Here is a 47,960-nt window from a genome sequence, read left to right as displayed (position 1 = left end):
TGCTCTTTAAATTGATGCTCCACAAATTAAACACTCCGGCAAATCAAATGAGATTCAGCCACCCATGGCCGGATAATTTAAATCAAAAACTCTACGATATTGCATCAACCCAAAACGATATTGCGTCAAAATATGAATCTTCAAAGTTTTGTAGACTGAGATTCCACCCGACACCTGGTTTAAATCAAACGATGATCCAGTTTTAAAAAGAACGTTCCCTGCTTCAGCCGAAAGAGGGTGGAAGCCAGTTTTAAAATAATCAAACAACTAATCACGGCATTATTTACAACGTTCCCGCGGTATGCTGTCGTGGCAGTTTCTTTCCGACGGGAAAGGAACTGTCAGGACAAAAGTGACAGCTGCGAACGTTGAAATGTTTTATTTAAAAGTACTGCCATGCAGTATGACCGCGTGTTGTATTTAGTACCTTCTTTTTTCTCTCACCGGAGTTCTTTAATTGAACGGTTTCGCAAATTAAACACTTCGGCAAATCAAATGAGATTCAGCCGCCCATAGCCGGATAATGTAAATCAAAAACTCTACGATATTGCGTCAGCCCCAAACGATATTGCGTCAAACTACGAATCTTCAAAGTTGTGTAGACTGAGATTCCACCCGACACCTGGTTAAAATCAAACGATGATCCAATTTTAAAAAGAACGTTCTCCGCTTCAGCCGAAAGAGGGTGGAAGCCAGTTTAAAATAATCAAACAACTAATCCCGGTATTAAATACAACTAGTATATATACTGATATTTATTCAGCTTATCCATCCAATACGGGCGATAAAGCTGAAGTTTTATCAGTTTTATTAAATAAAGATAATCAAATCTTAACATTATCCGGCGGATTCCCCGGCTCCCTGGGTTTTTGCTTGAAAAACAGTTCTAAATTTCTGCTTTTTCAATGCTTCGCCATCTCAGCCACATCGTACGGCGAGGTATAAAGTAACTTTCAGAATACGTTTTCGAATTCTGAATCTATTCAATAAAATTCATCCTTGTTAACCAGGCATTTTAAGTTTCAAATTTAAAAGTAATAATTTATTCCGAAAGTTGGTGCTCTGAAATCATAAATCAGACATAAACTGTTTACACCGAAAAAGTGATATGTAAAAGTATCAACGCCATACTTTAAATAAGCATTGGGCAAAATTGGGGGAGAATTATATTAGAATATTTGGAACTTGCAGAGTAGGCAAATGAATAAATAAAGCCTTGTAAACCGGAATGTAGAAATAGAAAATACAGGACAAAAACAAAAGTCCGATAAACAGCAGCTTATCGGACTTTGAAATGAGTTGTAATATATTTCAGCGGAGAGAGGGGGATTCGAACCCCCGGTACAGTATTACCCGTACGCCGGTTTAGCAAACCGGTGGTTTCAGCCACTCACCCATCTCTCCTGAAATTGGGTGGACAAATGTATAAAACAGAATCTAAATAAACCAAATATTTAGGTTCAATTTTAACACTCCAAGCATAAAATTAATTGAAAACTTTCTGACTACCTTATTAAAAAGGTCATTTAAGAGTCTTTATCAGGTTTTGTTTTTTCAGGAACTGTATCTATCGAGTGTCCCTGTTCGTCTTCATAAAGAATAAATCTTTTATAATACGATATCAATAATGTAGTGAAAGGTAATGCAATTATCATTCCTACAATGCCCAGTAATGCACCCCAAATGGATAGCGACAATAGGATGATGGCCGGATTCAGCCCCATACGTTTCCCCATAATTTTAGGAACCAGAAATCCATCCTGAAACGACTGGACGACAGCATAAACAATCAGAACCGCAAGTGCAACGATCCAAACAGGTTGCCCTGTTTCAAGCGATTTGAGTAACACCAGTAAGGTTGCAGGCACAATACTGATGATTTGCAGGTAAGGAATCAGGTTCAGCAGCCCTACAAAAATACCGAACACTATTGCCAGCGGCAGGTCAATAATTGAGAACCCGATGCTGAACAGCACACCTACGATGGTTGCTATCAGAAACTGGCCACGGAAATAACGGTTCATTCCATCCTCCAGATCATCAGATAACTTGTCAATAAAATGCCTGTATTTATCGGGAATCAGTTTGATCCAGCCGGTTGATATTTTATCGAAATCCAAAAGAATAAAAATGATGTAAAGCAGTATAACGAAAACTACAAAGATGGATAATACGGCATTTACAGAGCCCGAAAATATTTTCCATGCTGAAGGCATTATCCGCTCCAGTAACTTCCCGTAATCCTGATTGGTAATGTATTGCTGTATTTCGGGTAACTCAATTATTTTTTTGAAACTTTTTTCCCAGTTGTCAGGAAACAGTATGGAGTCGTGGTTACTGGCGGCATAATCTTTCAGCAATGCAATAGTGTGCTCCACCTCTCCCGAAATCGGCTGAATCAAAAGGTATATTAACCCTGTCAGGATACCAATAATAAGAAGTAAGGTGATCAGAACAGACAGTAATCTTGATTTGACATTTACCTTATTCTGTATAAAGTTAACAACAGGATTCATCAGGTAGGCAATAAGCCAGGCTACAAAAAATGGAATAAGCGCTCCTCTTATATGGTTGACCAAAAGATATAATGCGATAATAACTATCGCACCTATTACTATCCTGACCACCCGGTCGAAGGTAAAAGGTTTCTCGTAGTTCGGATGCATGGTTATATTATTCGTTAAATGTCAATGATTTTTGAGACTCACTGTCTTTCTGTGCTTTTCCAAAACATTTACGGCATAAGGGCTCGTAAAGTTCCTTTTCTCCCAACATTATTCTCTGTTTTGATAATGTTAAGCGATGGGAAAACTGGGCCAGTGATCCGCATTTTACGCAAATAGCATGAAGCTTTGTCACGTGATCAGCCACAGCCAGTAAACCCGGAATCGAACCGAAAGGTTCGCCTTTAAAGTCCATATCCAGACCTGCAACAATTACTCTTTTGCCCCTGTTAGCCAGTTTCTGACAAATTTCAATTAATTCTGAATCGAAAAACTGGGCTTCATCGATACAAACCACATCCACTGTTGCACCTTCTTCCAGTATGTGTTCCGCTTTGGTAAGCGAGATACACGGAACTGCTTTCATGTCGTGCGACACCACTTTGGTTTCGGAATACCGTTTGTCGATGGACGGTTTAAATATAATCACACTTTGCTTTGCAAATTCAGCCCGTTTGATCCTACGCATCAGTTCTTCGGTTTTACCTGAGAACATTGATCCGCAGATCACCTCAATATTACCTGTTTTATCGTTTATTTCTGATTCCGAGAATAGATTCATTATACATCGCTTAAAGCAACCAAAATTATAATTTTAAAGCCAGAAACACTATGCTTGGAAAAATAATTTTAATTTTAGGTCGTATTTATAAGAGACTGAAAAAATATTCAAATGGATAGAAGTGCCTTATTAAAACTCATTCACAAAGACATAAATGAGCTGCAGCTTTTGCTGGAGGGAATGGAAGGATATGGAGACATTCCTGAGCCGATTATAAAACTTGCCAAAAGTAAAGCTGAGCAGTTAAAAGATAATATTGATATTCTTCCGGGCGAGGTGCGTGTCGCTATTCATGAACCTGCTGAACCGGATATTGAAATTGTGATCGAAGAAAAACCAAAGCTGGAAGTTAAGGAAGTTGAAGAAGAGCCTGAGCCGAAACCCGTGGTAGAAGAGGAGCCGGAGGAAAAAGAACCGGAAATAAAAACAGAACCTGTAGCTGTGGAAGAAACGGTGACTGAAATTCAGGATCAATCCGGAATAATTAATGAAAGCGAAGAAGAACCGGTGGCAACTGAACCGGAAACGATAATTGAAGTGGAGGAAGAAGTTTCAAAAGTTGAAACGGAAGAAGAAGGGGAAAGTAAAGTAGTGACCACAAAGAAAAAGACTGTAACAGTTCTGGGAGAAACAATCGAAGCCGGAGAAAAAGTCATTGACAGAATTAAAAAGGATATTTCAGGATCCATAAGTGCCAGGCTGGAAGGTTCGCCCATAGCAGATTTAAAACGAGTCATAAATATAAATGACCGGTTTATGTTTCAGAAGGAATTGTTTAACAACGACAGGGATCTTTTCTTTAAAAGTCTGGACGACTTGAATACGCTGGATTCATTTGATAGTGCCCTGGAGTATATGGTTCAGCATTTTGATTGGGATTTTGAAGATGAAACAACCGGACGTTTTGTGTCTCTGGTAAACCGTCGTTACAAATAAACTATGTCTTCCGGAAAATTATATGTTGTTCCAACACCCATCGGAAACCTTGAAGATATGTCGTTCAGGGCAGTTCGTGTGCTGAAAGAGTCGGATCTGATTCTTGCTGAAGATACCCGTGTGTCAGGAAAGTTGTTGAAACATTATGACATTCAGACACCGATGCAGTCGCATCATAAATTTAATGAACATCAAATAGTAGAAAGAATAGCAGGAAACATAAAGGCCGGATCGTGTGTTGCTTTAATAACAGATGCCGGGATGCCGGCCATCAGCGATCCCGGTTATTTGTTGGTAAGGGAATGTGTAACGCAGGATGTGGATATTGAGTGTTTGCCTGGTTCCACCGCCTTTATTCCGGCATTGGTGGTATCAGGATTGCCAAACGACAGGTTTACCTTCGAAGGCTTTTTGCCACAAAAAAAAGGACGGCAGAAAATGCTGACCAATCTTTCTGAAGAAGACCGGACAATGATCTTTTATGAATCGCCGCACAGGCTTGTAAAAGCATTATCGCAAATGGCAGATGTGTTCGGTTCTGACCGAAAATGTTCGGTGTCCCGCGAGATCAGCAAAATTCACGAAGAGGTAAAAAGGGGTACGCTGGATGAGGTCAGGGAATATTATGAGAACAATCCGCCCAAAGGTGAAATTGTAATTTGCGTTGAAGGTGCAGGAAAAGCAAAAAAACATGAAGTTGACTAAAAAATACAAACATCTTTTTTTTGATCTGGATAATACATTATTCGATTTTGATGCCTGCGCATTAATGTCGCTAAAAGAGTGTTTTGACAAGCATCAACTCAATAAATGGTTCAGTAACTTCGATGAATTTTTTGCAGCATACTCTGAGATTAATATCAGGCTCTGGAACGAATATAAAGTCAATAAACTGAAGAAGGATGATGTTAAATACGGGCGCTTCAGGGAAACACTGGCTGTAAAGAATGTTCGTGATGAGGATCTGACAACTTCACTGGCAGAAGATTTTTTACAGTTCTGTTCCGATAAAAATATTCTGGTGGACAATGCACTGAACGTGGTAAAAAAACTTCATGAAAGCTACAATTTGTACATTATTTCAAATGGTTTTGTTGAAGTCCAAAACCGGAAAATGGATTTAACGGGGTTGGCGCCATACTTTAAAAAGGTAGTTCTATCGGAAGAAGTGAAGGCGCAGAAACCATCCCGTGTGATATTTGAATATGCGGTGAAGTCGGTGAATGCCAGAAAGTCAGAAAGTGTGATGATTGGGGATAATATTGAGGCTGACATTGAAGGTGCCAAATCTTTTGGCATGGATCAGGTGTATTTTGATTACAATAAACTACCCGAAAATCATGGTTTGGCCACCTGGACCATAAAAAATCTGGAGGAACTTCTCGAAATTTTTTAACGCGAGAGCGTTACGCTAACCTGTTGTGTCTGACCACCAAGTGGTGGATTTACCTTGGATACTTTGACCGAAGCTTTGACTAAATCAGGATATTTTGCATAAATCGCATCCAGAATTCGTTTTGCCACATGTTCCAGCAAGTGTGAAGTTACAGACATTTGTTCTTTCACCAGGTTAAAAATGATCTGGTAATTTACGGCATCTGCAATATTGTCACTCTCAGCAGGAACACTGAAATCACCTTCCATCCTTACATTCACCATAAAGGAGTTTCCAACCACCTGCTCTTCCCTGAAACAGCCGTGAAAAGCGAAAAACTCCATGTTTTCAAGTTCAATTATTCCCATCTTTTCTTAAAAAATCAGGTTGCAAAATTAAGCTAATTTGATACGACTACCAATCTAAATAGGTTTTAAAGAATTTTAATACCACTATTTTTTGTCATAAAAACTATCTTTGCATGGAATTTGTTAATAAAGGAGTTAAATTCTAAATTTTATATGGCAGAGGCTGATTTGCTTGTTCAAAAAGTAGTAGAAGGGATACAGGAAAAAAAAGGAAAACGAATTGCGGTGGTGGATATGACTAAACTGGAAAATTCTGTTTGTTCATATTTCGTTATTTGTGAAGGTGATTCTACAACTCATGTGAACGCAGTTGCAGATTCTGTTATAGATTATGTCCGTAAGCAAATTGATGATAAGCCCATCAATAAGGACGGATTTAAAAATTCAGAATGGATAGCGGTAGATTACGGTAACTTAATAGTGCATGTGTTTCAAAGAGAGCCGCGCCAATTTTATAAAATTGAATCTCTTTGGGCAGATGCAGATATAACATGGATAGAGGATATTTATTAATTATGGAAGAAAATAATAATTCACAACGAAGACCTTCAGCTGGCGGGTCGAGGCCAAAACCCGGAGATAAGATGCCTCCGATGAAACCTAAATTTAATCTTTACTGGATCTATGGTCTCATCGCCATTTTTCTTGTTGTATTAAGTGTATATGGGAATGGCTCCGATTCAAATTCAATGGCTTATGGTACATTTAAAAATACCATTCTTAAAGATAATGCCATTAAAAGAATAGATGTTATCACGAATCAGGATAAAGCAGAGATTTATCTGAAGCCTGAAAAGATCAGCGAATATATCAAAGATGGCAATGATAAAACGCCCGGACCACATTATACAGTAAAGATTCCGAGTGTAGAGATTCTTACCAACGATGTGGATGCTGCCAACGAACAGAATAAAGATGATAAATTAACAGATATACGTTACGAAGAGCAGCCTGAATACTGGGGAAGTTTTCTGAGTTTCCTGCCTTTCATTGTCTTAATAGTTCTGTGGTTTTACATTATGCGGCGTATGTCGTCACAGGCTGGTGGCGGACCAGGGGGAATTTTTAGTGTAGGGAAATCAAAAGCTAAATTGTTTGACCGGGAATCAAACATCAAGATTAACTTTAATGATGTCGCGGGGCTTGCTGAAGCCAAACAGGAAGTGGAAGAGATTGTTTCGTTCCTGAAAAGTCCGCAAAAATATACGGAACTAGGTGGTAAGATCCCTAAAGGAGCCCTGCTGGTAGGCCCTCCCGGAACCGGTAAAACATTACTCGCACGTGCGGTGGCAGGTGAAGCCAACGTACCTTTCTTTTCTCTTTCCGGATCCGATTTTGTGGAAATGTTTGTGGGTGTTGGTGCATCACGGGTGCGTGATTTATTCAAACAGGCCAAAGAGAAGGCACCTTGTATCGTATTTATCGATGAGATTGATGCCATCGGTCGTGCAAGGGGAAAAACACCAAATATGAGTTCGAATGATGAACGCGAAAATACACTGAACCAGTTATTGACTGAGATGGATGGTTTTGATACCAATAGTGGTGTTATCATTCTGGCAGCAACCAACAGGGCAGATATTCTGGATAAGGCACTGATGCGGGCGGGGCGTTTCGATCGCCAGATTCATGTGGAATTACCGGATCTGAACGAACGTAAAGAAATATTTCAGGTTCATTTACGTCCGTTAAAAATTGATGAATCAGTCGATTCAGAATTAATGGCTAAACAGACACCTGGCTTTTCTGGTGCCGACATTGCCAATGTGTGTAACGAGGCCGCGTTGATTGCAGCCCGTAAGGAGAAAAAAGTAATCCAAAGGCAGGACTTTCTCGATGCCGTTGACCGAATCATAGGTGGTCTTGAAAAGCGTAACAAAATCATCACAATGGATGAAAAGAAAGCCATTGCATATCATGAAGCAGGTCATGCTACAGTTAGCTGGTTGCTTGAATATGCACATCCATTGGTTAAGGTAACGATTGTACCACGTGGGAAAGCTTTAGGCGCTGCCTGGTATCTGCCGGAGGAACGTCAGTTAACCACCAAAGAGCAGTTGCTTGACGAAATGTGTTCTACTTTGGGAGGACGCGCTGCAGAGGATATTGTATTTGGCCGGATTTCGTCAGGAGCGCTTAACGACCTTGAACGTGTTACCAAATCGGCTTACGGCATGGTTTCTTATCTTGGAATGAGTGATATTATAGGTAACATCAGTTACTATGATTCTATGGGTGGTGAATACAGCTTTACAAAACCATATAGTGAGAAAACGGCTGAATCAATAGATGTTGAAGTTAAGAAGCTGGTTGACGAGCAATATCAGAGGGCAAAAGATATTTTGACCAAAAATAAAGAAGGACACAAGAAACTGGCAGAAAAGTTGCTTGAGAAAGAAGTAATCTTTACTGAAGATATGGTGGAGATATTTGGAGAGCGTCCATGGAAAAAAGAAATGGTAAAGTATTCCTCACCCAAAAAGGAAATTGATGGTGTAAGTAAAAGCACTTCTAAGACAAAAAAATTGAAGACGGCTTCTGCTGCAAAAAAGACTCCAAAAGAAACAGACAGTAAAGTTAAAGAAACACCGGGACTTGAAGAAAGTAAGGAGGAAGGCAAGGAGAAAACTGCTGAATCCTGATGAGTTCCAAAGACAGCATATTAAATCGTATCCGTCAGGTTTCATCCGGTAAAAAGCTTTTTGATGTTGAGGAACCGGACTGGAATAAGAATGAGCTTGTATCAGTTGATGAAGATTTAAGTGCAGAGTTTAAAAAACAGATTGAGAAAGTCAGTGGGTTTTTTTATAAGTTATCGTCCTATAAAGAACTGGTTGAAAAAGTTAAATCTCATTTAAGTGAGGATGAAATAGCTGACGTTACATGTAGTTCAGAAACTTTAGCCAGTCAAACCGGATTATCATATAAATCAACGGCAGATAATGATGATGCATTTATAGTGCCTTGTGAAGCATTGATTGCATCCACCGGATCGGTATTGGTTTCTTCAAAAAGTGGTGGAAACAGAAGAAACCACGTTTTCCCTCCGGTGCTTTTTGTTGTTGCTTACTCCAGTCAGTTAGTTCCTTTTATTAAAGATGGTTTGGATGCAATAAAGATGAAATATGAAGCCCTGCCATCCATGATTTCACTTATAACAGGCCCCAGCAGAACCGCAGATATTGAAAAAACTTTAGTGCTTGGAGCGCACGGACCAAAAAAACTAATTGTATTTTTGTTGCCTGATAATGAAATGATTTCAAACCATTCAAAACAGGCTTAGCAAATGAAAAATTTATTGGTCCGGACACTTTCCGGTATCGTATATGTTGCGATTATCTATTTGGCCACCCGGTACTATCAGGTAGGTTATATTGTTTTTCCTTTGCTTATGATCCTTGGGATATGGGAGTTTCAGAAAATGTCTGATGAAACTTTTTCTCGGGGAATGTTTATATCAACTTCATTGTTGGCACTTGTGCTTTTTGTGGCCATGCATTTAATGCGTCATGATCCGGATATTGTAAGTTTTTTAGCTGGCGGAGCTGGTACCATTGTAATCATGCTGTCCCTTTTCTTATTTACACGTCCTCATATGAAACCGAATAAGTCTCTGCTTACATTTTCAATCATTTATGTAGGTATTCCCTTTGCGCTTATTCCGGTATGGTTTGGAAACCAGTGGGGATTTACATCAAACAACCTGCTTTTGTTGTTTATTATCATTTGGGTAAATGATTCTTTTGCATATCTTTTCGGGGTATCTTTTGGTAAGCATAAGCTAATGCCTTCCGTTTCGCCTAAAAAATCATGGGAAGGGCTGATTGGTGGTGCTGTAATGTCAGTTATTACAGGGATTCTGGTTCACAGGTTCAATTGGGTAAACGGATTTGAATTGGTTGAGTTTGAGATATTTATTTTAATTGCTATAATTGCAGCAAATTTAGGAGACCTTGTTGAGTCAAGGTTCAAAAGAGAAGCAGGTATAAAAGACTCTGGTAACATTATACCGGGGCACGGGGGAATACTTGACAGGCTGGATAGTTTTATTTTTGCATTACCGGCTGTTTCAATGTTATTGGTAATAATTCAGTGAAGGAATGATTAAGATTCACAAAGAAGGAAGGACTATTTTACTGGTGTTTTTGTTGATCCTATTAATGGTCAATCTGGCCATTGCCATTTATTCATCCAATGAGGTGGCTAAATCATTGACCACAACGGCATCAATACTATTCTTCATATTTGTATCTCTTTTTTTTCGAAATCCAAACCGGGATTTTGTGCACCACGAACAAAAGCTTATTTCGCCTGCTGACGGAAGAGTTGTTGTAATCGAAGAGGTTTTTGAACCTGAATATTTCAAGGATAAACGGTTACAGGTATCTATATTTATGTCCATTTCAAGTGTGCATGTTAACAGGTGGCCTATAAACGGACTCGTGCGTTATTACAGGCATCATTCAGGCCGATTTTATGCGGCATTTTTACCTAAGGCCAGCACCGAGAATGAACGTGCCACCATTGTACTGGAATTTGAACCGGGCAGGGAGGTTATGATTCGTCAGATTGCAGGTGCTATGGCAAGACGCATTGTTACCTATGCCAAAGAAGGTGAAATAGCGGTGCAGAATAAGGACATGGGCTTTATTAAGTTCGGGTCAAGGGTGGATTTGATACTACCGGTAGGTACACCGCTGGATGTTGCTGTTGGTGATCGTGTTAAAGGAGGCATAAGCCAAATCACAAAATTCTGAAAATGTTACGTAAAAGTATTCCAAGCATACTAACCATGTTTTCATTGCTGTCAGGTATTACAGCATTGTTTTTTGTGTTCAATACCGATTTTAAAAGTGCAATGATTGCAATATTGGTGGCTGCATTTTTTGATTTTACCGATGGCTTTGCAGCCAGATTACTGCATGCAACTTCTGAGTTTGGCGTTCAGCTCGACAGCCTGTCGGATATGGTAAGTTTTGGGGTTGTGCCTGCCGCTGCAGCAACAGTTTTTACTGCCAGTGTAATTGGTTTGCACGACATTGACCAGGTATCACTTATGAGGTTTATAGATTTGGCAGTCATATGTTTGCCGTTGTTAATCGCGGTGGGTTCTGCTTTACGACTGGCAAAATTCAATATAGACAAGAACCAGAAATCCCATTTTATAGGATTACCAACACCGGCGAATACATTATTTGTTATTGCATTTATTTTATTTATTAAATCACAGGGAGCCGTTTTTGCAGATAATGGCATGTTTTTGAAGGGCTTGCTGGCTGTGGTTTTTTTGTTTTCTGCCATCATGCTGGTTTTACCAATTAATTTATTTGCTTTAAAATTTAAATCATTTCGCTTCAGTGAAAACTGGTATCGGTTTCTTTTGCTAATCGCCGGTCTTTTTGCACTTATGTTTTGGGGACTGAAGAGTTTTACGGTAATTATTCCGTTTTATATAATATTATCTGTGATTTTAAATATTTTTAGCAAAGAAAGTAGGCTAAATGGCTGATTTTTTTGTTTTTGTAAAAAAATAAGGATTTACTTTTTGTGCTGTAGGATAAAAGATATATATTTGCATGCTCAAAAATAACAGGAATCTGTAAGTATAACTAAATAAAATTATTAAAGATGACTAAAGCTGATATTGTCAACGAGATTTCAAAAAATACAGGGATTGAGAAGATGACAGTTTTGAAAACTGTAGAGGCTTTTATGGAAACTGTAAAAGGTTCCCTGGCTGACGGAAATAACGTATATTTAAGGGGATTCGGTAGCTTTATCGTTAAGAAAAGAGCTGAGAAAACTGCCCGTAATATTTCAAAAGGTGTTACGATTAAGATTCCTGCTCATTATGTACCTTCTTTCAAACCTGCAAAGACTTTCATTACACAGGTTAAAGATACAGTAAAGTAATTATTTCAAGTTAAAAGTATAAGCTATGCCTAGCGGGAAAAAGAGGAAAAGACATAAGATGTCTACGCATAAGCGTAAAAAAAGACTTAGAAAAAACAGACATAAGAAGAAGAAATAACTCCTGTTATTTCTCTTATGTGAGATAAAGATCTTAAGAACAAACTTTATGCATAGAGTTTGTTCTTTTTTTAAGTAGTCGAACCATTTGTTAAAACGGCTGAAAAATTAAAACGTGAACAGTGAGCTCATAATTGACGTATCGTCAAAAGACATATCAATAGCATTATTAGAAGATAAAAGGCTGGTTGAACTCAGCACCGAACAGAGGGACGTAAAATTCTCGGTGGGAGATATACACCTTGGTAAGGTTAAAAAGATCATGCCCGGTTTGAATGCTGCTTTTGTCGATGTGGGTTATGAAAAAGATGCGTTTTTGCATTATCTCGATCTTGGACCTCAGTTCAGCTCACTTAAAAAATTTATTTCACTGCAGTCGGGCTCTAGAAAAGGGCCGTCACTTCAGAAATTCAGAAATGAATCTGATATTGACAAGAACGGTTCCATTGGTTCCGTGATGAAGAATGGAATGGAGATTGTGGTTCAGATTGCCAAAGAACCTATCTCTACCAAAGGGCCGCGTCTTACGTCGGAATTATCAATTGCCGGTAGATACATGGTTTTAATGCCCTTTTCGAACCGGATATCGGTCTCACAGAAGATTAATTCGGTTGAAGAGAAAAGCCGGTTGAAAAAACTGGTTCAAAGCATTAAACCCAACAATTTTGGTGTTATTATACGGACAGTAGCCGAGGGTATAAAGGTGGCTGATCTGGATAAAGAGCTGAAAACGCTTGTGAAACGTTGGGAAGAAACGGTGGAGGCACTTACCAAAGCTAAATCGCCACAGTGTATCTACGAAGAGGTTGGACGAACATCCGCAATATTGAGGGATATTCTGAATCCTGAATTCTCCAATATTTACATAAATGACAAGGCAGTCTATAATGAGGTTAGGGATTTTGTTTCCCTGATATCATCAGGACAGGAAAAGATTGTTAAGCTCTATAAGGGCGATGCTCCCATTTTTGATCAGTTTAGTGTCACCAAGCAAATCAAGTCTTCTTTTGGGAAAACGGTTTCTTTTAAGAACGGTGCGTATCTTATAATTGAGCATACCGAAGCATTACATGTCATAGATGTCAATAGTGGTAACAGATCCAGAAGTGGACAGAATCAGGAAACAAATGCCCTGGAGGTAAACCTTGCAGCGGCAGATGAGATCGCGCGTCAGTTGCGATTAAGAGACATGGGTGGTATTATCGTGGTTGATTTTATTGACATGCATGGTTCTGAACATAAGCAGAAAGTTTTTGAGCGCATCAAAACAGCCATGGCCCAGGATCGTACCAAGCATCAGATTTTGCCCTTAAGCAAATTTGGTTTGTTGCAGATAACGCGACAGCGTGTAAGACCAGAGATGCATAAAGAAACTGACGAAACCTGTCCGAGTTGTTTTGGGAAAGGAGAAATAAGACCATCTATCTTATTCGTAGACCAGTTGGAAGGTAAAATTGATTATCTTGTAAATACGCTCAAAGTAAAAGAGTTTCAGCTGGAAATTCATCCGTATGTTTATGCATACATCACAAAAGGATTCTTTTCTGTCCTCAGAAACTGGAGAAAAAAGTATACATCAAAGATTAAAGTTAAGCCCATAGAATCTTTTGCATTTCTCCAGTATAAATTCTACGATAAAAATATGGAAGATATTGATTTGAAAGAAGAGATGGATTAGCCATTAACCATCAGAGATCTGTTTCGTTTTTCTCTTCTTTTATCAGGTCAATCTGTTTCAGGTTTGATAAGTCCTGTGCAATACTCCGTTTCTTAATTTCAGTCTCTTCGGATAAAAATTCCAGATCACCCGGGATCTTAAACTCCTGTCTAAATGTATCTCTTACGCCACTTTTTTTTATGCCAATAAGTGTCACCTTGTACATTCCTGCAGCCTCATAAAAATGTATAAGTTCACTGCCTGCAAATCCTTCATTCCCATCACCCATTTTCCAGTAAAACAGCATATATGGATCGGAACTTTCGTGTTGCGTTAGATTTATGAATTTTACAGTTTCCTGATCATTGTACATGTATGCACTAAAGTTGATTTGTCCGGAAACTTTGAATAATCCTGTTAGGGAGAGAATAATAATAAGGTATAATTTATGCATGCTCGTCAGTATTAAGTTTCGCTCAAAATTATCAAAAAATATTATCAAATACAATAAAAAAGCACATTAAATTAACTATTATTTATGATTAAAATATATCATTGTTTCCATTATGTTAATTATGCTGTTGTTTGTTGTTTTGAAAATGTGCGGGATTGTATTTATTTCAGAAAAGACTGGACGGAGGTGAATAAATGTAAGATTTTTGATCTTTAAGACGCTTATTACGACATTATTTTGTGACATATTGATAATTTTTATGCACTAAAATTTAAAAAATGACATGGATGTAGGCATAATTTTAATTTTTAACATTGTGGTGGATGGCTGGAAAAATTTGGGAAAACTGTATTTAAAGAATGAAAACTGCTTAAAAAATATGGGGTATATGGCGGATTATAGGTTGTTTTTTAAATTTGAACCTTGAAATTTGTATAAACTATTTTAAATTTTATGTATTTACAAAAAAATATCTATTTTTGCATCCAGATATTAAAATGACATAAAATAAAAGATTATGAAGACAAAATTGGAGTATATCTGGCTTGACGGATACAAGCCAACTCAGTCATTAAGGGCTAAAACAAGAGTAGAAGAAAACTTTAGCGGTAAATTGGAGGATTGCCCCGTATGGTCCTTCGATGGTTCATCTACAGAACAGGCTACTGGTGGCTCATCTGACCTTTTACTTAAGCCAGTGGCAATTTGCCCTGACCCAACACGTAAAAATACTTACGCTGTGATGACTGAGGTGCTAAATGCTGATGGAACTCCGCATGAGTCTAATGGTCGTGCTCACATTGATGACGATGATGAAGATTTCTGGTTTGGATTTGAGCAGGAGTATTTCCTGATGGATCCGCAAACCAATAAGCCTCTTGGATTCCCTGCTGATGGTTATCCTGCGCCCCAGGGACCATATTATTGCGGTATTGGTGCTCAGAATGCATTCGGTCGCGAAATTGTTGAAGAGCATTTTGATGTTTGTTTAGAAGCTGGTTTGAATATTGAAGGTATCAACGCTGAAGTTGCTGCCGGACAGTGGGAATTCCAGATTTTTGCAAAAGGTGCACATAGTGCCGGGGATCAGATTTGGCTCGGACGTTATTTTCTGGAAAAAATTGCAGAAAAATATGGTGTTGTTGTAAACTGGCATCCAAAACCGTTAGGTAAAGATCTTGACTGGAATGGATCAGGTATGCACGCTAACTTCTCCAACGGTTTAATGAGATCTTGTGGTGACAAAAATGTATTTACTGCAATTTGTGAAGAATTTGGTAAAAACATTACAGAACATATTAGTGTTTATGGTGCTCACAACGATCAACGTTTGACAGGTAAACATGAAACAGCTGCAATCACTGATTTCAGTTATGGTGTTTCTGACCGTGGTGCTTCTATTCGTATTCCGGTTGGAACAATTGAGAACGGATGGAAAGGTCGTTTAGAAGATCGTCGTCCTGCTTCTAATGGTGATCCATACAAAATTGCTGCTGTAATTATCAAAACTACCAGCAAAGCGGTTAAAGGAATGTAATTTAGTTTATCAATCGATATAAAAGTAAAAAAGCTGCCTTTTGAGGCAGCTTTTTGTTTTTGTCATATATCTCAGATTCTAATAATCTATAACTGCAGACTCACAAATGTAAGTTGGAATAATTCCGGATCCGCTTATTCTTATGCTGGCCATTTCCGGAAGTGTATTCCCGGATAAAACCAGAGCCGTATCCAGTCCGAATTTGTTGCCGCCAATGATGTCAGTATAGAGTGTATCTCCCACCATCAGGATTTCTTTTCTCTTAACCTGTATATCTTGCAGTGCCCGTTCATATGCCAAAAGAAACATCTGGGCATCGGGCTTGCCAAAACGAATAAAGTTTTTACCGATAATATTTTCTACCATATCCGCAAGTGCGCCAATGGCAACAGAAATATCATTTCTGCTGACCGGATAATTAATATCAGTGTTGGCAACCACTACTGTCATGTTTTTCTTTCGCAGCAGGTTTATGGTTTTATTGATGTCATCGTTCCAGTTAAAGCCTTCATCGTCGAGAAAAGCAAATGATTCAATCTTATCCAGGTTGTCCAAATCAACATCATTTACAGGTACAGTCTTTAAACCTACTGATTCAATGTAATGCGCAGAGGCTGGTGTGCCCAGGTATGCTACCGAATTTCCGTTTGTTAGTTTGGTTTTGAAAAATTCCATAGCCAGCATTCCCGACGAAAGGATCTTGTCGGTAGTAATATGTTTTATTCCGTGATTCTGGTACCAGTTTGCAAGTTCTTCCGGACTTCGTGATGAGTCGTTGGTTAAAACATAGTAATAAATTCCTTTGTGTTCAAGGTATTCAAATGTTCTTTCAATTTCGGGAATCAGACCTTTATGGTTTTTCAATACCCCGAAAGCATCAAAAAATACTGCCTTGTAATTTTTTACAACACTGCGGAAACTCTTCGTTCTCATTTGAATCAGATTTTTAATGCATTTAAAATTTTTTCTACCTTATAATTGGCATCCATCGCGGGGAAATAAGTTTGATATGCTTCATTGATTAATTTCGATGAATATATCTCTCTGAAAAAGTAAGGACCATCCTTAATAACATAGTTCAGAATAAAAAACCGATAAACTTCTTTTATGAACCTTACCTCCGGCTCAGTTAAAGGAAAGACTTTATGGTATTCCTTCAGAAAGATTATAAAGCGATCTTCCATTAATGTGTCTACCAGGTAACTAAAAACTGTGCGATCACCCACCTCAGAAACAACCCTGCTGAAAAAGTAGAAATCCATCACGCGAGACGACATTCTGAACCAGTCATAATCCCAGCGTGAATAAAACTTGCCATCGCCACTAATGGAAAAATTTCCAATGTTCCAGTCAACAAATACGGGGATCGTTTCGAATTCGGTTGTATAATTAACCTTATCAGCATTGTTCAGATAATATTCGCAATGCTTCTTTACCATGTCTTTGTGATGCTCACACATCTTAATTTCGTCCCTGTTAATCCTTTTTAAAAGGTTATGAATATCGGTAACAGTGGTTTTTGAAGGATTTGGTAATTGGTTACACACGTTAGTGCAGGCCAGATGAAATCTGGCAAGTTCCCTTCCCATCTTTCGGATCTGTTTTTCGTCCAGCCTGCGGGGAAGCTTATGCATAGTTCGAATAGGATTGTAGAATACAACCCATGCGCTGTGATGTTCCTGATGAAAAAGATAAATGAACAGTTCGTTCTTTTTTACCAGCGATTGGGCCAGAAAATTTTCATAGGGTCGTTCAAGATTGTTGGCAAGATTGTTAATGATAATATGATCTTCCCTGAAATCCTCAAAACGTCCGTAATCCGAAAGTTTAGCAAAAACCGGTTCGCGTTTATAAAACGAAATTTTATATACCTGATTTGTTGAAACATAGGCGCTTACATCATAAATGCCACGGATTTCATGGCGGTCATCGAATTCGCGCCAGGCATGTTTTATAATTTGTATATAATCTATCTTCTGCATTGATTTTTATTAAATAATCTCAAAATAACGTTTCAGTTCCCAATCTGTGACCTGATTCATGAATTGTCGCCATTCCCATTCCCGTGTTTTCGTAAAATGATTTACAAAGGCATCGCCGAAAAGTCCTTTGGCTATTTTTGAAGTGGCCATTTTTTCTGTTGCTTTTAAAAGACTATCAGGTAGTTCTTCACGATTTTTATCCTGGTATGCATTCCCAATTGATTGGGGAATACTAAGTTTTAACTGGTGTTTAATCCCATATAAGCCCGATGCCAGAGCTGCTGCGATTGCCAGGTAGGGATTCGTATCGGCACCCGGAACGCGGGATTCAATACGTGTATTTGTTTTGTTTAAGGGAATGACCCGAACAGCGGTTGTGCGGTTATCTATTCCCCAGGTAACAGTTGAAGGTGCCCAGTCGCCATGGCTGATCCGCTTATAACTGTTAACGGTTGGGGCAAACATGGGAAGTATTTCAGGCAAACATGTCAGCTGACCGGCAATATAATGCTCCATAATGTCGCTCATTCCGTTTGATCCTTTCTCATCGAAAAACAGGTTTGTTTCACCCTTTTTGTCCCATAAACTCTGATGTATATGTCCACCTGATCCCGGCAGGTGTATGTTCCATTTTGCCATGAATGATGCCATCATATTATGCTGGTAAGCTATTTCCCTGACGCCACTTTTGAAAAGTACGGCCTTATCTGCAGCAGATATGACATCATCGTATAAAATAGCTGCTTCATAAACTCCTGGCCCTGTTTCTGTATGAATGCCTTCCAAAGGAACATTAAAGGCTTCCATCATTTCAAATATGTCGTTACAGTATGCCTGATTCAGCGATGTCCGCAGAACCGAATAGCCAAACATCCCGGGTGTAACAGGTTCTGGTTGCTGAAATCCTGATTGTGGCATTTCATCGGGTTTACCTTTAAAATTGAACCATTCGAATTCCTGCGCAAACATGGCTTTAAATCCCATAGACTCACATTCTTCGTTTACTCGTTTCAGCAAACTTCTGGGGCAGGTACTTTCAGCATATTTTTTACACTGGCTAAAATCTGCCAGGAAAAATGGGGTAGAACCTTCCCATGGAATTTGGCGAAAGGTTGTTATATCTATTTTGGCTTTTGCATCCGGATAACCGCTATGCCATCCGGTGACTTCCGAGTTGTCATAACACACATCACCTGAGTCCCATCCAAAAATAACATCACAAAGGCCAATTGTTTTATCCAGAGAATCGAGGAACTTATGTTTATGTATGTATTTTCCGCGTAATACACCATCGATATCTGCTACGGCTATTTTGACTTTCGATTCTTTTGAATCTGTAATGCTTTGTATGATTTTTTCTTTGTCCATAGGAAAATTAAATTGGAAGAAAAGTAGTTGTTGTTTCAGTAAATATCAAATTTCCACCCTTTAAAATTTATGTTATCGTGCTTTAAATTATTCACAATAATCGGAATCTTCAAACAAAATTACACATTTTCATAAGGATCACTCTTTAAACCACTCCAGATAGAAAGAATGAAAAATTTAATAACAGCCAGTTTTACGTATGTTTTTCTGTATGGTCTTGTTTTTTTGAAGGGGGTAGATTTAAAAATAGTGCAAATTATTTGATTAATGATATGAATTGTAAAGGGGTGTATTGTAAAATATTGTATTTTTGCATCCGGATTACACTGCATAAAAATGGGGTGTAATTCGTCCCTAAAAAATAGATTATTAATTGACTTAAAAGAACATTATGGCAGTTTTAAGATTTCAGGCTTTGGACGAGTTGTTCAGAAGGGAGCCTATGGATGTAAAATTTCCATCCAACAAAGTTACGGATTACTATGGAGAGTATGTTTTCAATCTTGAATCGATGCGGAAACATTTACCAAAAGATGCTTTAAGGGCTGTTTTAGCAGCTATTGATAAAGGTGAATCAATTGACCGGAAAATGGCAGATGCAGTTGCTGCCGGCATGAAAGGCTGGGCCATTGAAAAGGGAGCCACACACTATACGCACTGGTTTCAGCCGTTAACGGATGGTACTGCTGAGAAACACGATGGTTTCATTGAATTTGGAGATGGAGGCGAAATGATTGAAAACTTCAGCGGAAAGCTTTTGGCTCAGCAGGAACCTGATGCATCTTCTTTTCCTTCCGGTGGGATCCGTCAAACTTTTGAAGCCCGAGGATACACTGCATGGGATGTGTCATCACCTGCTTTTATTGTTGGTACAACATTGTGTATCCCTACAATTTTTATTTCCTATACAGGAGAAGCATTGGACTATAAGACTCCTCTGTTAAAAGCTCTGGCTAAAGTAGATAAGGCAGCAGTAGATGTATGCCAGTATTTTGACAAAAATGTGACAAGGGTAAACTCTAACCTGGGCTGGGAGCAGGAGTACTTTCTGATTGACGAAGCATTATATAATGCAAGGCCTGACCTGGTACTTACAGGAAGAACATTGATGGGACATTCATCATCCAAGGACCAGCAGCTTGATGATCATTACTTTGGGTCAATTCCTGAAAGAGTGGCCAAGTTTATGATGGCACTTGAAATTGAAGCGCACCAACTTGGTATTCCTGTTAAAACAAGACATAATGAGGTTGCCCCAAATCAGTTTGAGGTTGCCCCAATATTTGAAGAAACTAACCTGGCAAATGATCACAACCAGCTTTTGATGGATATCATGAAAAAGGTTGCGCGTAGGCATAAGTTTCAGGTTCTGTTCCACGAAAAACCGTTTAAGGGAATTAATGGATCAGGTAAACATAATAACTGGTCTTTATCAACAGATACCGGGGTTAACCTGTTCTCTCCGGGTAAAAATCCAAAGAGCAATACGCAGTTTCTTACATTTCTCGTCAACACCATGGCAGCTGTTTATAAAAATCAGGATTTGTTGAGGGCATCTATTTTAAATGCGGCAAACAGTCATCGTTTAGGAGCAAATGAAGCTCCTCCGGCTATTTTGTCTGTATTTACCGGATCACAAATTGCGGGTATGCTGGAAGATCTTGAGGAAAAAGTGACCAACAAAAAAATGTCACCCGAAGAAAAAACAGCATTAAAGCTTGGCATTGGAAGAATTCCTGAAATCTTACTGGATAATACGGATCGTAACAGAACCTCTCCGTTTGCATTTACAGGGAACAGGTTCGAATTCAGAGCGGTAGGCTCATCTGCGAACTGCGCTCCGGCAATGACTGCACTTAATGCTGCTGTGGCCGTTCAACTTGAAGAGTTCAAAAAAGATGTTGATAAACTTATTGCAAAGGGAATCAAAAAGGATGAAGCAATTCTTCAAATGATTAAAAAGCTGATCCTTGAGTCGAAGCCAATTCAATTTAATGGTGATGGTTATTCTGAAGCATGGTTAAAAGAGGCTCATAAAAGAGGTCTTACCAATATTACCAGTGTACCTGAGTCGCTCATGACATATTTGTCTGATCAGAGTAAAAAAGTAATGGTTGAAAGCGGTATAATGGGCGAGAAAGAACTGGAGGCCCGTGTTGATGTTGAAATGGAAAAATACACCAAGAAGATACAGATAGAAGCGCGTGTGCTTGGTGATCTGGCTGCTAATCATATTGTTCCAACCGCAATTGCATATCAGAGTAGTCTGATTAAAAATGTTAAAGGTCTGAAAGAGATTTTTGAAGCCAGAGAATTTGCGTCACTCGCCGGATCGCGCATGGAATTGATTAAGGAAATATCAGTACATATTTCTACCATAAAGGCTGAAGTCAAAAATATGATTGATGCACGTAAAAAGTGTAACAGTATTGAAGGTGAAAAGGAGAAAGCATTTGCTTATGACAAGGAAGTAAGACCATATCTTGATTTGATCCGCTATCATATCGATAAGCTGGAACTGATAGTGGATAATGAGATGTGGCCTTTACCAAAATATCGTGAACTTTTGTTCGCGAGATAGTGATCCGTTAGGTTCATAATCTTTATTTTAGGGGCTAAAGCAGGTTCTTTTTAGAACCTGCTTTTTTATTTAATAATTTTTAATACCTTTGTGTTTTATAACAATGTTGTAAAGCAGTAAAATGGCAGAGAGAAGCATTTTACATGAAGCTTCAATTTCATTAGTGAAGCAACTATGGGAATTATTAAATGAAGAACAGAAAGTTTTCGTCAGTGAAAACTATCAGGTTCATCATTTTAAGAAAAATCAGATTATTTATAAGGAGGGTGAGCAGCCTGACTATTTACTCTGTTTGGTAAAAGGGAAAGTAAAAATTTTTAAGGAAGGCGTTGGTGGCCGCGGACAGATTGTTCGTATGGTGAAAGCGCCTGGAATTTTTGGAAAGCGTGCCTTATTTGCGGGTGAGGAGTATACAACCAGCAGTATCTGTATTGAGGAGTCAGTAATCATTACCATTCACAAGGATATTCTGATGGAGGTTTTACATCATAATGTAGAATTATCCTTATTCTTTCTTGGGAGTTTAGCTAAAGAGTTAGGTTTTTCTAATAACCTGACAGTGTCACTTACCCAGAAGCACATTCGGGGAAGATTGGCAGAAGCCCTTCTGTTTCTAAGAGAAACGTACGGTCTGGAAAGTGATGGGGTTACACTTAATATTTATCTCTCACGTGAGGATCTGGCAAACCTGTCAAATATGACAACATCGAATGCCATCCGAACACTTTCAAATTTTGCAACAGAGAAGGTCATCTCAGTGGATGGCAGAAAGGTTAAGATATTAAATGAAGAGGCGCTAAAGCGGATCAGTAATTTAGGATAATATAGAAAAAGGAGGCTTGAGCCTCCTTTTTTATTTATGCTATTTAAGGAATAGTCCAACCCTGAAACCTATGGTCGGAAGAAAGCCTGAATACCCCGGATCAAAAACTGTTTCGCTCCAGAAATCATCTTCTGATTTGTCTTTATCAAAATCACTTAAGCGGAATCCCCAACCGAGATACATGTCGAAGAAAAAGCGATCCAGCGTGCCCTGATAACCGATTAGCAGGTCATAACCAAATTGGTTAAACCGTTGGTTAATTTCATGATTAACCTGTTCTGAATAAGTATTTCCGAGTTCAACATAATCTACCCATTCATCGCCCCAGTATTTTAAGGTATAATATTTATAAACCAACCCGGCACCAACATATGGTCCTTCCGGCTTTTTGTTTTGTGAAAAAATATACCTGTAATTAACGTTCAATCCGACACCCTTCATATCTGTGCTTTCAGGATAAAACAAGGTGTAATTTTCATTGTAATACATCTGAGGTGCAAACGTAAGATATTGCGTCTGCTTTAGTTTAAGGTCGAAGTCGAGGCGCATACCACTTATGATGGCATATTGTGGTACTATTCCGATGCTGAACTGCCAGTCCAGGTTTTGAGTCACATTATCAGATTCAGTCTGCGCGTATAAGGGCAGGATGAATAAACATAATATTGTGGTTAGAATCAGATTTTTCATAATGATTTTCGTTTTAGTTGATGAGTATTGAACTTATTAAAACAAGGCTTTCGTTTTCGTATGAATATTGCCTTAGTCCATCAGCACTGATCAGTATGAGCAGGCCTTCATAAGGAATTACATCGTAAGCCCCGTTGATATCCGTAAACGTATTGATATGGACCAGATCTGTAGCGGTATTCATTTTAAACACTTTCAGTCCGTTATCACAAACAAAAAGCAGTCCGTCGTCCGTGCCCAGACCTTTAGGATTACTCATGTTGTAGGTTCTTACCTGCTTAGGATTATAGATGTTGCTGACGTCAATCACCTGGAGTTGGTTTACAGACCTGTTGCACCAGTTACTTCCTGAACTCAGGGTTACATAGGCATAATTGCCATTTACAACCACGGGATCACAGCTTACCACATGTTCGTATTTCGACAGGTATTGTGGCTGATCCGGATTGGACACATCGATGATATGCATACCTGTTGTGGTTCCAAGGAAAATTTTGTTATGATACGGGAAAATTGTTTCGATGCCTCCTCCCCAGTCAAGCTGCCAGTTCGATTTCTGAGTTATGGTACCTTCAGCTGAGATATCAAATGTTTTGAGGCTGTATCCGTCAACCGTATAAAGTTGATCACCAATAATGGTGAATCGTGCCATGCTTCCACCGGTTCCGGTTCCGCCATCAGTACTATATCCAGAATCGCTGTAGGTAAAGTTTATATCACTGTTTTCGCATGAACCGAAAATTATTATCGATACTATGCTTATGATGTATAGTTGCTTTTTCATGACTCACGTTTTATCCAGTTAACAATTATGGTATTAGCAGGGCGGTGTCCTTTCCTGAACTGATCCGGAATATACCTCAGTTCAGGATGATACAGTTCAGGGAATACATTTATGACCCGTTTTACTTCCTGCACGTTATTCAGATCGGAAATATTTACTGAGACCAGATCCACAGCATTATCAGCAAACAGAATGTTGCCTTTAACGGCTATATCAACAACGCCCGGAATAGTAATGAAGGTCAGGTTAACCGGACTTGAAGGGTTGTAATCGTTAATGACATGCACACCTTTAAATTTCTCCACGATGAAAAGCAGGGAATCCTTGATGTAGATCTTTCCCGGATTTTCCATTGTTACCGGATCAACTGAATGGATCGATTTTTCCAGGTTGGAGCGTTCCATTAATACCGGGGAATAGTCACTGTAATTCGATAAATTATCCGCAGAGAATCCCCATAACGTAGTTACGACTACGAGCAGTAAAACATACTTTCTCATATTTTAAATATTACGGTTTAATAAATACTTTTTTCCCTCCTCCTATTTCAAAACCAAGTTTGAAAGAAAGATAATCGAGTTTAGTTACATCATTTGGGATCAGGTTGTATTCTATACCAAAACGAATATGCTCCACACTGAAACCCACGCGGAGCATGGCACCAGGCAAAAGCAGTGTTTCGTCGTTGTTAATAAATACATTCTGTTCGTTTAGTGATGCATAATATAAACCAAGCCCCACTCCGGCAAATGGTCTTAATTTATGGGTGTTAAAATAATAATCACATGTTCCTGTAACGGATGATATAAAACCATCACTTTCAATATTTCTCCAGTAAAGGCCATTAGCAGATGTTGAATTTATAATGGACTGATCTTTTTGAGAAAAGTAGACGTATTCATATCGGCCTCCAATGGTAATTCTGTTGGTCATGTTCAGTTTGAGTTCTGCATAAGGCGTAATGAACCCGGCATGCGGACCGGTCAGTTCCCCAAATGCCATCCCAATATCAAGCTTAACAGGTTTATATATAAGTTGTGCCTGCACCGGAATCAAAACTGTAAACAGTATTACTATGTAGAGTAACCTTTTTACCATATTTATTTAACTATAAATGTATATACCGCATCATCGTAAATACTGGCGTTTGAAAAATCTTTGTTGTCATATGAATTGACATTGTCAGTGATGTTAAAATGATATTCAACAAATGCCTGGTATTCGAAACTCTTATCACTATTTAAATAGAAGTTCAGATCATACCAATAATTTTCGCAGTTGTCTGTACATGGATTACGAAGCTGTTCCTCATTATCAGGATTCGGATAATTAATAAAATTGATGGAATATTTACCGATATCCGGAAACTGCAATCCGATTTGGAGTTCCGGAAGCTTGTCCGGATAGCCGAATGATACAGTTATCAGGTCGCCTTTTTTCGATACAAGCTGCCCCGAATTAATGATCATGTTATAGGCAGGCGAGGTGGTTTCAATCAGATCTGTGATCTTGAACTGGCAGGTAAATTTGGCCTGATCCAGCGGAATATATACACCCTGTCCTGATATTTTATCTGTGAATAGTTCGTTGTTAATAGTCAGATTCAGCCATAAGGTATCTCCTGATGGCACATTTCCTTCCGGTGTTACTGACACATACTGGTCAAATACCATTTCGTTGTCTGTTGGAATTCCATCCATGAAATACATTGCTTCTCCGGGATCACTTTGCGCACATGAGATAAAACCGAGTACTGCAAGAAGGTTTATATAATAAATTAATTGCTTCATTTTAATACAAATTAATGTCGTTGTCCGTTGCTGTAATTTTAATCTGAGGTAAAACACCATCAGTTTCAGGTGCGATCAAAAGCTTTTCGCCCAGATCGGTTTTTTTAGCTTCATGTTCTATACTGTTAATTTTTCCTCCTTTTGTTTCAAGATCAAAGGAGTAGCTTCCTTCCGATTTATTAATAATTGTTGTTTCGCAATAGTTGGTTTGCAGATCTGTTACCAAAGGATTCCCGTTCAAAAATAGCGAAATATTACCAAGGGTTGTGGTTCCTGATATATCCCCGCTTACCGATTGCAGTTTGATGCGTGTGTTTCGTGTATTGATGCTTCCTGTAATCGTGCCTTTGATAACAGTAAGCTCACCAAGCGATATGTTTGCGTTAAGTTGCGATGTACAATCATCAAGTTCTGCTTTGGCATACTCAAGATCAAGCATGATGCCTTTGTCTAATTTTTTTAAAACAATATTTCCGAGTTGATTTTTTATTTTGACGTGACACCACTCCGGAACCTTTAGAATGTATTCATTTTTAAATATCGATCCTGATTTATCATTGGCGTCGTTAAAAAGAATGTAGTTTTTAAGGAACAGCCGCTCTTTTGTGCTGTTCTCCACAAATTTCTGAGCTTTCAAATGATCTTCCGCAATTTCCTGACTTGAATTTTTTACAATCTGTTTCAGTTGAAGTTCAACCGTATTGCCGGAAATAGTTTCTATTGTGATATCAGCCTTTTCAGCATCAATTTCCAGCAAAAATTCATCGGAGTAAGTATAGCTCTTTTCAATAATCCGGGTCAGGACCTTAACCTTTGTCTGGGCCTGAACCGAAAGCATGAAAATGCCCAAAATAAGCGCTATGTATAATTTTAATCTCACTCTGTCAGTTCTTTTGCTTTTTTAGGTGTGATCCCGAAGCCAATACCAATTTTAATAAAAGGCAGCAATTTGTTTTTGGGGATCAAATCGTGGTATATCTGCATGTTTACGCCAAACGACATGTCAAAATAGCCGATATCCAGAAACCTTCGCTGAACGCCATACCCAAGTTGCAATAGTCCTAATGCCTGGATCTCGTTAACCGGAAGTTCGCTCAGGTCATATTCATAAAAATACTGCCGGTTCAATTGCGATTCCAGCAAAGATGGTGTATCACCAAAAGGAAATGCAACGCCTGCCATAAAATAGTTTCCGGAAAATCCGTTGGTATTTTTACCGCGAAGTTCCCTGAACCTGAAATTATGGTAGTATTTTAATCGTACCTCCGGGGTGACCATGTACTTTAATCCATTTTGTTGTGATACACCAAACCCATCGACTCTTACTCCCGGTTCAACAGTAAAACTCTTATAGATACGTTGTTCATAAACGAAAGAAGGGCTCAATTGTCCCCAATCTACCGCATTCAGTTTAAATAAACTGTTAATTTGAGTCTTGTCGCTCGATAGCAGGTTGAAAAGCCGGTCGTATTCACTGGTTTGCAACGAACTGTCCTCAGTTATCAAAACACGGGTTTCCTGTGCTGATGCAGCAAATACAATTACAAATAATATGGCAGTAACAACAGATCTCATTTAGAACATAGCTATTAATTTGCGTTGAATGGTTGACAGTTCCAGATTGATGTGTTCAATGTAAACATCAATCTGAGGATCAGAATCGTATGATTTCAATGTATTCAATTCACTTTTCTGTGCTTTCAGTTCATCCAGTTGTTTTTTAAGCTTTGCAAATTTGTCTGAACTGCAAACGGATGGATACTGATCACAATAGATGGTTATTTCCTTGTTCATTTCCGGAGCCTGTTCCGGTATTACATCTTCAGTTATGATTTCTTCAGCAACCAGAATCTGCTCATTTTGCGATCCTGTTCTTAATAACAATGTTAGTGAAAAAAGAACAATTACGGAAGCAGCAGCCGCCCAGTAAGGCACTAACCTGCGGGTCTTTCTTTGAGGTAGAGCCTCAGTAATGTTATTCCATATATTTTCCGGTGCTTTGTGTTCAGGCAGTTTATCGAAAGAAATTGCACGTGGCAGTTTTTCTTCAATGCTTTCCCACAACTTTTCATCCACAGAATGAGTTGGCAGTTGCGACAGTTTATCTTTTATGTTGTTATAACCTTTCAATGTTATTCAAATCGTTAAGCGTTGTTTGTAATTTTTTTTTTGCCCTCGATAGCTGAGACTTGCTTGTCCCTTCACTGATGTTCAGCATTTCGGCAACTTCTTTATGCTTATAGCCTTCAACCTCCACCAGCAGGAAGATTGTACGGTAACCTTCATCCAGTGAAAGAATGGCATTTTCAAGCATTTCGCCTGTCAGTTCATCATCAGGATGAAAAGGTTCGTACGAATAAGCTTCCTCTATGTCAGATACATATACGCGCTTTCGTACTTTTTCCAAAGCTGTACGGATAAAGATCGTTTTCATCCAGGCTCCGAGTGTTGATTTTGCACTGAAGCTTTCAATCTTTGTAAAGACTTTAATAAATCCCTCCTGCAGAGCATCCTCAGCGTCCTGAGCGTTTCCTAAAAACCGGTACAAAATAGAATACATGGCATCTTTGTACGACATGAATAGTTCATACTGAGCTTTCCTGTCGTTTTTTAATGCCCCTTCAATAAGGTATTTCTCTTTGTCACCAGGTTCCTTCATTCGATTAATTCAGTCAAAAGAGGTTGATATACTCAAAACCGTTGCATGCAGAACTAAATTAGTGCAATTTAATTAAATAAGGTTTCACAAAAAACCATAATAATTAGTTTTGAAGATAAATCATTATTTGTTAATTTGTGTTGTTAAAATAATAAGTTATGAGGATAGGAATCTTATCTGCAGGTGGTGATTGTCCCGGAATTAATGCCACCATAAGGGGTGTTGGAAAGACTGCCATTGTAGAATATGGCATGGAAGTTATCGGAATCTCAAATGGTTTCAGTGGATTATTATACCATGATTATGTTGAACTTACCGAGAAGCAATTGTCAGGTATTCTGACACTTGGAGGTACTATTCTGGGAACCTCCAGGGAAAAACCTTTTAAGAAGATGGAAGATGACATTGTTGCAGATAAGCCTCAGGTAATCAAGCAGAACTATGAAAAGCTGGGTCTGGATTGTCTGGTCTGCATCGGAGGTAACGGAACTCAAAAAACCGCCAGCCTTTTGGCCGAAGAAGGATTAAACGTGATTGGAATTCCTAAAACAATTGATAATGATATTTGGGGAACCGATGTTACATTTGGTTTTGATTCTGCCGTTAATATAGCTACAGATGCAATTGACAGGCTACACACTACCGCCAATTCACATAAAAGAGTTATGGTAATCGAGATTATGGGGCACCATGCCGGATGGTTAGCTTTGCATTCAGGAATGGCAGGAGGAGGTGATGTTATTCTTTTGCCGGAAATACAGTACGATATAAATACCGTTTGTAAAACGTTGAAAGAACGTTCCAGAAAGGGGAAGCCATACTCAATTGTGGTCGTGGCTGAAGGTATTAAAACTCCAAATGGTAAACCAGCCGGACGGTATATTGCAAAACAGATTACAGATAAAGCACATTTGGAAACAAGGGAAACCGTGTTGGGTTATATTCAAAGAGGAGGATCCCCCACACCATATGACAGGATTCTGTCAACCGAATTCGGAGGGCATGCTGCTGAATTGATTCATAAAAAGAAATTTGGACAGATGGTTGCTCTTATAGACGGTAAAATTACTTCTGTGCCATTGAGTGAAGTCGCAGGCAAACTTCATTTGGTTCAACACGATGATCCGCTTGTGGAGCAGGGGCGCAGAATGGGTGTTTGCTTTGGAGAAAAGGTAAAATCTGGTGAAAAAGTTAAAGAATAACCTGTTTAACCGGATTAATATTACTTTTGTAGCGCTGTTTCACTAAAAGGAAATGATGGTTTTACCCGGTAATATGAACCTTTCAGAAACAAATACACCACGATGGATTGTATTTGTTTTTGATGTTTTTTTAAGTGTTTTTGCAATTACATTTGCATACTTGCTGCGCTATAATTTTCAGATTCCGGATCAGCAGGATTCATATATGTTGTATGGAATCCTCGTTGTAACAGGGATTAGGGCCATCAGCTTTGTTATTTCAAAAATTTATGCGGGCATAGTCAGATATGCCACATTCCGCGATACCGAGCGTATTCTGCTTGTACTGCTGATCGGCTCGGCCTCAATCCTTTTTATAAACGTTCTTTCCAACGGAGTATTCGGAGGAAAATTTCTATTTCCCTTTTCAGTAATTCTGATTGACTTTTTACTGGTTGCCTTCTTGATGATCTCAACAAGGGTCATGGTTAAAGGTGTATACTGGAAACTTATGGCAAGTGAGGAACGGCATCAGGATGTAGTGATATTTGGTGCCGGGCAGACAGGTGTTATTGTAAAACAGACCTATGAACGCGAGTTGGGTGGGGCTGCCAACATTGTAGCTTTTATTGACCATAATCGCCGGAATGTAGGAAAGAAAATTGACGGGGTTGAGATTTTTCATCATTCCAGTTTTGAATCTATTGCTGAAGAATACGACATTAATACGCTTTTATTTGCTGACGATACCATTGACAAACACCTGAAAAAGGAACTGATAGAAAAAGCACTTTCACTTAATATTAAAACACTTACGGTTCCAAAAGCCAGTGACTGGGCCAAGGGAGAGCTCAGTTACAATCAAATCAGAAAAATAAGAATTGAGGATTTGTTGGAACGGGATCCGATAAAACTGGATGAATCCAATATTTCGGAGCAGGTTAAAGGGAAGTGCATTTTGGTGACAGGCGCTGCAGGATCCATAGGTAGTGAAATGGTTCGGCAACTGACCCGGTTCAATCCTGAAAAAATTATTCTGGTTGACCAGGCAGAAACTCCGTTATATGATATTCAGCTTGAACTGGAGGAACAACTAAGGTTTAAAAAATTTGAAGTTGTCATTGGGAATATTACCCGTGAACCCATGATGCGCAAGATTTTTGCCAAATACAAACCCAATGTGGTATATCATGCGGCGGCGTATAAGCATGTCCCGATGATGGAATTTCATCCGGTAGAAGCTGTGCATAATAATGTACTTGGATCTCAGATACTGGCTGATCTTGCAAATGAATTCGGCGTTGACCGGTTTGTGATGATCTCAACGGATAAAGCCGTGAACCCAACCAATGTAATGGGAGCATCCAAACGGATTGCCGAAATTTACATACAGTCGTTGAACAAGCTCAGTAAAACACGTTATATCACCACTCGTTTTGGAAACGTTCTGGGATCGAATGGATCTGTTATTCCAAGGTTCAGAAGGCAGATAGAAAATGGAGGCCCGGTAACCGTAACTCACCCTGAAATAACACGCTTTTTTATGACGATTCCCGAGGCATGTCAGTTGGTGCTCGAAGCCGGAGCAATGGGAAAGGGTGGTGAGATCTTTATCTTTGATATGGGTGAATCCATCAAAATTGCAGAGCTGGCTAAAAAGATGATCAAGTTGTCAGGATTGGTATTGGGAAGGGATATCGAAATTGAATATACCGGTTTGAGACCCGGTGAAAAACTTTTTGAGGAACTGCTCAATGTAAGTGAAAATACCCTTCCAACTTATCATTCAAGAATTATGATAGCCAAAGTTCGGGAGTACTTGTTTGAAGAAGCAAAAGGTGATTTACATAAACTTTATGATGTTACAGAGAAGGGTAGTACAATGGATATCGTGAAATCGATGAAAAAAATTGTTCCTGAATTTATCAGTAAGAATTCCGTTTACGAACAACTTGATAAGAAAACTCAGGTTTCCTGAACCAGATCACTGAACCGCTGATCATTGGAAGTAAGTTATTTATAAACCAAAGCATAACACCCGCTATTCCAATCAACGGAACATTCTCCACCAGTCCTGAAAATAATACAATTGCCACAGAACCTCTCAGGGCCGGATCAGCTATGGAGAACGCCGGAAGAAAAGTCAGGATCATGAAATAAACCGGAATGTAAAAGATGATTTCAGAAAGGTTAGTGTAAGGAATAAAAAACAGGACCATTAAACCAAACTGAATATAAAACACGGACGTCCTTAAGCTGGCAATGGCAATGCTTTTAACAGTAAAACCTGAATTCAGCCAATCCAGACTTTCCTTTCCTTTATTAAACCTGCCAAGAAATTTACGGTTTATAAACCGTCTGAGGGTTTTGCCTGAAATGAAAAGTACAAAAAGTAAAAGTAGCACAATTGTGATTCCTGAAACCTGTAAAATATAACCGAACCGATTTTCATGATATAACAAAATGAGCAGAAGGGATAAGGTTCCCCAGAGGCTGAGTGTTATGGTTTTAACGATGCCGGCCAAAGCAGCGGCAATGGTTGTTTCACCTCTGTGTTCCAAAGGAAAAAAGCTCGCTCTGCCAGGCCATTCTCCAATTTTCAGAGGCGTTATCATGGCAGGTATCATACTGCCTAAAACCATTTTAAGAGAAGAATGAAGGTTTATTTTTTTGATCCCTGAAACAGAAAACTTCCAGTGCCATGCTTCCAGTATTACATTCAGGGGCATAAGGAGAACCACCAGTATAAGCATTGTGCTTTGGGTGATAGTTTTGTCAAATAGATTTAAGTGGCCCCAGTGCTGAAAGCTCGCCATTTTACAGCCAAGAAACGACCAGGCAAGAATAGCGATAAAGATTTTTAAATAGCTGCTGGTTTTAAGCCGTTGCAATATCCTTTGTCTTTTTATTGTTCACCAGTGGAAGTACAATGACTGAAATAAACCCTACAATGATAATCATAAGGGTCATAGAAGAGTGAACAACCAGGGCAAATGTTTCGGCAGGTGTTTCTTTCACGCCAAAAAGAACCAGTGCTGAAATGGTGAGCGCATGCCACGGACCAAAACCGCCCTGTACCGGAGCAACCATTCCATAGCTTCCCATCACAAATACGAATAATCCGACCATCGGACCAAACGACGATGTAAAATCAAAAGCAAAGAAGCATACATAGTTCATCAGGTAGTAGCATACCCAGATAAAAATGGAATGGAAGATGAATAACCCTCTTTTTTCCATCTTTTTTATAGAGCTGAGACCTTCCCATATTTGCTGCATAATCTGTTTGATCCGGGTATAACCTTTCGATTTTTTAAGGAAAAAATGTGCTGCTACAAATGCAAGAATTACACCCGCAATGGATACCCATAGCCATGGAGAAGATACAAATCCCGAAATTGCTTCCTTTACTGCGGGATGTGCATCAAGATACCGGATAAACACAGAATGTTGTGAAACAACTGCAATCAGCGTAATAATCAGTAGGATGATCATATCTATAGCACGTTCAAACATGACGGTTCCCACGAGTGTGGAAAATGAAATTTTTTCGTATTTGCTGAGCACACCGCAACGTGCAATTTCTCCCATTCTGGGAAGCCCAAGATTGGCAAAGTATCCTATCATTACAGCTAAAAAGGTGTTTTTAAGTTTCGGGCTCGATCCGGTTGGCTCAATGAGTAGTTTCCACCTGATGGTTCTGCTGATATGACTTATTAGCCCCAGAAGCAATGAAACAATAATCCACCCAACTTTAAACTCGTTTTTTATAATTGCCAACATTTGTTCCTTGTTGGCATCGCGGTAGTAGAGCCACAGAAGACCGGCACCTATTCCCAGAAATATGATGAATTTAAGTGCATTCAGTAGTCTTTTTTTCAAAATTATACAGCTTTAGTTAATAATCTGTATACCTTTGCCAAGGTACACCACGCCACAAAATTAAGAATTCTTATTAATCGTCCTAATCGAATAACTGATAATGCAGAAAGTCCGGGCAAAAAAGCATTTGGGTCAGCATTTTTTAAATGATATCAGCATTGCAGAACGCATTGTTAAAAGTCTGAACTCAACAGCCGATGTTCCGGTGCTGGAAATAGGTCCGGGCATGGGTGTCTTAACGCAGTTCCTTGCGGGTAAACGTATCCTGAAAGTTGTAGAGATCGATAGTGAGTCGGTACGGTACCTGTCAGAAAATTATCCGGATCTGCAGGGAAACATCATAAGCGATGACTTTTTAAAACTGGATATTTCTACACTGTTCGAAAAACCTTATGCTATTATTGGAAACTTCCCTTATAATATTTCATCACAGATTATGTTTAAGGTGCTTGAGGCAAAAGACAGCGTGCCCGAAGTGGTATGTATGTTGCAACGGGAAGTAGCCAGAAGGATTGCCTCAGGTCCGGGAAATAAGGATTATGGAATTCTGAGTGTGCTGCTTCAGGCATATTACGATATTGAATATTTGTTTACGGTAAACGAAGGGGTTTTTACGCCGCCTCCCAAGGTTAAATCAGCCGTTATACGGTTGACCCGGAATGATGTAAAAGCACTGGAATGTTCAGAAGAATTATTTGTGAAAGTTGTAAAAGCAGCCTTTAATCAACGTAGAAAAACTTTGCGAAATTCCTTAAAGTCATTCTTTAAACCGGATAACCGGATAACAGAAAATGAAATTTTTAATCTTCGCCCCGAGCAATTAACTGTAAATGATTTTGTATTTTTAACGACCGAGGTCGAAAAACAGGCTTAAAAAGGAATAAGCATGGAATTAAACAGGGAATACATTGATAAACTGAAAGAGATTATTGAGGCGGGCGACGAACAACAGGCGCTTCAGATGATGGAGTCGTTGCATGCGGCTGATATTGCAGATATCTATGATGAACTGAATATTGAAGAAGCCAAATTTCTTTACCTGTTGCTTGATGGAGAAAAGGCTGCCGACGTACTGATTGAACTGACCGATGACGATCGCCAGAAATTCCTGAAGGTTCTGCCAAGTGAGGTGATCGCCAAGCAGTTTATCGACAATATGGATTCCGATGATGCTGCTGACATTATCGGCGAGATGGAAGAGGACAGGCAGGAAGAGATCCTTTCACATATCGACGATTTGGAACAGGCCGGTGATATTGTGGATCTGCTGAACTATGATGAGGATACTGCAGGTGGTTTGATGGCTAAGGAGTTGATTGCGGTCAACGAGGAGTGGAGTATGCCCACCAGTTTGAAGGAGATGCGGAAACAGGCGATAGAGGTGGACGAGGTATACTACATTTATGTGGTAAACGACGCCAATGTACTCACCGGTGTATTACCCCTGAAAAAAATGTTGCTCAGCCCTTCTGTTTCAAAGGTCAGGCATGTGATGAAGAAGGATCCGATAAGCGTAAAGACCGATACCCCAAGTGAAGAGGTCGCCCAGATTATAGAACGTTACGACCTTGTGGCCCTGCCTGTTGTGGATAGTATTGGCCGGTTGGTTGGCCGGATTACGGTAGATGACGTGGTGGATGTGATCCGCGAAGAAGCAGATAAGGACTATCAGATGGCATCGGGTATCTCTCAGGATGTGGAAGCATCGGATAAAGTAATACGACTGACCAAGGCAAGAATTCCATGGCTGTTGATAGGACTATTCGGAGGGGTGTGTAGTGCACTTGTAATTAGTCTGTTCGAAGGGAATCTTCATCTTGATCATCGCCTGGCATTTTTTATACCATTGATTGCGGCTATGGGAGGTAACGTAGGCATACAATCTTCAGCTATTATTGTTAAAGATATTGCCGCAGGTGTAAATATTTTCGACCGCACCTTTTTAAAGTTGTTCAAGGAGTTATCTGTGGCTCTTATCAACGCCATTATTCTTTCATCGCTTATATTCAGTTACAATTTCTTTTTTAATGAAGGAATTGATTTTGCACTGACAGTCAGTATCTCATTATTTTCTGTTATTATCTTTGCATCACTTTCCGGAACAATCGTTCCGTTAACACTGCACAAGCTGAAAATTGACCCGGCATTGGCTACCGGGCCGTTTATAACGACCATGAACGACATTGTGGGTCTGTTTATTTATATGACTATCAGCGGTCAGTTTTTTGGTTAGCAGTCAGATACACCGGTTTGAATCCGGAATAATTTCGAAAAATAAGTGCAGTAAAATTTGCATATTTCAGCAAAGAAAATCTATCTTTGCACTCCGAAAATTTGCGGACGTGGCGAAATTGGTAGACGCGCTAGACTTAGGATCTAGTACCGCGAGGTGTGGGGGTTCGAGTCCCTTCGTCCGCACATGAAAAAATCGCCTTACCTGTATGGTTATCAGGCGGTTTTTTTACATTACGGTTGTTTATAATAACTATCATCTGATGAATATCACAAAACAAGACATCAATGACGTTAATGCAGTGATCACACTCAACGTCGAAAAATCTGATTACGAGGAGAACGTAAACCGTGTATTAAAAGACTATCGCAAAAAAGCCAATGTGCCGGGTTTCAGACCGGGTAAAGTGCCTGCATCGCTTATTCAAAAGATGTATGGTAAGGCAGTTTTGTTCGACGAAGTCAACAAGCTTATGTCTGACGAGCTGAACAAATACTTGTCAGAAGCTGATTTTCAGGTATTGGGCGATCCGTTGCCAAGTGAAGATCAGGAAACTATTGATTTTGACAATCAGGATACTTTTGAGTTCAAATTTGATATCGGTATTTCTCCTGCTGTGGAAATATCACTTACAAAAAGAGAAAAACTGAAATACTACGATATTAAGGTTGACGATGAACTGATCAATAAACAGGTTGACTATTACCGTTCACGTTTTGGCAAACAGGTTGACGTGGAAGAAGCAGAAGAAAAGGATCTGCTGAAAGGTGATCTGGTTCAGCTTGATGATGCAGGTAATCCTCTCGAAGGAGGCATAGAGGGCAAAAGCGTGGTGCTTTCACCAGAAAGAGTAGTTGTTGAGGAGCTGAAAAAGGAATTTCTGGGTAAGGTTAAAGGAAAAACGATCAAATTCAATCCTAAAACGGCTTTTGAGAACGATACAGAAGTCAGTTCTTTACTCAACATCAAAAAGGAAGAAGTTGCTGATCTGAATAGCGATTTCAGTTTTACCGTTAATGAGATCTCTCATTTTGAGCAGGCAGAAATTAATGAAGAACTTTTCAAACAGATCTATCCTGAAGATGAGGTGACCACTGAAGAAGATATGCGCAAGCGTATTGCTGACGAGATAAAGGAAAATCTGGTAAGTAACAGTGATTACAAATTCCTGTTGGATGCCAAAGACAAGCTGGTGGAAAAGGTAAAGGACGTAGAATTACCGGAAGCTTTTCTGAAAAGATGGGTCGTGGCCACGAATAAAGAACTTACCGATGAGCAGTTGGAGAAAGAATTTCCGATGTTCCTTGATGATCTGCGCTGGAATATGGTGAAAGGGTCTATCGCTAAAGCCAATGAAATTAAACTGGAAGAAGCTGATGTCATGACTTACGCTAAGAAGGTAGCTCAGTCACAGTTTGCACAATACGGCATGACCAATGTTCCGGATGAGCATCTTGAAAATTATGCCAAAGAGATCCTTAAGAATGAGGATCAGAGCCGAAATATCAGCGAAAGGGCATTTGAAAACAAAATACTCGATAAGGTAAAAGAGTTGGTTAAGCTGGATGTGGAGGAGATCTCTCTCGATGCTTTTAACGAACTTGTAAAATAAAAACACAGCATTTAAATGCAAATTAATCTTAAAGGGTGTTCTAAATAAGAGCACCCTTTATTTTTCTGAGAAAAGATAGTTAACTTTGAGTTTCGGAAAAAAGATAAAAAATGGATAAAAACAACGATTTCAGAAAATTTGCTACCCGCCATCTTGGAATGAATGGACTGGCGTTCGACCAATATTCAGATGTTACCAGTAGTTATATCTCTCCCACAATTATTGAAGAGAGACAATTGAACGTGGCATCTATGGATGTATTCTCACGTTTAATGATGGACAGGATTATTTTTCTTGGCCTGCCAATAGACGAATATGTCGCCAATGTGGTTCAGGCACAGTTATTATATTTGGATTCTACTGATTCCACACGTGATATTTCAATTTATCTGAATACTCCGGGAGGATCGGTATACGCAGGATTAGGCATTTACGATACCATGCAGTTTATCGGACCGGATGTAGCAACCATATGTACCGGGATGGCAGCTTCCATGGGAGCAGTCTTACTTACAGCAGGATCAGATGGCAAGCGTTCTGCCCTCAAGCATTCCAGGATCATGATCCACCAGCCAATGGGAGGAGCACAGGGGCAGGCATCAGACATTGAGATTACCGCCCGCGAAATACTAAAGCTTAAAAAAGAGTTGTACCAGATCATAGCTGATCACTCTAAAAATCCATACGAAAAGATTGAGAAAGACTCCGATCGCGATTACTGGATGACATCTCAGGAAGCGAAGGAATATGGAATGATTGACGAAGTTTTATTTCGTTTAAAGGATAAGAAGTAATAAACAGGAAAATTAGATTATGGCAGTAGAGAAGTGTTCTTTTTGCGGGAGACCGAAGAAAGATGTAAATCTGTTGATCGCAGGAGTCGACGGACATATCTGTGATTTTTGCATCACACAGGCTTACGATATAATAAAAGAAGAGGTAAACTCGGGAGGCGATTTTGATCTTCACAGAGAGGACCTGCCAAAACCTGCTGAAATTAAAGGTTTTCTTGATGGTTATGTGATCGGGCAGGAAGCAGCAAAAAAATATATATCTGTTGCTGTGTATAATCATTATAAACGAATTATGCAATCTGAGCACAACGAAGTGGAGATTGAAAAATCCAATATACTAATGGTCGGACCCACGGGAACCGGAAAAACGCTTTTGGCCAGATCTATTGCCAAACTGCTTAAAGTTCCGTTTACCATTGTGGATGCAACTGTTCTTACCGAGGCAGGATATGTGGGCGAAGATATTGAAAGTATACTTACACGGCTTTTGCAGGCCTCGGATTATAACGTAGCAGCTGCAGAAAAGGGTATCGTATTTATTGATGAGATTGATAAAATTGCCCGCAAGAGTGATAATCCTTCTATTACCAGGGATGTAAGTGGTGAAGGTGTACAGCAGGGATTGCTGAAACTGCTGGAAGGTTCTGTTGTGAACGTACCACCGCAAGGCGGAAGAAAACATCCGGATCAGAAAATGATACCCGTTAATACAAAGAACATACTCTTTGTATGTGGCGGTGCGTTTGATGGTATTGACCGGCACATAGGAAACCGCTTAAATACCAAGGCAATTGGATATGCTGCTGCAAAGGGGAATGAAACAGTAGATAGAAGTAATCTGTTGCAGTACATTGCGCCCCAGGATGTAAAGTCATACGGGCTGATCCCTGAAATAATTGGCCGTTTACCGGTGCTCACCTATCTTGATCCTTTGGATCGAGATGCCTTACGACAAATATTAACCGAACCCAGAAATGCCATTACCAAGCAATATGCCAAGTTGTTCGAGATGGATGGAGTAAAACTCATTTTCGAAGAAGCTGCTCTGGATTATATTGTTGATAAGGCTATTGAGTTTAAACTGGGAGCCAGGGGGCTGCGTTCCATCGCTGAAACGATTATGATGGACGCTATGTTTGAGATTCCTTCCAAACCTCAGAAAACACTTAAAGTAACTGTTGCACTTGCCCGAAAGATGCTTGGCAATCTCAATAAAAACAGGCTGAAAGTGGCTTAATGTAAGGTATTATTTATAAGACGATTAATATCTTGAAAACTTGCATATAACCATAGTTTTTTTAACTTTGTTTTAAAGCTTTAATTAAATTTTTGGAATGAGTGAAAATAGAGACCTCTATACTGCTTTAAAAACTCATTTTGGTTTTTCTACATTTAAAGGCAACCAGGAACAGATTATTCACAATGTACTTGACAAGAACGATACATTTGTGTTGATGCCAACCGGTGGAGGAAAGTCGTTATGCTATCAGCTACCGGCATTGATGATGGAAGGTACGGCTGTTATTATATCTCCTTTAATTGCCTTAATGAAGAACCAGGTTGATGCCATGCGTAATTTCAGCTCTGAAGATGGTGTGGCTCACTTCATGAATTCCTCACTTTCCCGTTCCGCCCTCGAACAGGTTAAATCAGATATATTGTCGGGCAAAACCAAAATGGTGTATGTAGCTCCGGAATCGTTAACGAAAGAAGATAATATCTCATTTCTGAAAAATGTGACCGTTTCGTTTTACGCCATTGATGAGGCTCACTGTATTTCTGAATGGGGGCACGATTTCAGACCTGAATACCGCCGGATCAGGCCAATTATAAACGAAATTGGTACGGCACCGCTCATTGCATTAACGGCAACAGCTACACCTAAGGTTCAGCACGATATTCAAAAGAATCTGGGAATGCTGGATGCGAAGGTCTTTAAATCATCATTCAATCGTCCAAACCTGTACTACGAAATACGGCCTAAGGTTAATACCGAGAAGGAGATCATTAAATTCATAAAGAACAACGAAGGTAAATCAGGAATTATATATTGTCTGAGCCGTAAGAAAGTGGAGCAGCTTGCTGAAACATTGCAGGTAAACGGCATTAAGGCACTTCCTTATCATGCAGGCATTGATCCTGCCACACGTTCCGCTAATCAGGATGCTTTCCTGATGGAGGAAGTGGATGTGATTGTTGCTACCATTGCATTTGGAATGGGAATTGACAAGCCCGATGTACGTTTTGTGATTCATAATGATATTCCAAAAAGTCTGGAAGGTTATTACCAGGAGACAGGTCGAGCAGGCCGTGATGGTGGTGAAGGGCAGTGTATTACATTTTACAGTTACAAGGATATTCAGAAACTGGAGAAGTTCATGCAGGGTAAGCCTGTGGCTGAACAGGAAATTGGGAAGCAGTTACTACTTGAGACGTCTGCATTTGCTGAATCATCGCTTTGCCGCAGAAAAGTTCTTTTGCACTATTTTGGTGAAAAATATGAAGAGGAAAACTGTCATACCTGCGATAACTGTATCAATCCGAAAAAACAGATTGATGGTCAGGGCTATCTGATTCAGGTCATCAATGCCATTATTAAACTGAACGAAAGGTACAAGGCAGAGCATGTCATCAATGTACTGGTAGGGAAAGACGATGCAGCTGTAAAATCATTTAAACACCATAAACTGGATATTTATGGTTCTGCAGGTGACACCGAACCAAAGTTATTCGCGGCAACGATTCGTCAGGCACTTATAGAAGGTATTCTTGATAAGGAAATTGAAAACTACGGCGTGCTAAAGGTTACGCCGAAAGGGAGAGAGTACTTACAGAACCCATATGAATTTAAAATAGTTGAGGATCACGAATATAGCGATGATGACGATGAGCCGGGTATGCGTGGTGCAGGTACTTCATCGGTTGACCCTGTGCTGTTTTCAATGCTGAAGGATCTCAGAAAGCAGATATCCAAGAAACAACAGCTGCCGCCCTTTGTTATTTTCCAGGATCCTTCTCTGGAAGCCATGTCAACCAATTATCCCATCAGCATAGAAGAATTGCAGAATATGCCTGGAGTTGGTGCCGGTAAAGCCAGACGTTACGGAAAGGAGTTTGTGGAACTGATTAAGCGGCATGTAGAGGAGAACGAAATAGAACGTCCCAGCGATCTTGTGGTAAAAAGCGTGGCCAACAAAAGCAAGCTGAAAGTTTACATCATACAAAACATCGACAGAAAACTTCCGCTGGATGAGATAGCAGACGCCAAAGGATTGGAAATGGCAGACCTGCTTGCAGAAATTGAGTCAATCGTTTATTCCGGCACTAAACTGGATATAAACTATTACATAGAGGAAGTCATGGATGAAGATCATGTGGAAGATGCATTTCTTTACTTTAAGGAAGATGCAGAATCGGATGATATTCAGGCTGCGTTGGATGAGTTGGGTGAAGACGAATATTCAGAGGAGGATATTCGCATGATCAGGATAAAATTCCTCTCGGAATTAGGAAACTAAGGATCAAACTGAATTTTTAAGCCAGATAAGCGTGTATGAGGTAACAAGGAAAAGGAGGTATCCCGATTTATCGGACGGAGGATTTGTGTCAGGGGCATACACATCTCTCTTTTAAATCTCCCGATCCTGACGCTTCGGTCAGGACCACCCTCTTTTTCAAAGAGGGACATATCATTCATAATCTTTAGCGGACAATGCAACAGGTGTAATAGTATTAAAAAAATAAAGCCTCCTTTCGGGAGGCTTTGGTTTTCGTTGTAAATTGGATTTTACTGTAAATGTTTGATTAACCCCTTTAGTTCGTTTGCACTCCTGAAAAATTTCGTGTTAGGAGGAAACTTTATTTGTTTGTTTTCAAATTGTAATCCCGAAATAAGCAATATTTTTTTATTAAAAGTCTGACTAATATCATCTACAATTTTCTGAAGTTCCTCTTCAAGGATGTAAGAGGTTTTAGTCGTAAGCAGAAGATCAAAATCGCGGATATGGTGGTATATTTTCAGATCTTCCAGGGGAACAGACTGTCCAAGATAGATAACTTTATATCCCATGTTCCTGAGAATGTAGTTGTAGAATAACAGACCGAGTTCATGAAGTTCCTCATCGGGTAAAAAAAGAATAAATGTATGCTTTTTAGTTGGTGCAGGAAGGCCATCAATAGCGGTTATGATTTTCTGCCGTACAAAGTTCGACAGAAAATGTTCCTGTGTGGTGTCAATGGTGCCGGTTTGCCACAGTACCCCAATCTGTTTCATTACCGGACGTATGATCAGGTTAATGGTTTCTTCCATCCCCATTGCTGAAACGGATCGATTGAATAAAACTTCCAGTAACATGTCATCCTGATCAAGAACTGCACCAATTATCTGGTCAATGGTGTCAATGTCAGAAGAATCCGGTTTGTTGAAGTTCCTGACTTTTTCAGCTATTTCCGTCGTACTCATTCTGGAAATACGGGAAATTTTTGTTCCGCGCTTATTAAGAAACGCGATATTCATTATTTTTTTCAGCTGTTCATCTGAATATCTACGCGAGTTACCCTCTGTTCTGTCAGGATGTACAATTTTATACCTCTGTTCCCATATACGTATGGTATGTGCCTTAATATCGGTTAAGGCCTCAATATCTTTTATGGTATAAGTCTTCGACATTCTTATGCAAATATAAGAATGTTTAATTAAAATGAGAAATAATTAAACAAAATATTTTACTGTAGTTGATATCTGCTTTATTGATAATATTAGTGAAAGTCGACTTTTAAGCTTGTTTTGTATAGTTAGGGCACGGAAAATAAAAGTTTATTTATTTTAATTCCTTTTTGAGTTTATCAGGATTTTGCCTGTTGTCGAATAAAGTTACTACATATATATACTTGTCGTCATACTTGTAATAAATAGTTGTTTGTTTGGTAACAATGCATTTATGCAGACCACTAACAAATTTGGTTTTTTCAAATGAATCAGGATGTTGGTTAATACTATCAAGTGCTTTATCGAGTTTTTTAATAAAGTCATTCTTTACCTTATCAGACCAGTTAATTTCAAGGTAATCAAGTAACTTAGTTAGTTTTAGTGAAGCAAGTTTTGAAAGTTTTATGCTACGATTCATTTTTGTGATTATTCATAAAATCATCATAGTCTATAATTTCTCCATTTTCAATTTGCTTGATGCCTTCAAAAATTTCATCTTTCTGCGATTTAGGAATTGTTTCCCAAAAGTCATTCGATTGCTTTTTGAATATCTTCTTTATGGATGCTAGTATTTTGGGGTTATCTGTTTCAAGAATCATCCGCATTAATTCTAATTTCTCAGCCTGAATATTCATCGCTTATCTTTTTTACAAATTTAGGAAAATACTACCGATAGTCAAGTTTGATCTCTAAACTGCTTTTTAAGACATGTTATAACTGCATTGATATAACTTGAAATAAACTATTATTTAATACGATTTAGAATTGTTTGTGTTGCACCGGCATTTTCTCTGACATAGTTTCCGGCAACTTTTCCTGTCTTTTTGCATCGTTCAGGATCATGTAGTAATTGATCCAGTTTCAGTTTCAGGTCATTGTAATTGGCTATGGAAAACGCAGCATTAAGATTAATCAGATCGCAGGCCTCATTAAATTTCAGGTAGTTCGGACCAAAAATAACCGGCAGGTCATAGACGGCTGCCTCAAGTGTATTATGGATTCCAACACCAAAGCCGCCGCCAATATACGACAGAACGCCGTACCGGTAGATGTAGGATAACTTACCGATGGTATCCACTATCATGACCCGGGATTCTGAAACGTTTACTTTTCCCGGATCTGTGTAACGGCAAACCGGAACGCCTTCCAGCCTTTCCTGTATCTGCTGAATATGCTTATCATGAATCTCATGCGGGGCAATAATGAACTTAACATATCTGTCTTTTACTTCTTCTCTGATGTATTGTGATATCAGTTCTTCATCGGGGGGCCAGGTGCTGCCGCAAACCACCACTTTGGAATCTTTTGCAAAAGTTTCCAGCAGAGGATCGCTAAATTGCGATTTGGGAAGTGATGTGACCCGGTCAAACCTTGTATCTCCGGCTTTAATTACATTTTCTGTTTCGATGGATTCAAGTAACTTAACGGAATCATCGGTTTGTACGAAGATTGTTGTAAACTGTTTTAGCATGTTACGATACCAGCCTCCGTACCGCTTAAAAAACAACTGGTTCTCCCTGAAAATGGCTGAAACAAGATATGTGGGAACAGCTCTTTTTTTCAGTCCGGTCAGAAACCAGAACCAGTAATCGTATTTTACAAAAATCGCTTTCTCTGGTTTAATTGTATCTAGAAAGAAATTCACATTGGATTTGGTATCAAACGGCAGATATAAAATCAGATCAGCTCCGGGATAGTTTTTTCTGATTTCATATCCGGATGGAGAGAAGAAGGTAAGCACAATTTTTTTACCGGGATGCGATAGCTTATACGCTTCAATCAAAGGGCGTCCCTGTTCGAATTCACCCAGTGAGCTGCAATGAAACCAGATGTATTGAACTTTCGGATCAATATCGGCAGTAAGTTTATCTTTCCAGTTTTTTCTGCCATCAATCATTCCGTTCAGTTTTGGATTGAATGGTGAAAGCAGGACAAGGAAAAACCTGAATAAAGCGATTCCCAATGAATAAAGTATTCTCATTCTAATGTAATATATAAGCGAATAAAAATCCCAGATAATTTCCTACAGCATAACCAATAACCCCAACCGTTATTCCCGGTATGAGCAGGTTTTTATTGTTGAGTGTTCCTGCAATAACGGGTACAAATGGTGGAGAACAGATGAGCGCTGTGGAGGTGATCATCATGGTGTCGGCATCTACCCCGAATACCTTTGAAAAAATAAAATGCAACACAAAGGTAGAGAATATTACAAAGGCTACATAGTAGAAGATGGTGCTGCTGAGGTGTGCAATCTCATAAAAATTAGCCCGGGTGGCAATGGCCAGACTGAATACATAAATGAAGTACATACCTGCAGGAAAAGCTTTTTTAAGGCTGGATGCAAAATTAAACATCGATATGGCAATCGCCAGTGTGGTAATCATTAGAATGATTACGATCATCTGGTATTTTTCGTGCAAACTAAGGCCGGTAAAAGCACTTACACCTGCAATACCGATGCTGATAAGAAGTCCCAGAGCCGCATATTTATAATCAAATGTTACAAACCATTCTTTCAGCGTTTTGGGTTTTTGTTCCGTTGTAAGATCCGTAGTCTGTGCATCAGGATAGTGTTTCAGTACTTTTCTGAACCAGACTTTCCCAATGGTCATCAGGAATAAAAGGTAGATGGCACTCAGGATTGTATCCATGGTGTGCACTCCGATATATACATCGTTTGATACATCAAGTCCGGTTTTGATGGAAGCCAGATTCGGTGTTCCTCCTGTATAAACCCCAATGAGCATTGCACCTATTTTCCAGCCCTCTGTAATTTTTGATCCGAACATGGCGTGTCCTACTCCTACTACCAACATCAACGCCAATACAGCAATGATCATGGATTTCAGGGTCACGCCTGCTGTTGCTTTCCAGTGCCTTGGATTGGCGTCAAACAAAAGAATGGGTAGCGCCAGCAGAATGGCTCCGGATGCAATATTGTCCTGAAGCGCATACGTGGATTCGTTGAACATGGGCGTATGCCCCAGCAACATACCAATGGCATAGCAGATAAGCACTGCACCGATTTTATTGAGAACGCGGTACCGTTGAGTTAAATAGGAAATGATTAAGGGAAGAATAAGAAAAAACAGTACTAATAATATGGTCATAACAGTTCACTCCATGTAAGACATCAAACAAAGATGTGAATTTATTTTCAAAAATGCCTGCAGAAGTACTCATTTCATAGATTTTAAATTAAGGGTTTATTTTTCACAGGCTGTTTCTTTGATATTTAAGTCATAATAATCAGTAATATATAACCTGATCCATCCATATTTATAGATGTCGCCTTTCCTGATTCTTATGGCCAGGTACAAATCACCTGAATTCCATACATTATTGGCAATTTCTGCGTTATTTGTCCATTTAGGAGTATAAGAACTCAGTGTAGCTGAAATTACCTTGTGTTCTCCATCTGATTCGGCGCCCAGAATTTTCCAGTCTAATTTGTTGTCTATTGTGTCTCTCAGGTGCAACGGGTTTAGATTTATTTCAATTTCGTTATTGCCGGTATTCAAAACCTTACAGGCTTTTGTTGGTTTAAAGCATCCGGCCATTGAGCAGGCATAACCATAATATGAATAAAATGTTATGTCATTAGTGCCATCAGAATTGAGGTCGAGTGATATTGTGCCGGAATATACTGTTGAAGGATATCCGGCAGCAGTTTCGTTTTCGAAAGTTATCTTTTGTACTGATGGATATGTATGCGTATCAAGTTTCTCTGAATTAATTCCTGCAAGAATAAATTCAGACTGAATATCTTCAGATGTATTTATATACTCACAGCTTAATAGTAATAGAAAGACTAAAAGCCAGATTGAATTCCGTTTTCTCATATTATCAGGAACTTAAGTTTGTAATGTATCGTAGCATTGATATTCTATGTGTTATTTATCTGTCGGATCCCCTGAAATTTAAGCATCTCACCCTCATTCCTGGGACCGAAACATCTTTAGACTTAGGCAATCAGCATGTTTTGTGCCCCTTAATATTTCTATGACATTTGTTTTTAAACAGGTTCATGTCATGATTTTCAGGTTATGTTTTTTCAAACACCATACGAAGATATTCTATAGTTGTTATATTTCCAACTAAAGTGCTCGAAATGTTATATTTAGAGATAACCTTTAATGCAAGATTACTCAATTTGATGCGTCCTTCTTTCTCTGAAGTGCCATATACCTTAAATTCAGAAATAAGATCTCGCTTACCAGAACAATTAGTACACCTGCCAGGTAATACAACCTGTTGATGTGCAAAGTGATAAATGTTGAAATTAGAAATACGGCTGCTGTGATCAGTAATGAAAAATCTATTGGCTTTTTCAGAGGACGCATGCCTTCCGGCAATACTAGAAATAGCATCATCAGTCTGATGCAGACCAGGAATGTGGCAATGGCATAACCAAGCTTTTGAAGCGGAATTTCGTGGTGTGTATCAAAGAATACGGTAAAGCTTACAGCAACCAGACCAAGCGATAAAAGCAAGGGAATAAATAAGTATTCAAGTAACGAGGCTTTTAAAAATCCTTTTTGAGCATCTCTTTGTGCAACGATCGTAAAAAATATCCACCAGAGGGCAAATACAATTGCAATTTCAAGCGTAAAGTTAAGCCAGGTTGAGAACCCTGAGGCGTTTGTCTGGGTAATGCCGTTTACCACACCCAGAACTACTTCACCAAACATAATAATTACCAACAATCCCATGCGCTCAAACATGCTTGATGACAGTGCGATATCCGATCTGTCACGGTTCAGCAACACCACAGAGAACATTGGAGGGGCATAATTGCATATAATGATCAGCGGGAAAAGGAGCTTCTGCCATTCTGAATTTAAAAACAGTGTCAGTGCCATCAAAGCGAGCGAAATCAGGTAAAGAATGGTATACGGCCTGTTGTAGCGCCGATGTGATTTATCGTAAAACCCAACACTCCACCACATATAGGTGATGTACAGCTGCATGATCATCAAAACGACCATGATATTAAAAAAACGGTTCTCCTGGGTTTGATCGATAACAACAGCCAGTGCAGCAATAATAACCATTTGCCAGAGTGTCATCAGGCGGGTTCTTAAGCCATCGTTCCCGTGAATATCGTGGTAAAGGCTTCCGTTCACCCAGCCCCAGTAGATCAGGATGAACATAACAGCATATTCAAAAAAACTTTCGGTGGTGATATGCAAAGAAAAGTGGTGGGTGATCCGTGAAATGGCAATCAC

The 47,960-nt window shown here is 39.2% G+C and carries 48 protein-coding genes and 2 tRNA genes (1 of these 50 cut by a window edge); 24 read left to right on the top strand and 26 right to left on the bottom strand.

Translation table 11 applies throughout. From position 1 onward, the window contains the following. Positions 1-206, top strand: a 206-nt coding sequence (locus ACE01N_RS11400; protein WP_380588692.1) for a hypothetical protein, incomplete at its 5' end; no start/stop codon positions are given. Positions 207-1,315: 1,109 nt separating this feature from the next. Here ACE01N_RS11400 and ACE01N_RS11395 read toward each other — a convergent pair. From ACE01N_RS11395 to ACE01N_RS11385, 3 genes are all read right to left on the bottom strand, one after another. Continuing rightward, positions 1,316-1,404 (bottom strand) — tRNA-Ser (locus tag ACE01N_RS11395). A 122-nt stretch (positions 1,405-1,526) separates the two neighbouring features. Beyond that, positions 1,527-2,666, bottom strand: a complete 1,140-nt coding sequence (locus ACE01N_RS11390; RefSeq protein WP_375730147.1) for an AI-2E family transporter — start codon at positions 2,664-2,666, stop codon at positions 1,527-1,529. A gap of 7 nt (positions 2,667-2,673) precedes the next feature. Further along, on the bottom strand, positions 2,674-3,285 hold the full coding sequence (locus ACE01N_RS11385; protein WP_375730146.1) for a thymidine kinase: 612 nt from the start codon (positions 3,283-3,285) through the stop codon (positions 2,674-2,676). Between the two features lie 111 nt (positions 3,286-3,396). Between ACE01N_RS11385 and ACE01N_RS11380 the strand changes: the two genes are divergently transcribed. Genes ACE01N_RS11380 through ACE01N_RS11370 form a run of 3 tightly spaced genes read left to right on the top strand, consistent with a single transcriptional unit; the run spans position 3,397 to position 5,617 of the window. Next, positions 3,397-4,221, top strand: coding sequence for a hypothetical protein (locus ACE01N_RS11380; protein WP_380588687.1), 825 nt, complete (start codon positions 3,397-3,399; stop codon positions 4,219-4,221). A 3-nt stretch (positions 4,222-4,224) separates the two neighbouring features. Beyond that, positions 4,225-4,926, top strand: coding sequence for a 16S rRNA (cytidine(1402)-2'-O)-methyltransferase (gene rsmI / locus ACE01N_RS11375; protein ID WP_380588684.1), 702 nt, complete (start codon positions 4,225-4,227; stop codon positions 4,924-4,926). Then, positions 4,913-5,617, top strand: a complete 705-nt coding sequence (locus ACE01N_RS11370) for a YjjG family noncanonical pyrimidine nucleotidase (RefSeq protein ID WP_380588681.1) — start codon at positions 4,913-4,915, stop codon at positions 5,615-5,617. Before rsmI ends, ACE01N_RS11370 begins: the two co-directional genes overlap by 14 nt. Here the strand turns inward: ACE01N_RS11370 and folB are convergent. Further along, entirely contained in the window at positions 5,614-5,964 is a 351-nt protein-coding gene (gene folB, locus ACE01N_RS11365) for a dihydroneopterin aldolase (RefSeq protein WP_375730142.1), read from the bottom strand. The two genes, ACE01N_RS11370 and folB, sit on opposite strands and share 4 nt — an antisense overlap. A 153-nt stretch (positions 5,965-6,117) precedes the next feature. On the opposite strand from folB, the gene rsfS reads away from it, so the two are divergent. From rsfS to ACE01N_RS11325, 8 genes are all read left to right on the top strand, one after another. Then, positions 6,118-6,477 carry a ribosome silencing factor gene (gene rsfS / locus ACE01N_RS11360; protein ID WP_375730141.1) on the top strand — a complete coding sequence of 120 codons (360 nt, stop codon included), beginning with the start codon at positions 6,118-6,120 and terminating at the stop codon, positions 6,475-6,477. Continuing rightward, positions 6,456-8,606, top strand: a complete 2,151-nt coding sequence (gene ftsH, locus ACE01N_RS11355; RefSeq protein ID WP_380588676.1) for an ATP-dependent zinc metalloprotease FtsH — start codon at positions 6,456-6,458, stop codon at positions 8,604-8,606. The genes rsfS and ftsH overlap by 22 nt, the downstream gene beginning before the upstream one ends. Further along, a complete protein-coding gene (locus tag ACE01N_RS11350) occupies positions 8,606-9,247 on the top strand; it encodes a LutC/YkgG family protein (protein ID WP_380588673.1) in 642 nt (213 codons plus the stop codon). Before ftsH ends, ACE01N_RS11350 begins: the two co-directional genes overlap by 1 nt. A 3-nt stretch (positions 9,248-9,250) precedes the next feature. Next, positions 9,251-10,060: a phosphatidate cytidylyltransferase gene (locus ACE01N_RS11345; protein ID WP_380588670.1), complete on the top strand. Its 810-nt coding sequence runs from the start codon at positions 9,251-9,253 to the stop codon at positions 10,058-10,060. Between the two features lie 4 nt (positions 10,061-10,064). After that, the gene (locus ACE01N_RS11340) at positions 10,065-10,721 is read left to right on the top strand and encodes a phosphatidylserine decarboxylase family protein (protein WP_375730137.1); all 657 of its coding nucleotides are present in this window, start codon (positions 10,065-10,067) and stop codon (positions 10,719-10,721) included. Between the two features lie 2 nt (positions 10,722-10,723). Beyond that, positions 10,724-11,473, top strand: coding sequence for a CDP-alcohol phosphatidyltransferase family protein (locus ACE01N_RS11335; RefSeq protein WP_375730136.1), 750 nt, complete (start codon positions 10,724-10,726; stop codon positions 11,471-11,473). Positions 11,474-11,592: 119 nt separating this feature from the next. Then, positions 11,593-11,877, top strand: coding sequence for an HU family DNA-binding protein (locus tag ACE01N_RS11330; protein ID WP_375719651.1), 285 nt, complete (start codon positions 11,593-11,595; stop codon positions 11,875-11,877). A gap of 232 nt (positions 11,878-12,109) precedes the next feature. Beyond that, a complete protein-coding gene (locus ACE01N_RS11325; protein ID WP_380588665.1) occupies positions 12,110-13,672 on the top strand; it encodes an Rne/Rng family ribonuclease in 1,563 nt (520 codons plus the stop codon). A gap of 10 nt (positions 13,673-13,682) precedes the next feature. Here ACE01N_RS11325 and ACE01N_RS11320 read toward each other — a convergent pair whose 3' ends face one another. Further along, positions 13,683-14,105 (bottom strand): PKD domain-containing protein, encoded by a 423-nt coding sequence (locus ACE01N_RS11320; RefSeq protein WP_380588662.1) that lies wholly within the window; start codon positions 14,103-14,105, stop codon positions 13,683-13,685. 517 nt (positions 14,106-14,622) lie between these two features. Here ACE01N_RS11320 and ACE01N_RS11315 point away from each other — a divergent pair. Continuing rightward, positions 14,623-15,642: a glutamine synthetase beta-grasp domain-containing protein gene (locus tag ACE01N_RS11315; RefSeq protein ID WP_380588659.1), complete on the top strand. Its 1,020-nt coding sequence runs from the start codon at positions 14,623-14,625 to the stop codon at positions 15,640-15,642. A gap of 78 nt (positions 15,643-15,720) precedes the next feature. Here ACE01N_RS11315 and ACE01N_RS11310 read toward each other — a convergent pair whose 3' ends face one another. The 3 genes from ACE01N_RS11310 to ACE01N_RS11300 are packed head-to-tail and all read right to left on the bottom strand — an operon-like array spanning position 15,721 to position 18,992. Beyond that, the gene (locus ACE01N_RS11310; RefSeq protein WP_375730132.1) at positions 15,721-16,575 is read right to left on the bottom strand and encodes an HAD-IIA family hydrolase; all 855 of its coding nucleotides are present in this window, start codon (positions 16,573-16,575) and stop codon (positions 15,721-15,723) included. Between the two features lie 5 nt (positions 16,576-16,580). Beyond that, positions 16,581-17,624, bottom strand: a complete 1,044-nt coding sequence (locus ACE01N_RS11305) for a hypothetical protein (protein ID WP_375730131.1) — start codon at positions 17,622-17,624, stop codon at positions 16,581-16,583. Positions 17,625-17,633: 9 nt separating this feature from the next. Next, complete coding sequence (locus ACE01N_RS11300) at positions 17,634-18,992, bottom strand: glutamine synthetase family protein (protein WP_380588654.1); 1,359 nt, start codon at positions 18,990-18,992, stop codon at positions 17,634-17,636. A gap of 391 nt (positions 18,993-19,383) precedes the next feature. Between ACE01N_RS11300 and ACE01N_RS11295 the strand changes: the two genes are divergently transcribed. Then, positions 19,384-21,573 carry a glutamine synthetase III family protein gene (locus ACE01N_RS11295; RefSeq protein ID WP_380588651.1) on the top strand — a complete coding sequence of 730 codons (2,190 nt, stop codon included), beginning with the start codon at positions 19,384-19,386 and terminating at the stop codon, positions 21,571-21,573. 121 nt (positions 21,574-21,694) lie between these two features. Further along, positions 21,695-22,396 (top strand): Crp/Fnr family transcriptional regulator, encoded by a 702-nt coding sequence (locus tag ACE01N_RS11290; protein WP_380588648.1) that lies wholly within the window; start codon positions 21,695-21,697, stop codon positions 22,394-22,396. 39 nt (positions 22,397-22,435) lie between these two features. Here the strand turns inward: ACE01N_RS11290 and ACE01N_RS11285 are convergent, their stop codons facing one another. From ACE01N_RS11285 to ACE01N_RS11245, 9 genes are read right to left on the bottom strand one after another with little or no spacing between them, the layout of a single operon-like run. Next, positions 22,436-23,086 (bottom strand): hypothetical protein, encoded by a 651-nt coding sequence (locus ACE01N_RS11285; protein ID WP_380588645.1) that lies wholly within the window; start codon positions 23,084-23,086, stop codon positions 22,436-22,438. Positions 23,087-23,099: 13 nt separating this feature from the next. Continuing rightward, positions 23,100-23,870: an LVIVD repeat-containing protein gene (locus ACE01N_RS11280; RefSeq protein WP_380588642.1), complete on the bottom strand. Its 771-nt coding sequence runs from the start codon at positions 23,868-23,870 to the stop codon at positions 23,100-23,102. Beyond that, complete coding sequence (locus tag ACE01N_RS11275) at positions 23,867-24,370, bottom strand: LVIVD repeat-containing protein (RefSeq protein ID WP_380588639.1); 504 nt, start codon at positions 24,368-24,370, stop codon at positions 23,867-23,869. The genes ACE01N_RS11280 and ACE01N_RS11275 overlap by 4 nt, the downstream gene beginning before the upstream one ends. Positions 24,371-24,380: 10 nt before the next feature. Continuing rightward, positions 24,381-24,968: a hypothetical protein gene (locus tag ACE01N_RS11270; protein WP_380588636.1), complete on the bottom strand. Its 588-nt coding sequence runs from the start codon at positions 24,966-24,968 to the stop codon at positions 24,381-24,383. 2 nt (positions 24,969-24,970) lie between these two features. After that, positions 24,971-25,660, bottom strand: coding sequence for a hypothetical protein (locus tag ACE01N_RS11265; protein ID WP_380588633.1), 690 nt, complete (start codon positions 25,658-25,660; stop codon positions 24,971-24,973). A 1-nt stretch (position 25,661) separates the two neighbouring features. Next, a complete protein-coding gene (locus tag ACE01N_RS11260; RefSeq protein ID WP_380588630.1) occupies positions 25,662-26,540 on the bottom strand; it encodes a DUF4097 family beta strand repeat-containing protein in 879 nt (292 codons plus the stop codon). Next, positions 26,537-27,235: a hypothetical protein gene (locus ACE01N_RS11255; protein ID WP_380588627.1), complete on the bottom strand. Its 699-nt coding sequence runs from the start codon at positions 27,233-27,235 to the stop codon at positions 26,537-26,539. The genes ACE01N_RS11260 and ACE01N_RS11255 overlap by 4 nt, the downstream gene beginning before the upstream one ends. Beyond that, entirely contained in the window at positions 27,236-27,790 is a 555-nt protein-coding gene (locus ACE01N_RS11250) for a hypothetical protein (RefSeq protein WP_380588624.1), read from the bottom strand. Beyond that, on the bottom strand, positions 27,777-28,319 hold the full coding sequence (locus ACE01N_RS11245) for an RNA polymerase sigma factor (protein ID WP_375730119.1): 543 nt from the start codon (positions 28,317-28,319) through the stop codon (positions 27,777-27,779). The genes ACE01N_RS11250 and ACE01N_RS11245 overlap by 14 nt, the downstream gene beginning before the upstream one ends. A gap of 158 nt (positions 28,320-28,477) precedes the next feature. Here ACE01N_RS11245 and ACE01N_RS11240 point away from each other — a divergent pair, with 158 nt between their 5' ends. Both ACE01N_RS11240 and ACE01N_RS11235 read left to right on the top strand, forming a co-directional pair. Further along, positions 28,478-29,521 carry a 6-phosphofructokinase gene (locus ACE01N_RS11240; RefSeq protein ID WP_380588619.1) on the top strand — a complete coding sequence of 348 codons (1,044 nt, stop codon included), beginning with the start codon at positions 28,478-28,480 and terminating at the stop codon, positions 29,519-29,521. 52 nt (positions 29,522-29,573) lie between these two features. Further along, a complete protein-coding gene (locus tag ACE01N_RS11235; RefSeq protein ID WP_380588616.1) occupies positions 29,574-31,478 on the top strand; it encodes a polysaccharide biosynthesis protein in 1,905 nt (634 codons plus the stop codon). Here the strand turns inward: ACE01N_RS11235 and ACE01N_RS11230 are convergent. Both ACE01N_RS11230 and ACE01N_RS11225 read right to left on the bottom strand, forming a co-directional pair. Next, positions 31,426-32,391, bottom strand: coding sequence for a hypothetical protein (locus tag ACE01N_RS11230; protein WP_380588614.1), 966 nt, complete (start codon positions 32,389-32,391; stop codon positions 31,426-31,428). The genes ACE01N_RS11235 and ACE01N_RS11230 overlap by 53 nt on opposite strands. Further along, positions 32,378-33,382: a lysylphosphatidylglycerol synthase transmembrane domain-containing protein gene (locus ACE01N_RS11225; RefSeq protein WP_380588611.1), complete on the bottom strand. Its 1,005-nt coding sequence runs from the start codon at positions 33,380-33,382 to the stop codon at positions 32,378-32,380. The genes ACE01N_RS11230 and ACE01N_RS11225 overlap by 14 nt, the downstream gene beginning before the upstream one ends. A gap of 100 nt (positions 33,383-33,482) precedes the next feature. On the opposite strand from ACE01N_RS11225, the gene rsmA reads away from it, so the two are divergent. The 7 genes from rsmA (at position 33,483) to recQ (ending at position 41,539) form a co-directional block, all read left to right on the top strand. After that, the gene (gene rsmA / locus ACE01N_RS11220; RefSeq protein ID WP_380588608.1) at positions 33,483-34,256 is read left to right on the top strand and encodes a 16S rRNA (adenine(1518)-N(6)/adenine(1519)-N(6))-dimethyltransferase RsmA; all 774 of its coding nucleotides are present in this window, start codon (positions 33,483-33,485) and stop codon (positions 34,254-34,256) included. Between the two features lie 12 nt (positions 34,257-34,268). Then, a complete protein-coding gene (gene mgtE / locus ACE01N_RS11215) occupies positions 34,269-35,615 on the top strand; it encodes a magnesium transporter (protein ID WP_375730113.1) in 1,347 nt (448 codons plus the stop codon). Between the two features lie 103 nt (positions 35,616-35,718). Continuing rightward, positions 35,719-35,800: transfer RNA gene (locus ACE01N_RS11210), tRNA-Leu, on the top strand. 77 nt (positions 35,801-35,877) lie between these two features. Then, positions 35,878-37,227 (top strand): trigger factor, encoded by a 1,350-nt coding sequence (gene tig, locus ACE01N_RS11205; RefSeq protein ID WP_380588604.1) that lies wholly within the window; start codon positions 35,878-35,880, stop codon positions 37,225-37,227. 110 nt (positions 37,228-37,337) lie between these two features. Next, a complete protein-coding gene (clpP, locus tag ACE01N_RS11200) occupies positions 37,338-38,021 on the top strand; it encodes an ATP-dependent Clp endopeptidase proteolytic subunit ClpP (protein ID WP_375730111.1) in 684 nt (227 codons plus the stop codon). Positions 38,022-38,040: 19 nt separating this feature from the next. Further along, positions 38,041-39,258, top strand: a complete 1,218-nt coding sequence (gene clpX / locus ACE01N_RS11195; protein WP_375730110.1) for an ATP-dependent Clp protease ATP-binding subunit ClpX — start codon at positions 38,041-38,043, stop codon at positions 39,256-39,258. A gap of 97 nt (positions 39,259-39,355) precedes the next feature. Beyond that, positions 39,356-41,539, top strand: a complete 2,184-nt coding sequence (gene recQ / locus ACE01N_RS11190; protein ID WP_380588599.1) for a DNA helicase RecQ — start codon at positions 39,356-39,358, stop codon at positions 41,537-41,539. Between the two features lie 269 nt (positions 41,540-41,808). Here recQ and ACE01N_RS11185 read toward each other — a convergent pair whose 3' ends face one another. The 7 genes from ACE01N_RS11185 to ACE01N_RS11155 all read right to left on the bottom strand — a co-directional run. Further along, positions 41,809-42,690 (bottom strand): MerR family transcriptional regulator, encoded by an 882-nt coding sequence (locus tag ACE01N_RS11185; RefSeq protein WP_380588596.1) that lies wholly within the window; start codon positions 42,688-42,690, stop codon positions 41,809-41,811. A gap of 151 nt (positions 42,691-42,841) precedes the next feature. Continuing rightward, positions 42,842-43,147, bottom strand: coding sequence for a type II toxin-antitoxin system RelE/ParE family toxin (locus ACE01N_RS11180; RefSeq protein ID WP_380588593.1), 306 nt, complete (start codon positions 43,145-43,147; stop codon positions 42,842-42,844). Next, positions 43,137-43,364 carry a hypothetical protein gene (locus ACE01N_RS11175; RefSeq protein WP_380588590.1) on the bottom strand — a complete coding sequence of 76 codons (228 nt, stop codon included), beginning with the start codon at positions 43,362-43,364 and terminating at the stop codon, positions 43,137-43,139. The genes ACE01N_RS11180 and ACE01N_RS11175 overlap by 11 nt, the downstream gene beginning before the upstream one ends. A gap of 110 nt (positions 43,365-43,474) precedes the next feature. Next, positions 43,475-44,710: a 3-deoxy-D-manno-octulosonic acid transferase gene (locus ACE01N_RS11170; protein ID WP_380588587.1), complete on the bottom strand. Its 1,236-nt coding sequence runs from the start codon at positions 44,708-44,710 to the stop codon at positions 43,475-43,477. Position 44,711: 1 nt separating this feature from the next. Further along, positions 44,712-45,842, bottom strand: coding sequence for a DUF819 family protein (locus ACE01N_RS11165; protein WP_380588584.1), 1,131 nt, complete (start codon positions 45,840-45,842; stop codon positions 44,712-44,714). A gap of 96 nt (positions 45,843-45,938) precedes the next feature. Further along, complete coding sequence (locus ACE01N_RS11160) at positions 45,939-46,574, bottom strand: hypothetical protein (RefSeq protein ID WP_380588581.1); 636 nt, start codon at positions 46,572-46,574, stop codon at positions 45,939-45,941. Between the two features lie 306 nt (positions 46,575-46,880). Then, positions 46,881-47,960 carry the 3' portion of a low temperature requirement protein A gene (locus ACE01N_RS11155; RefSeq protein WP_380588578.1) on the bottom strand. It continues 111 nt past the right edge of the window, so only the last 1,080 of its 1,191 coding nucleotides appear in the window; its start codon lies beyond the right edge, outside the window; it ends in the stop codon at positions 46,881-46,883.

Source organism: Quyinboa ferrireducens, assembly GCF_042436675.1.
Taxonomy (GTDB): Bacteria; Bacteroidota; Bacteroidia; order Bacteroidales; family UBA5342; genus JBHJHP01.
The sequence above is the reverse complement of the archived record's forward strand: the minus strand, read 5'-3'. Positions and strand labels throughout refer to the sequence as shown.

What these genes read in the sequence shown, in the direction of transcription:
- ACE01N_RS11170 (WP_380588587.1), bottom strand. Translation starts at nt 44,710, where the DNA reads ATGAGAATACTTTATTCATTGGGAATCGCTTTATTCAGGTTTTTCCTT.
- ACE01N_RS11335 (WP_375730136.1), top strand. Translation starts at nt 10,724, where the DNA reads ATGTTACGTAAAAGTATTCCAAGCATACTAACCATGTTTTCATTGCTG.
- ACE01N_RS11310 (WP_375730132.1), bottom strand. Translation starts at nt 16,575, where the DNA reads ATGAGAACGAAGAGTTTCCGCAGTGTTGTAAAAAATTACAAGGCAGTA.
- ACE01N_RS11245 (WP_375730119.1), bottom strand. Translation starts at nt 28,319, where the DNA reads ATGAAGGAACCTGGTGACAAAGAGAAATACCTTATTGAAGGGGCATTA.
- ACE01N_RS11275 (WP_380588639.1), bottom strand. Translation starts at nt 24,370, where the DNA reads ATGAGAAAGTATGTTTTACTGCTCGTAGTCGTAACTACGTTATGGGGA.
- ACE01N_RS11175 (WP_380588590.1), bottom strand. Translation starts at nt 43,364, where the DNA reads ATGAATATTCAGGCTGAGAAATTAGAATTAATGCGGATGATTCTTGAA.
- ACE01N_RS11285 (WP_380588645.1), bottom strand. Translation starts at nt 23,086, where the DNA reads ATGAAAAATCTGATTCTAACCACAATATTATGTTTATTCATCCTGCCC.
- ACE01N_RS11390 (WP_375730147.1), bottom strand. Translation starts at nt 2,666, where the DNA reads ATGCATCCGAACTACGAGAAACCTTTTACCTTCGACCGGGTGGTCAGG.
- ACE01N_RS11255 (WP_380588627.1), bottom strand. Translation starts at nt 27,235, where the DNA reads ATGAGATCTGTTGTTACTGCCATATTATTTGTAATTGTATTTGCTGCA.
- ACE01N_RS11385 (WP_375730146.1), bottom strand. Translation starts at nt 3,285, where the DNA reads ATGAATCTATTCTCGGAATCAGAAATAAACGATAAAACAGGTAATATT.
- ACE01N_RS11290 (WP_380588648.1), top strand. Translation starts at nt 21,695, where the DNA reads ATGGCAGAGAGAAGCATTTTACATGAAGCTTCAATTTCATTAGTGAAG.
- ACE01N_RS11240 (WP_380588619.1), top strand. Translation starts at nt 28,478, where the DNA reads ATGAGGATAGGAATCTTATCTGCAGGTGGTGATTGTCCCGGAATTAAT.
- ACE01N_RS11185 (WP_380588596.1), bottom strand. Translation starts at nt 42,690, where the DNA reads ATGTCGAAGACTTATACCATAAAAGATATTGAGGCCTTAACCGATATT.
- ACE01N_RS11315 (WP_380588659.1), top strand. Translation starts at nt 14,623, where the DNA reads ATGAAGACAAAATTGGAGTATATCTGGCTTGACGGATACAAGCCAACT.
- clpP (WP_375730111.1), top strand. Translation starts at nt 37,338, where the DNA reads ATGGATAAAAACAACGATTTCAGAAAATTTGCTACCCGCCATCTTGGA.
- ACE01N_RS11300 (WP_380588654.1), bottom strand. Translation starts at nt 18,992, where the DNA reads ATGGACAAAGAAAAAATCATACAAAGCATTACAGATTCAAAAGAATCG.
- ftsH (WP_380588676.1), top strand. Translation starts at nt 6,456, where the DNA reads ATGGATAGAGGATATTTATTAATTATGGAAGAAAATAATAATTCACAA.
- ACE01N_RS11305 (WP_375730131.1), bottom strand. Translation starts at nt 17,624, where the DNA reads ATGCAGAAGATAGATTATATACAAATTATAAAACATGCCTGGCGCGAA.
- clpX (WP_375730110.1), top strand. Translation starts at nt 38,041, where the DNA reads ATGGCAGTAGAGAAGTGTTCTTTTTGCGGGAGACCGAAGAAAGATGTA.
- rsfS (WP_375730141.1), top strand. Translation starts at nt 6,118, where the DNA reads ATGGCAGAGGCTGATTTGCTTGTTCAAAAAGTAGTAGAAGGGATACAG.
- recQ (WP_380588599.1), top strand. Translation starts at nt 39,356, where the DNA reads ATGAGTGAAAATAGAGACCTCTATACTGCTTTAAAAACTCATTTTGGT.
- folB (WP_375730142.1), bottom strand. Translation starts at nt 5,964, where the DNA reads ATGGGAATAATTGAACTTGAAAACATGGAGTTTTTCGCTTTTCACGGC.
- ACE01N_RS11295 (WP_380588651.1), top strand. Translation starts at nt 19,384, where the DNA reads ATGGCAGTTTTAAGATTTCAGGCTTTGGACGAGTTGTTCAGAAGGGAG.
- mgtE (WP_375730113.1), top strand. Translation starts at nt 34,269, where the DNA reads ATGGAATTAAACAGGGAATACATTGATAAACTGAAAGAGATTATTGAG.
- ACE01N_RS11345 (WP_380588670.1), top strand. Translation starts at nt 9,251, where the DNA reads ATGAAAAATTTATTGGTCCGGACACTTTCCGGTATCGTATATGTTGCG.
- rsmI (WP_380588684.1), top strand. Translation starts at nt 4,225, where the DNA reads ATGTCTTCCGGAAAATTATATGTTGTTCCAACACCCATCGGAAACCTT.
- ACE01N_RS11280 (WP_380588642.1), bottom strand. Translation starts at nt 23,870, where the DNA reads ATGAAAAAGCAACTATACATCATAAGCATAGTATCGATAATAATTTTC.
- ACE01N_RS11330 (WP_375719651.1), top strand. Translation starts at nt 11,593, where the DNA reads ATGACTAAAGCTGATATTGTCAACGAGATTTCAAAAAATACAGGGATT.
- tig (WP_380588604.1), top strand. Translation starts at nt 35,878, where the DNA reads ATGAATATCACAAAACAAGACATCAATGACGTTAATGCAGTGATCACA.
- ACE01N_RS11235 (WP_380588616.1), top strand. Translation starts at nt 29,574, where the DNA reads ATGATGGTTTTACCCGGTAATATGAACCTTTCAGAAACAAATACACCA.
- ACE01N_RS11340 (WP_375730137.1), top strand. Translation starts at nt 10,065, where the DNA reads ATGATTAAGATTCACAAAGAAGGAAGGACTATTTTACTGGTGTTTTTG.
- ACE01N_RS11180 (WP_380588593.1), bottom strand. Translation starts at nt 43,147, where the DNA reads ATGAATCGTAGCATAAAACTTTCAAAACTTGCTTCACTAAAACTAACT.
- ACE01N_RS11160 (WP_380588581.1), bottom strand. Translation starts at nt 46,574, where the DNA reads ATGAGAAAACGGAATTCAATCTGGCTTTTAGTCTTTCTATTACTATTA.
- ACE01N_RS11370 (WP_380588681.1), top strand. Translation starts at nt 4,913, where the DNA reads ATGAAGTTGACTAAAAAATACAAACATCTTTTTTTTGATCTGGATAAT.
- ACE01N_RS11350 (WP_380588673.1), top strand. Translation starts at nt 8,606, where the DNA reads ATGAGTTCCAAAGACAGCATATTAAATCGTATCCGTCAGGTTTCATCC.
- rsmA (WP_380588608.1), top strand. Translation starts at nt 33,483, where the DNA reads ATGCAGAAAGTCCGGGCAAAAAAGCATTTGGGTCAGCATTTTTTAAAT.
- ACE01N_RS11265 (WP_380588633.1), bottom strand. Translation starts at nt 25,660, where the DNA reads ATGAAGCAATTAATTTATTATATAAACCTTCTTGCAGTACTCGGTTTT.
- ACE01N_RS11320 (WP_380588662.1), bottom strand. Translation starts at nt 14,105, where the DNA reads ATGCATAAATTATACCTTATTATTATTCTCTCCCTAACAGGATTATTC.
- ACE01N_RS11270 (WP_380588636.1), bottom strand. Translation starts at nt 24,968, where the DNA reads ATGGTAAAAAGGTTACTCTACATAGTAATACTGTTTACAGTTTTGATT.
- ACE01N_RS11380 (WP_380588687.1), top strand. Translation starts at nt 3,397, where the DNA reads ATGGATAGAAGTGCCTTATTAAAACTCATTCACAAAGACATAAATGAG.
- ACE01N_RS11165 (WP_380588584.1), bottom strand. Translation starts at nt 45,842, where the DNA reads ATGACCATATTATTAGTACTGTTTTTTCTTATTCTTCCCTTAATCATT.